We start from the raw sequence: 57001 nt of genomic DNA on the forward strand, positions 1-57001 counted from the left end.
CAAGCACTGGCTCAGAAAGGCCGCAAGTCGCACGGTCGAAACCGTCTGCCAGGCGATCGGACAGATCCTCAACGGTGTCACACCGATCGAGTGCTCAAACTACTTCGCAAACTCTGGATATGACCGGTGGTAATCCCATCCCGCTCTAGAATGACGACTGCATAGTAGCGATCCTTCACGCCCCCTTCTGTCCTGCCGGACATCTCCCCCACGAGGGAGGAGATTGGCACCGGCAGCGACCGCGCTTCCTCTCTTGAGCCGCAAACAAAAGGCCCGCGCATCGTGCGATGCGCGGGCCTTTTTCCGGGAATTGAAGCTAGGCGATCAGCTCTTCAGCTTGGCATTGCAGAGGCTGTAGAAGCCGCCGCCCTTCTGGATCCACTTCAGGCCGTTCAGCGTGTTGGCATCCTTGTTGGCATAATACTGCTCGAGGCAGGTATGCATGCGGCCCTTGGCCGGGGTCTCGGTCGCGAATTTCGGCGAGATGGCCTTCGGGAAAGTCACGCCTTTCGGAGCAACAGCGGTCGGCTTTTCCGGTTCGCTGGTGTAGGTGGCTTCGGTCGGAGCCGGCGCGGTGTCGTCATCCGAGGCGCTGGCACCGCATTGGGCCTTGCGGAAGTCGTTCCACTTCATGCCCTTCAGCGTGTTCGCCGTTTTCGCAGCCTGGTATTTGGTGCTGCATTCGGCCATGCTCAGGCCCTTGCCGCCGTCGGCAGTCGCGGTCGAGGTCTTGGTCGTCTTGGCGGGCTTGGTGTCGGTGGCGGGCGCGGTGGCGGCCGCCGCGGTTGCGCCAGGGCCGCACTCGGCCTTGCGGAAGTCGTTCCACTTCATGCCGTTCAGCGTGCCGGCGGATTTCGCAGCCTGGTACTTGGCGCTGCATTCCTTGGAACTCAGGCCCTTGGCCGCGTCGTCGGAAGCGGCGGCGGCCGCCTTCGTCTTCTTGGCGGGCTTGGTGTCGGCTGCCTTCGTATCGGTCGCGGCCTTGGCGTCAGTGGTCGCCTTGGTGTCGGTCGCGGCGGAAGCGTCGGTACCGCACTGGGCCTTGCGGAACTGGTTCCAGGTCTGGCCAGAGAGCGTTCCCGCATCCTTGGCCGCGTTATACTTGGTGCTGCACTCGGCCATGGTCAGCGCGTTGGCCGGCGCCGCCAGGAACAAGGTTGCGACGGCGATCCCCGTCAAAGCTGCAAGTCTATGAATAAGCATGGCGTTTTCTCCCTTGCTGCCGCCATTAAGTGTCCCTATGCCGAATCAATAGCTCTCAATGTCCGGCTGCGCCAGATGCTCCCGGCATTGATACCGTCACAAAGTGTGTTGATCCTGATAAGGTGATGAATTGCTTGCCGGCGTGTCGATAGCCAAGGTTAACCGGTGGATAGGGCACCGAAAAGCCTGGCTTGAGCAGGTGCAGAGCCGCCAAGTAAAAGGCGGTGGCAGGCTGTCGAATCACTTGCACAGCCCGCGACAATGATTTTCTAAGGATTGGTAATATATAATGACGAAATTTGATGATCGGATGCGGCCCAATTGTGGCAATACGGGCGGCTGAAAAACCGACAGGGACTGTAAGGCACATGGCAGGTCAGTATTTCGGCACCGACGGTATCCGCGGACGCGCCAACAAATTTCCGATGACGGCCGAGATTGCCATGCGAGTCGGCATGGCGGCCGGGCTCTCCTTCCAGCGCGGCAATCATCGTCATCGCGTCGTGCTCGGCAAGGACACGCGGCTTTCCGGCTACATGATCGAGAACGCCATGGTGGCGGGCCTTTGTGCCGCCGGCATGGACGTGTTCCTGCTCGGCCCGATACCGACGCCTGCGGTCGCCATGCTGGTGCGCTCGCTGCGCGCCGACATCGGCGTGATGATCTCGGCCTCGCACAATCCCTATTACGACAACGGCATCAAGCTCTTCGGGCCCGACGGCTACAAGCTCTCCGACGAGATCGAGGAGCGTATCGAGGGCATGCTCGACAAGGACATCGAGCTGGCGCTCGCCGATTCCGACGGGCTCGGCCGGGCCAAGCGCGTCGATGGCGTGCATGACCGCTATATCGAATTCGCCAAGCGCACGCTGCCGCGCTCGATGTCGCTTTCGGGTCTCAGGATCGTCGTCGACTGCGCCAACGGCGCCGCCTACAAGGTGGCGCCGGCCGCGCTTTGGGAGCTGGGCGCCGAGGTCATCGCAATCAATGTCGAGCCCAATGGCTTCAACATCAACAAGGAATGCGGCTCGACCCATCCGGCCGGCCTGCAGAAGAAGGTGCACGAGGTGCGCGCCGACATCGGCATCGCGCTCGACGGCGACGCCGACCGCGTCGTCATCGTCGACGAGAACGGCGCGATCGTCGACGGCGACCAGATCATGGCGCTGATCGCCGAATCCTGGCACCAGAGCGGAAGGCTGGCCGGCGGCGGCGTCGTCTCCACGGTGATGTCCAATCTCGGCCTGGAGCGCTTCCTCGGCGACATGAAGCTGCAGCTGCACCGGACCAAGGTCGGCGACCGCTACGTGGTCGAGCATATGCGCGCGCATGGCTTGAATGTCGGCGGCGAGCAGTCCGGCCATATCGTGCTTTCCGATTTCTCGACCACCGGCGACGGCCTCGTCTCGGCGCTGCAGGTGCTGGCCTGCATCAAGCGGCAGAACCGTCCGGTCAGCGAGCTGTCGAAGAAGTTCGAGCCGGTGCCGCAGCTTCTGAAGAATGTCCGCATCTCGGGCGGCAAGCCGCTGGAGGAAGCGCCGGTCAAGGCAGCGATCGAGGAAGGGCGCAACCGGCTCGGCACGTCCGGCCGCCTCGTCATCCGGCCCTCGGGCACCGAGCCGCTCATCCGCGTCATGGCCGAAGGCGACGATCCGCAACTGGTCGAAGCGGTCGTCAACGATATCGTCGGCATCCTTCAGGACACCCGCAGCGCCGCCTAGAACGCTTCATCGTTTCACGCAAACGCCGAACCGCTCTATCTCTCTGTTTTCCGCAATTGGGCGGAAAGCTACGGCGAAGTCGCCGAGCCTGACCGTTTCACGCTCAGGTCGATATGCGAGCCCGCCCTTCGGCGGGCTTTTCGCTTGCCACACGGACGGCGCGCCGCACTCGGTCTCTAGCTAGAATTGTATGGATTCGTGGTTAATCGGTACGGTTAAACGGCTTTTAACCTTTGCAATTCATTATCCAAACCCGAGGTCAATCATCTTCGGGCGGGTGTCGTCCCGAGGCTTCTTAGGGGTGACAGAATGTTCAAGACAGCAAGAATGGCATTGCTTGCCGCGCTGTTCGGGGGGATGGCCGGGCCGCTCTTCGCGGCCGATCTCCCAGCGCCGCAGGTTGAAGAAGCGCCGCCGCCGGTGGTCGAGCAGCAGCCCATCGATGTCGGCGGCTGGTACATCCGCGGCGATCTCGACTATCACAAATCGAGCCTGCGTGGCATCGACTATATTACATATGGGCCGCCACCCGGCAGCAACGATTTTGATTTCGGCCATCTGAAGGGCGGTTTCTCGCTGGGTGGTGGTGTCGGCTATAAGATCAACAGCTATCTCCGCACCGACCTGACCGCAGATTACTGGTTCAAGTCGAACTTCAACGGCCAGACCTCGGATCTGCTTACAACGTCGACCGAAGTTTCAAAGATGAGCGCCCTGCTGCTGCTCGCCAATGCCTATGTCGACATCGGCACCTGGCACGGCATCACGCCTTATATCGGCGCCGGCATCGGCGGTGCACACGTCAAATGGGACACAGTCCATGATCCGAACACCACCGAGACCAATCCTGGCTCGTCCAACTGGCGCTTCGCCTACGCGCTTATGGCCGGCGCCTCCTACTGTCTGACCGACAGGGTAATCCTCGACGCGGGTTACCGCTTCACACATATCGAGGGCGGCCGCATGTTCGAGTTTGATACGAGCAGTTCCGGACCAGGTTTCGACCACGGCATCAACACCCATGAAGTGCGCGGCGGCTTGCGCTACCAGTTCAGCGGCAACAATGGCTGCGCGGCACCGGTCGCCTATCAGCCGGAGCCAGAACCGATCTACACCAAGTAATCGCTTCCTGAATCCTGGAACTCAAAACCGCCCGGCATCAGCCGGGCGGTTTTTTGTTTTATGCAACGCCGGTAAATATCGATCGAAATCAATTCGGTAACTGGCTGTTATCCTTAACCGGCACTTAACCACTATGGTTAACAATGCTTCCTGAAACGGCAGCTCTGCTCGCGCTCGCGACTGGCGCCAACTTCAGGAGCCGGGGACCATGACATTAAAATCGCGTATCGCACTGGCGCTCGCCGCAATCGTGCTGATGCCGGCGACACAGGCGGTTTCGGCCGATTACGATCCGCCGGTCTATGCCGACCAGGCGCCGGACTATCAGCCGGTCGAGGTCGGCTCGGGCTGGTACCTGCGCGGCGACGTCGGCTACGCCTTCAGCCATCCGTTCGATGACACCAGCAACAATCCGGGCTTTTCACACAGCCAGACGCTGTTCGATGCCAGCGTCGGCATGGGCTATCATTTCAACGATTATCTTCGCGCCGACCTGAACCTGGGGATCCTGCCGTCAAACAAGTTCGGCGACAGTGTAGACACCACGTGTAGCGGATCAACAACGACGACAATCGTCGACAACACCAGCGGAACGATAACAAGCCAAAACACTGTTGCGGGCACTACACAGCCCTGCAAGGGATCCAACAGCGCGTTGAACAAGGCCTATAGCCTGATGGCCAACGGCTACGTCGATCTCGGCACCTATGTCGGTATCACACCCTATATCGGCGCCGGCGCCGGCGTTGTCTACGACAAATACGCCAGCTCAATCGGCGCGAAAAATTGCGTTCCGTCGAACAGCAGCGTCGTCGGCAATGGCACCACCACTACGACGCAATTCAACTGCGATGACCCTGCCGGCTATGCCGGGCAGGTTAGCTCGAAATCCAGATATGACTTTGCATATTCGCTAGCGGCCGGCCTCTCCTATCAGGCGACCAAAAATGTTTCGGTCGACCTAGGCTACGAATATCTCTCGATCCCGAGCGCACAGTATGTCGCCTACGACAACGGACTCTTCAACGTTCACAAGGGCGTGAACTTCCAAACTGTCAAGCTCGGCTTGCGTTACGATCTTTGGTAGCGCAGACGTCTCGCAGACGGCGGTTCTCTTCGGTGCCGCCGTCTGTTTCTTGCCGCATTGCTTTTCGTGAGGGAATATCCTGACAGCGACAAAGACTTTGCTCTTGACGCCGACAGCCTGAGCGCATATCGCCATCCGTGGGCCACCCCTCCCCAACGAGGGGCCACTATCTGGAAGGATAGACCACGATGACGACACCTACGAAGCCCGGACTCCGTCCGGCAAATCCCAACTTCTCCTCAGGTCCCTGCGCAAAACGCCCCGGCTGGTCGGTCGAGGCGCTGTCGAAGGCCGCGCTCGGGCGCTCGCATCGCGCCAAGATAGGCAAGGCGAAGCTCGAGCAGGCGATCGAGCTGACGCGTGAAATCCTCAAGGTTCCCGCGAATTACCGCATCGGCATCGTGCCGGCGTCGGACACCGGCGCGGTCGAGATGGCGCTGTGGTCGCTGCTCGGCGAGCGCGGCGTCGACATGGTCGCCTGGGAAAGCTTCGGTTCCGGCTGGGTGACGGATGTCGTCAAGCAGCTCAAGCTCGCCGATGTGCGCAAGTTCGAGGCGGGCTACGGCCAACTGCCCGACCTGGCGCAGGTCGACTTCGACCGCGACGTGGTCTTCACCTGGAACGGCACGACATCCGGCGTGCGCGTGCCGAACGGCGATTTCATTCCGGCGAACCGCAAGGGCCTGACCATTTGCGACGCCACCTCGGCGGCGTTCGCGCAAAGGCTCGATTTCGAAAAGCTCGATGTGGTCACCTTCTCCTGGCAGAAGGTGCTGGGCGGCGAGGGCGCGCACGGCATGCTGATCCTCAGCCCGCGCGCCGTCGCCCGGCTGGAGACCTACAAGCCGGCCTGGCCGCTGCCGAAGATCTTCCGCCTGACCTCGGGCGGCAAGCTGATCGAAGGCATCTTCAAGGGCGAGACCATCAACACACCGTCGATGCTGTGCGTCGAGGACTATCTCGACGCGCTCCACTGGGCGAAGTCGATCGGCGGGCTCGAGGCGCTGATTGCCCGAGCGGACGCCAATGCCGCTGTGCTCGACCGGTTCGCCGACAAGTCGGCGTGGCTCGGCCACCTTGCCGTCGATCCGGCGACGCGCTCGAACACGTCCGTGTGCCTCTCCTTCACCGATCCGGACGTGACGGCGCTCGATGCCGACGGGCAGGCGGCCTTCGCCAAGGGCATCGTGTCCGCCCTCGACAAGGAAGGCGTCGCCTACGACATCGGCTCCTATCGCGATGCGCCGCCCGGCCTGCGCATCTGGTGCGGAGCCACCGTCGAGACCGCCGATCTCGAAGCGCTGGTGCCCTGGCTCGACTGGGCCTTCGCCACGCAGAAGGCGTCGCTCAAGGCAGCGGCCTGAAATCCGTGGCGGCCTCCGGCCGCCACCTTTTCCGACACATCCAATCCCCTTCAAGGAGGCCGCCATGGCGCCCCGCGTTCTCGTTTCGGATAAACTTTCCACCACCGCCGTGCAGATCTTCAAAGACCGCGGCATCGAGGTCGACTACCTGCCCGATCTCGGCAAGGACAAGGAAAAGCTTCTCGAGGTGATCGACCAGTATGATGGCCTCGCCATCCGATCGGCGACCAAGGTCACTGAGAAGCTGATCAATGCCGCCAGCAGGCTCAAGGTCGTCGGCCGCGCCGGTATCGGCGTCGACAATGTCGATATCCCGGCCGCCAGCCGCAAGGGTATCATCGTGATGAACACGCCCTTCGGCAATTCGATCACCACGGCCGAGCATGCGGTCGCCATGATCTTCGCGTTGGCGCGGCAAATCCCGGAAGCCAACGCCTCCACCCATTCGGGCAAGTGGGAAAAGAACCGTTTCATGGGTGTCGAGATCACCAGCAAGACGCTGGGCGTGATCGGCTGCGGCAATATCGGCTCGATCGTCGCCACGCGCGGCGTCGGGCTGAAGATGCATGTGATCGCCTTCGACCCGTTCCTGTCGGACAGCCGCGCCGAGGAGCTCGGCGTCCAGAAGGTCGAGCTCGACGAGCTCTTCGCCCGCGCCGACTTCATCACCTTGCACACGCCGCTGACCGACAAGACGCGCAACATCATCAACGCGGCGGCGATCGCCAAGATGAAGGACGGCGTGCGCATCATCAACTGCGCGCGCGGCGGACTGGTCGTCGAGGCGGACCTGGTCGCGGCGCTGAAGAGCGGCAAGGTGGCGGGCGCCGGCATCGACGTGTTCGAGGTGGAGCCGGCCGAGCAGAACCCGCTGTTCGGCATGGACAATGTCGTGGCGACGCCGCATCTCGGCGCCTCGACCACCGAGGCGCAGGAGAATGTCGCGCTGCAGGTCGCGGAGCAGATGAGCGACTACCTGATCAAGGGCGCGGTCTCCAACGCCATCAACATGCCTTCGATCACCGCCGAGGAGGCGCCGCGGCTGAAGCCTTTCGTCAAGCTCGCCGAAGTGCTCGGCGCCTTTGTCGGCCAGGTCACCGAGGATCCGATCAAGGAGGTCGAGATCCTGTTCGACGGCTCGACCGCGACGATGAACACGCGCGCGCTGGTGAGTGCTGCCCTTGCCGGCCTCATCCGGCCGCAGGTCTCCGACGTCAACATGGTGTCGGCGCCGATCATGGTGAAGGAGCGCGGCATCATCGTCGCCGAGGTCAAGCGCGACAAGTCGGGCGTGTTCGACGGCTACATCAAGCTCACCGTCACGACCGAGCACAGGACGCGCTCGATCGCCGGCACCTGCTTCTCCGACGGCAAGCCGCGCTTCATCCAGATCAAGGGCATCAATCTCGACGCCGAGGTCGGCCAGCACATGCTCTACACCACCAATGCCGATGCGCCCGGCATCATCGGCCTGCTCGGCACCGTGTGCGGCGAGAACGGCGTCAACATCGCCAACTTCCAGCTCGGCCGTAACCGGCCGGGCGGCGATGCGATCGCGCTGCTTTATCTCGACGCGCCCTTCCCGGAAAAAGTACTGGAGCAGGTGCGCGCGCACAAGTCGATCGACTCGGCGAAGCGGCTGCGCTTCGACGTCGGCGGCGAGTAATCCTCGACTGACATGAAAAAACGCCCCGTCTGCATCAGCGGGCGGGGCGTCAATGGATCGAAGTTGCTGACGGCTGCTTTGCGCATGGCGCGAGATATCATCCCGACTGCAACACTGCTCGGCTGCCGCTGTATTCGGCAAGCGCAATGCCGCCGAGGACAAGTGCCAGCGCGAAAGCCTGATAGGCCTGAAACTGCTCGCCGACGATCAGCACCGAAAGCAGCGTGCCGAAGATCGGCACCAGGTTGATGAACAGGCCGGCGCGGTTGGCGCCGATCAATTCGTTGCCCTTGATGTAGAGGACCTGCGAGACGACCGAAGCGCCAAGCGCCGTATAGAGCGTGAGCGCCCATCCGCGCGCGTCCGGCACGATGACGCGGCCCGACGCGACCTCCCAGAGCAAGAAGGGCAAGGAGATCAACAGCGCGGCGATCGACAGCGCCAGCATGAAACTTTGCCAGCGGATTGCCGGCTTGAGCCGCAGCCCCACCGAATAGAGGCTGTAGCAAAGCACCGCGACAAGCATGATGGCGTCGCCGAAGTTGAGGTCGAGCTTCAGGAGCTGGCCGAGGTCGCCATGGCTGGCGGTCAGCGCGACGCCGACGATGGTGAGGATGACGCCGACGATCTGGAGGGGCTGCACGCGCAGCCTGAAGAGCACAAAATTGGCCAGGATGATGACGATCGGAATGGCTGCCTGCTCGATCGAGACGTTGATGGCGGTCGTGTAGTTGAGCGCCGTGTAGAAGATGACGTTGAAGATGGTGAAGCCGCAGGCGCCGAGGCCGGCAAGCAGCTTCCAGTGGCTGCGCACTACGGGCCAATCCTCGCGCAGCGTCCGCCAGCCGACGGGCAGCAGGATCAGCACCGCCATCACCCAGCGCAGGAACACCAGCGTCATCGGCGAGACATGGCCGACTGCAAGCTTGCCCGCCACCGAATTGCCGCCCCACAACAGCATGGTCGACAGAAGGAACAGATAGGCGGCTCGATGCATGGAGGTTCCGGCCCCGCAGGATGTTCGAGGGTTCAGGCCGGCCTAGAGTGGTGGCGGCGGCAAGTAAATGATGCGAAGGCCGGAATTTGTTGTGCCTGGATCAGGTTGACGTTTCGCCGGCGCCGTCATTTCGATCCAACTCCTGGCTGGGGCATGGTCTTTTGCGAAAGCCGGCTCCCGCTTTCGGGGGTATGCTCCAAGGATGGTTTCGGCGGCAAAGAAAGGGTCGCGCCGGCCTGCGCTTGACGCTATAGAGGCCTGTCGTTTCAGGCCGCCCGCGCGGCATTTCAAGGGAAAAGAACATGGCCAATGTGGTGGTCGTCGGCTCGCAATGGGGCGACGAAGGCAAGGGCAAGATCGTCGACTGGCTGTCGGAACGGGCCGATGTGGTCGTGCGCTTCCAGGGCGGCCACAATGCCGGCCATACGCTGGTCGTCGACGGCAAGGTCTACAAGCTGTCGCTGCTGCCCTCGGGCGTGGTGCGGGAGGGCAAGCTTTCGATCATCGGCAATGGCGTGGTGTTCGATCCGCATGCTTTCGTCGCCGAAGCCAAGAAGCTCAAGGAACAGGGTGTGGAGGTCACGCCGGAGCGCCTGAAAATAGCCGAAAACACCGCGCTTATCCTGTCGCTGCACCGGGAGCTGGACGGATTCCGCGAAGACGCCGCCTCGAATTCCGGAACCAAGATTGGCACGACCCGCCGTGGCATCGGCCCCGCCTATGAGGACAAGGTGGGCAGGCGCGCGGTGCGGGTGATGGATTTGGCGGATTTGGAAACGCTCCCGTTGAAGGTCGACAGGCTGCTGACGCACCACAACGCCCTGCGCCGCGGGCTCGGCCATGCGGAAGCGACGCATGAGGCGATCATGCAGGAGCTGACCTCGGTGGCCGCCGAGATCCTGCCCTACATGGACCGCGTCTGGAAGGTGCTCGACGACAAGCGTCGCGCCGGCGAGCGCATCCTGTTCGAGGGCGCGCAGGGCACGCTGCTCGACATCGACCACGGCACCTATCCTTTCGTCACCTCGTCCAACACGGTCGCGGGTCAAGCCGCCGCCGGCGCGGGCGTCGGCCCCGGCGTCATCGGCTACGTGCTCGGCATCACCAAGGCCTATACGACGCGCGTCGGCGAGGGACCGTTCCCGACCGAGCAGAAGAACGAGATCGGCGAGTTCCTCGGCACGCGCGGCCATGAGTTCGGCGTGGTCACCGGCCGCAAGCGCCGCTGCGGCTGGTTCGACGCCGTGCTGGTGCGCCAGGCCGTCGCCGTCAACGGCATCAAGGGCATCGCTCTGACCAAGCTCGACGTGCTCGACGGGCTGGACGAGATCAAGGTCTGCACGGGCTACAGGCTCGACGGCGAGACGATCGACTACCTGCCGGCCAGCCAGGGCGCGCAAGCGCGGGTCGAGCCCATTTACGAGACCCTCGAAGGCTGGAAGGGAACCACGGCCGGCGCCAGAAGCTGGAACGATTTGCCGGCGCAGGCCGTCAAATATGTCCGCTATATCGAGGAGCTGATCGGCGCCCCGGTGGCGCTGCTTTCCACCAGCCCCGAGCGGGACGACACAATACTTGTGACCGATCCGTTTCAAGACTAGTTTCACAGCCCTTCCCGGCGCTATGGCTGATTTGCGGCCGGGCGGGAAAAGAATGCAGGTCACCTGACGCATGGCAGATTTCGTTAGTGTTCTGAAAAAGCAGCTCGCGAAGAAGGACGAACCTTCGTTCGAGATGCGCAAGCAGATATACGACGGTGCCCGCGCGGTGCTGGCGAAGAAGCTCGCCGAGTATTCTCCGCCGCTTGCGCCCGATGTCGTCAGCAAGCAGAAGCGCTCGCTGGAAGACGCCATTTCCAGCGTCGAGCGCGACTACGTCAAACGCCCTCCGGCCGAGGATCCGCTGGCGGAGCTGGAGCATATCTTCTCCTCCATCGATCGCAACAAGAACCAGCCGAGCCACTCCCGCCAGCCGGCGGCGCCTGAGCCCGCCAAGCCGGATCCGTTCAAATCCGAGCCGTTCAAGCCGGCGCCGGCGCCCGCCAGGACGGAGCCAAGCTGGCAAAGCGCGCCGAAGGCGGAGCCGGCGCGGCAAATCCCTGCGAAGACCGAGCCGGCCTGGCAGAACACGGCAAGGACGGAACCGAACTGGCAGACCGCGCCAAAGGCGGAGCCAGCCTGGCAGAAGCCGCCGCCGCCGATGCCTTCGCCGCGTGACGACGATGTCGGCCTTGCCGGCATGGACGCCGCCGATGCCGATGACGGCGGCGACGTCTTTGCCAATGACGAGCAGCCGGCCGATACCTTCCAGCGCCTGCGGCCACAGCCGCCGCAGCGCAAGCGCAGCTATGGCGGCTTGATCGCCGCCGTCATCGCGCTCCTGGTGCTGGCCGGCGGCGGCTACGGCATATGGCTGAACAAGAATGCGTTCGGCTCGCTCTTCGGCCTTGGCGCCGGTGGCAGCAAGACGGTCTCGACCGAGCCGCTGGTCAAGCCGGCTCCGGCCAAGCCGGCGACTGAGACGGCGGCGGCGCCGGCTGCGTCCGGCACCGGCGAGACTGCCGACACGACCAAGTTCACGCAGCGCCTGACATCCGAGGGCAAGGAGACCGATCCCGGTCCGGCCGGCGGACAGGCCACGATCGGCGAAGGCGAATCCGTCGCGGCGCTCACCTCGCGGCCGCCGGCGGCGCCAGCGACGACCCCGCCTGTTGCGGCCACGCAAACGCCCGCGGCACCTGCCGCGGGAGCAACGCCGGCTGCGCCGGCGACCGACGCCGCCAATCCGACGCCGCCCGCGGCCGGAGCCCCACCACCAGCTGCTGCGGCAACGCAGCCCGCGGCCGGCACCACACCGCCGGCGGCTGGAACAACTCCGCCTGCCGCGGGCACGACGCCAGCTGCGCCCGCGCCGGCGACAGCCGAAGCGACCCTGCCGGTCGGCCAGAAGGCGATCTTCTATGAGGAGCGCACCAGCACCCAGCAGGGCACGGCCGAGCCGGGCAGCATCGTCTGGTCGCTGGTGCAGGAATCGCCCGGCGGCGATCTGCCGCCGGAGCCGGCGATCCGCGCCGAGGCGACGATCCCGGGCAAGAACCTCCAGCTGCGCATGACGATCCGGCGCAACGCCGACCAGACCTTGCCGGCCAGCCACATCATCGAAATGATTTTCCTGACGCCGAAAGACTTCGACGGCGGCGGCGTCGACGGCCTTCTGCGCATCGCCATGAAGAGCTCGGAGCAGGATGCCGGCAGCCCGCTGATAGGCCTCCCGGCCAAGATCGGCGACGGCTTCTTCCTCGTCGCGCTCAACGACACCAAGGCCGACGAGGACGCCAACCTGACGCTGCTGAGGGGGCAGGCGTGGATCGACGTGCCGGTGGTCTACAAGACCGGACGCCGCGCGCTGCTCACCATGGAAAAGGGCATCCCGGGCGAAAAAGTGTTCGACGAGGCGCTGAAGGCCTGGGCGGCGAAGACGTCGGGGTGAAGTTAAAGGCGCGCCTTAAAGCCTTGAAAGAGCATGTCGAGCGCAGCGACGATATCGTCGTGGTGGCTCGTAAGATTGGTTCGATTTTCACCCAGTTCGGTCGCCGCAACCGTGGCAATCAGGTGGGTGGCCATCACCATCTTCCGGCCGTTGATCTCGAAAACCGGATGCAGCTTGCGCATTGGCGAAGGTGCCGAGGTCAGCGGCAGAAGCGGAACGACCACGCGAGTCTTGAAGTGGTCGAGCAGGTCGGATTGAACGTCGAGCAGATAGCCGCCTTCGATGCTGCTGGCGAAGACGTCATAGCGCGCCATTAGAATTGCCGATGTTCGGCGAGCGGGATGCCGTGCTTGTCGACATAGTCGTTCCAGGCGACCATCGTCGCGCGGTTTTCAAGCTTCCATAGCCGCGTTTTCTCCGCAGCAACCGCTTCCGCTATGCCGGCCTCCGCGGCACGCGATACATTCACGTTGAGCCCCTTGGCTTCCGCCATGAGTTGAGAATCGATAGACAGGTTAGCCGGTTGGCGGACTGCGTTCGGCGCTATCTTGCGCATGATGGTGTCCTCATTATGCGCATATCTTATGCGCACGCCGCCGTTTTTGCAACGAAGACAGCGCTACCCCTCCATCTCCTCCCGCAGCATCTCCAGCTCCAGCCACTCTTCCTCGAGCGCGGCGAGCGTGGTGCGTTCCTTGTCGAGCGCGGCGATGGTCTTCTGGAACGAGGTCGGGTCGCGCTCGTAGAAGGACGGGTCGGCGATGTTGTTTTCCAGCCGCGAGATAGAGGCCGTCACCGCCTCGATCTTCTTCGGCAGCGAATCCAACGCGAATTTCTGCTTGAACGAGAGCTTTCTTGCGGGGCCCTTAGGCGATGGCTGTTCGGCTTTCGATCCAGCCTCGCCTGCCTCGGTTTTCGACCTTGCCTTGCGATCCTCCAGCCTGGAACCGCCGCGCTGCGCCAGCATGTCGGAATAGCCGCCGGCATATTCGATCCAGCGGCCGTTGCCGTCCGGCGCGATCACGCTGGTGACGGTGCGGTCGAGAAAATCGCGGTCGTGGCTGACCAGGATCACGGTGCCGGCAAAGCCCGCGACCAGTTCCTGCAGCAGTTCCAGCGTCTCCATGTCGAGATCGTTGGTCGGCTCGTCGAGCACCAGCAAGTTCGCCGGCCGTGCCAAGACCCGGGCCAGCAGCAGCCGCGCGCGCTCGCCGCCGGAAAGCTCGCGCACCGGCGTGCGCGCCTGCTCCGGTTTGAACAAGAAGTCCTTCATGTAGGAAACGACATGGCGCTGCTCGCCATTGATGACGAGGTTCTCGCCGCGCCCGTCGGTCAGGTAATGCGCCAGCGTCTCGGCCGGGTCGACGGCCTCGCGCTTCTGGTCGAGCGTCGCGATCTCGAGATTGACGCCGAGGCGCACGGTGCCGGCGTCCGGCGCCAGCTCGCCGGTCAGCATCTTCAAAAGCGTCGTCTTGCCGGCGCCGTTCGGGCCGACCAGGCCGACGCGGTCGCCACGCTGGATGCGGGTCGAGAAACCCTTGATCACGGTGAGGTCGCCAAAGCTCTTGTCGATGGCCTTGGCCTCGATCACCAGCTTGCCGGATTCGGCCGCGTCGCTCGCCACCATGGTCGCTGTCCCCTCGGCGCCGCGGTGGCTGCGGAAACGCTGGCGCATGGTCTGCAACTCGCCGAGGCGGCGCATGTTGCGCTTGCGCCTGGCGGTCACGCCGTAGCGCAGCCAGTGCTCCTCGCGCACGATCTGGCGGCCGAGCTTGTGCTGCTCGCGTTCCTCCTCTTCCAACACCTGGTCGCGCCATTCCTCGAAATGGGCGAAACCCTTGTCCAGTCGCCGCGTCTGGCCGCGGTCGAGCCAGACGGTGGCGCGCGTAACCCGCTCGAGAAAGCGGCGGTCGTGCGAGATCAGGATGACGGCCGAGGAAGTTCGGGCAAGCTCTTCTTCCAGCCATTCGATGACAGAAAGATCGAGATGGTTGGTCGGTTCGTCGAGCAGCAGGATGTCGGGTTCGGGCGCCATGACGCGGGCAAGGGCGGCGCGGCGCGCCTCGCCGCCGGAAAGGTCGTTCGGCCGCTCCTCGCCGGTCAACCCGAGATGTTCCATCAGATAGGTCGCGCGATGCGGATCGTCGGCCGGACCGAGGCCCGCCTCGACATAGGCGCGCACGTCGGCGAAGCCGTCCATGTCGGGCATTTGCGGCAGATAGCGGACCGTGGCCGAGGGCTGGCGGAACACTTCGCCGTCCTGCGGCTCGATCATTCCGGCTGCGATCTTGAGCAGGGTCGACTTGCCCGAGCCGTTGCGGCCGACCAATGCGATCTTCTCGCCGGCGGATGCGCTGAGCGCCGCGCCGTCTAGCAGCGGAGTGCCGCCGAAGGTCAGTTTAATGCCGTCGAGGTTGAGAAGTGGCGGCGCCATCTGGAAATGTCAGCTTTCAGGAAGAGGGTAGGGGTGGGCCAGAAGCAGCGCGCGGCCACGCTCCAGCGCGATGCCAAGCTGCCCTTTGACCTCGTTTGATATAGTGAGCGAGGAGCCGAACGCCACCTCGACGCGGTCGAGCGGCCATTTGGCGCCCGTGACCGTCAGGCCGGACAGATCGGAGAAGCCGAGCACCGAAAACAAGGTGCCGTCGGCATAGTCGAAACCGGCGCTGCCCGGCAGGACGGGGACGCCTTCCTGCGCCCCGCTGGTCAGCAGTATCGTCGTACCCGCTTCGGCGAGCCGAAGCCCGAGCGCCAGATGCAGGAAGGCATGGTCGGCGCGCTTGCCGCCGAAGGCTCCGGCCAGCACCAGGCTGGTGGCGCCGCGCTGGAGCGCTTCGGCTATGGCGAGCTCGCCATCGGTCATGTCCTTCTCGGCCGGGAATACCTTGCGCGGAACGGCGGCTAGGTCCTTTGGGAGGTTCGCCGGCACCGAGTCGAAATCGCCGACCCAGATCTCCGGCAGCAGTCCGAGCATGCGTGCATGGCCGATGCCGGCGTCGGCGGCGATGACGCGCGAACCCTCGATCTGGCGTTCGAGCCGGGGCGTGCGGATAAGCTCGCCGCCAAGCAGGATGGTGAATGTGCCCATGGCCGTCGCCCTTACCAGCCCTCCAAGCGAAACGGAAGCCGGATGGCCCCAGGTTCGGTTGCGAGCCTGCTGCCGGGGAACATTAGCTGCCCGGCAAACTTCCGCTTGCGCGCCGCTTCGGCCGGGCCTATCTGTCGAAACGCTCTAACGGGGTGCCGGACGTGATCCGGCTGAGAGGCGATCAAGCCAACCCGCTGAACCTGATCCGGTTTGTACCGGCGGAGGGATTAGACGTTTCGGACCATCCGACGCCTCAATTCCTTGTCACTCGAACGAAGGAGGCGCCGATGCGCTCGATACTGTCACGTCTGATACTGGCAACAGGCTTTGTTTCGCTGCTGGCGGGTGTTGCGCCCGCCGAGGCGAAGGACAAGCTCACCGTCTACACCTATGAAAGCTTCACCGCCGACTGGGGTCCCGGTCCCGCGGTGAAGAAGGAATTCGAGGCCGAATGCGGCTGCGATCTCGAATTCGTTTCGGTGGCGGATGGCGTTGCCTTGCTCAGCCGGGTCAAGCTGGAAGGCGCCGGCACCAAGGCCGATATCGTGCTTGGCCTCGACACCAACCTGACGGCGGACGCCAAGGCGAGCGGCCTGTTCGCGCCGCATGGCGAAGTCTCCGGCATCAATGTGCCCGGCGGCTGGAGCGACGACACGTTCGTGCCCTTCGACTATGGCTATTTCGCCGTCGTCTATGACACGGAGAAGCTAAAAATCCCGCCGAAGAGCCTGAAGGAGCTGGTCGAGGGTACCGGCACGGACAAGATCGTCATCCAGGATCCGCGCACCTCGACGCCCGGCCTCGGGCTGCTTCTGTGGGTGAAATCGGTCTATGGCGACAAGGCGCCGGAAGCCTGGGCCAAGCTCAAGCCGAAGGTCCTGACGGTGACGCCCGGCTGGAGCGAGGCCTACGGCCTGTTCACCAAGGGCGAGGCGCCGATGGTGCTGTCCTACACCACATCGCCGGCCTACCACATGGTGGCCGAGAACACCGAGCGCTACCAGGCAGCCTCCTTCGAGGAAGGCGAGTACCTGCAGATCGAGGTGGCCGGCATCACCACGACGGGGGCGAAGAACCCGCTGGCGCAAAAGTTCATCGCCTTCATGACCGGGCCGAAATTCCAGGACATCATCCCGGAAACCAACTGGATGTTCCCGGCGGGCAAGACCGACAAGCCGCTCAACCCGGCCTTCGACAAACTGGTCAAGCCGACCAAGACCTTGCTGTTCAGCCCGGAGGAAGTCGCCGCCAACCGCAAGGCCTGGGTGGATGAGTGGCTGGCTGTGATGAGCAAGTAGATTTTCGATGCTTGCGCCAAGGCCCCCCTCTCTGTCCTGCCGGACATCTCCCCCTCAAGGGGGGAGTTTGGCAGCTTTGGCGCCTTGCTCAATCCTGCGGCATTGGAGATTGGCGAAAGCCCGCGTGACGTCTGATCTCCCCCCTAGAGGGGGAGATGGCCGGCAGGCCAGAGAGGGGCGCGAAGGAACGCGGCGCCCGCTAGCTCGAACCCAAAGGGTGCAGCGTGCAACCCACGCCGCGCCCTGACTCCCGCATCACCGCCGGCATTGCCGCACTCGCGGCCACCGCCATCCTCATCGGCGGCGCTTTCGCCGGCCTCGCCCTCGAAGGCATGCAGGATCTCTCCGGCGCTGCCGCCGCCTTCGACGGCTATCTCCTGCGCGTCGCCCGCTTCACGCTCTGGCAAGCGGCTCTGTCGACGCTCTTATCGGTCGCGCCGGCGCTGCTGGTCGCGCGCGCCCTGTCGCGACATTCGGCCTTTCCCGGCCGTCGACTGATCCTGCAGCTGTTTACCGTGCCGCTGGCCTTGCCGGCGATCGTCGCCGCGCTCGGTATCCTGGCGCTCTATGGTCGCGCCGGGTACTTTGCCGGCGCTTTCGCCAGGCTCGGCGGCGGGGATTGGCCGGGGATCTACGGCCTCTCCGGCATCCTGGTCGCGCATGTCTTCTTCAACCTGCCGCTGGCCACGCGCCTCTTCCTCGAGGCGCTGGGCACCATTCCCGCCGACCAGTGGCGGCTGGCGAGCCAGCTCGGCATGGGCGTCCGGCCGGCCTTCCGGCTGATCGAATGGCCGGTGCTGCGCGCGGCCCTGCCGGGGATTGCCGGGCTGGTCTTCATGCTCTGCATCACCTCCTTCACCATCATATTGACGCTGGGCGGCGGTCCGGCCGCGACGACGCTGGAGGTCGCCATCTACCAGGCGCTGCGCTTCGATTTCGATCCCGCGCGCGCCGTGGTGCTGACGCTGCTGCAGATCGCACTCACCTTTGTCGTGGTCGTCGCGCTCACGCGGCTCGGCGCCAACACGGTCGGCGACGCCAACCTGCCGGTGGTATCGCGCCGCTACCTTTCGGTGGGCCGGATCGAAAGTGTGCTGAACGTCGGCCTCATCGTGCTTGCCCTGCTGTTCGTCGCCGGACCGATGCTTGCGACCGTGCTTTCAGGCTTTCAGGCCGATCTCGGCCGGCTGGCGGGTGAAGCGGCGGTGCGCCGCGCGACGCTGACCAGCGCGGGCCTCGCTTTGCTTGCGGCGCTGCTCAGCGTGACGTTGTCGCTGGCGCTGATCGCGGCGCGGCGCGCGCTGGCCCTGCGGCGCCGGGCGGGCGGCGCCATGGGCCTGCTCGAACACGCCGCCGACACCGGCGCCGGCTTCGTGCTCGTCGTGCCTCCGATCGTGCTTGGCGCAGGCTGGTTCCTGGCGCTGCGCCACGTCACCGATGTCTTTGCCGTCGCGCCAGTCATGGTCGTCGCCGTCAACGCGGTGATGGCGATGCCCTTTGCCATCCGCGCCATTCGTCCCGCCTATGACGCGGCGAGCGAGCGCCACGAGCGCCTTTGCGTGGCGCTCGGCATATCCGGCTGGACCAGGCTCAGCCTGATCGACTGGCCGTCGCTCAGACGGCCCCTGGCCACCGGCTTCGCCTTCGCCATGGCGCTGTCGCTCGGCGATCTCGGCGTGATCGCGCTGTTCGGCAGCGATTCCGTGCAGACCTTGCCCTATCTGCTTTTGGCGCGCATGGGCAGCTACCGGACAGCCGACGCCGCGGGACTTGCCTTGCTGCTCGGCCTGGTCTGCCTGATGCTGGTGTTTGCCGCGGACTGGCTGGGGCGGGAAGGAAAGTCATGACGACCATGGACGGCACCGCCACGCAAAAGGGCCTCACCGTCGCCCTGGATGGCGTCTCGTTCAGCTATGGCGAGGCCTCCTTCCGCTTCGACGCCGAATTCGAGGCCGGCAGGATCACCGCCATCATGGGGCCGAGCGGCTCCGGCAAGTCGACGCTGCTCAATCTGATAGCCGGCTTCGAAACGCCCGATGCGGGCAAGGTGCTGATCGGCGGCATCGATATCGGCGACACACCGCCTTCGGCGCGGCCGGTGTCGATGGTGTTTCAGGAAAACAACTTGTTTGCCCATCTTACCGTGGAAGCCAATGTCGGGCTCGGCCGCTCGCCGTCGCTGAAACTCGGCGACGCCGATCGCGCCGCCGTCACCAAGGCGCTGGCGCGGGTTGGCCTTGCCGGCAAGGAAAAGCGGCTGCCGCGCGAGCTATCCGGCGGGGAGCGGCAGCGCGTGGCGCTGGCGAGGGTGCTGCTGCGCGACCGGCCCGTCTTGCTGCTCGACGAACCTTTCGCATCGCTCGGCCCGGCGTTGCGCGACGACATGCTAGACCTTATGGCCGGCATCCATGCCGAGCGCGAAATGACGGTGCTGTTCGTCACCCATCAGCCGGAAGATGCGCGCCGCATCGGCCAGGACGTGGCATTTCTCGACGAAGGCACGATCGCGGCGACCGGGCCGGCGGCCGATTTCTTCGATCGGTCTGGACCGGACGCCTTCCGGCGCTATATCGGCGATCGAGGCAGCACCGTTGCCGGATCACAACACATTGCCCGGAAGCGGACATAATTTACGGCCAAACCGGCAACGGGCGATCCGGCGTTTGCTTGCCTTGTCCGGGGGAGTGTGGCTAGGTCCGGCCATGCTGGTCCGGCGGGGCCGTGATTTGCCGAAAGATTTCGAAAGGAAGCCGATCTGTCGACCGGCGCTGAGAAGGTTTGGATGAGGCCGCTGGCACGATTTTTCGCGTTGGCGGGCGTTGCCGTGGCGCTGGCCAGCTGCCAGATGTTCACGCCGCCGGACGTGCAGGAAAGCGGCTTCCAGCCTTCCGACAAGCCGATCACCGTCGACAATGTCGTCGCCAACGCCAAGCTCGCCGAAATGGCGAAAGCGCAGCATCCGCGCATTCTCGCCACCTATGGCGGCGAATATTCCGACCCCAGGCTCGAGCGCATGGTTGCCAAGGTCGTCGGCAATCTCACCGTGGTGTCGGCCAACCCGACCCAGACCTATCGCATCACCATCCTGAATTCGCCCAACGTCAACGCCTTTGCGCTGCCGGGCGGTTATCTCTATGTGACGCGCGGCCTGCTGGCGCTGGCCAACGATTCCTCCGAGCTTGCCGCCGTCATCGCGCATGAGATGGGCCACGTCACCGCGAATCATGGCTTGCAGCGGCAGCAGCTCGAGGCCGAGGAGGGCCTTGCGACCAAGGTGGTTTCCGATGTGCTCGGCGACAGCCCAACCGCCAAGGCGGCGCTCATCCGCGGCAAGCTTCGGCTCGCGCAATTCTCGCGCAACCAGGAACTGCAGGCCGACGCCATCGGCATCAAGTCGATCGGCGAGGCGGGCTACGATCCCTATGCCGCCGGCCGCTTCCTGCAGTCGATGTCGGCCTATACCGATTTCCGCTCGGTGAGCGGCGCAACCGACGCCAGCCTCGACTTCCTGGCGACGCACCCCAACACGCCGCAGCGCATCGAGCTGGCGCAGCGTCTTGCGCGCAATTTCGGCCCGCCCGGCTTCGGCACGCGCGACCGCGACGCTTTCCTCGCCGGCATAGACGGCCTGCTTTACGGCGACACGCCCGAGGAAGGCTATGTGCGCGGCCAGACCTTCATGCATCCCAATCTCGGTGTCTCCTTCACCGTGCCGGACGGTTTCGTCATCGACAATTCGGCGGCCGCCGTCACCGCGACCGGGCCGGGCGACATCGCCATCCGTTTCGACGGCGTGGCGATCGATAAGTCGGTGTCGCTCACCGACTACATCCGCAGCGGTTGGGTGGCCGGTCTCGAGGACGCCAGCGTGCGCCAGGAGACGATCAACGGCAACGATGCGGCGATGGCGCATGCCACCGCGCAAGGCTGGCAGTTCGATATCGCGGTGATCCGCGCCGGCGGACAGGTCTACAGGCTGCTGACGGCCGCGCCCTCGGCCAGCACCGCGCTGGACCCGGTCGCGCGCTCGGTCAGCGGTTCGTTCCGTGTGCTGAGTCCAGCCGAGAAGGCGGCGCTGAAGCCGCTGCATATCAGGGTCGTCACTGTTCAGGCCGGCCAGACCATGGGCTCGCTCGCAGCGCAGATGGTCGGGGTCGACCGCAAGCTCGATCTCTTCCGCGTGCTCAACGCCATGTCGCCCGGCGCGACGGTGTCGTCCGGCGACAAGGTCAAGATCGTCACCGATAGGTAGGACAGCCCGTCGGGGCGGCTTGCGGCCGCGACCTGGGTCGACGCTTCGGCCGATCCCAGGTTTTTGTCGCCGCCACCCTCACAAGTCAGCACTGCCACTGGTGCTGTCGCCGGTGTTCCTGCTGGGTTGATCGGAATGATCGCCGCCATTGCCGCGCCAGGGCGCTGGTTCGATTGGCGCCAAAGGGGCCTTTGGCGTGTTCGGCGGCGGCGGCGCAGGGGTGCGGACCACTTTTACCTTCGTCACCACTTTCGTCACCACCTTGGGCTTGCACACCGCGACCGTCGGGGTGATGCGCTTCGGCGAAAGCCCGAGAATGGCCATCGAGTATTTGTCCTGCCGCTCCATGCCGGCATTGAGGAAAGCCAAAGCGCGGGCCGGGTCGGCGGGCACGCCGTTGCGGCCTTCCTGGAAGATCAGAGCAAGCTCCTTCATGGCGTCGACATGCCCCATCGCCGCTGCCTGGAGCAGCAGGTCCAGTCCCTTGCCGGTGTCGCGCTCGACACCGAGGCCATTGAACAAGGCTCGTCCCCAGGCGGCCATGGCGTAGGGGTCTCCCTTATCGGCCGCGGTCGAATAGAGGCCGTTCGCCTTCGATGTGTCGACAGCCGTTCCGGACGAGGCGATGGAGCCGAGCGCGAACAGGGCGCGGATATGTCCCTTGTCCGCGGCCTCCTGGATCGCTTGCCTGGCTTCGTCGATCCTGCCCGACGCCAGCAGCACCCGCCCCAGCTCGTAACGGAAGCGCGCAATGTCGGGGTAGGACTTCACCGCCGCCTCGCAGGCCTCGACCGCCCCGCCGCCGATCTCGTTCGGCAACCGGCCCGAGACGACGCCCTGCAGGTCGAGCGGCTCGCCGGCAGCCTGGTCGCAAGGGTCTACGTCCGGCGACAGTTTCACCGTCGCCTGCTTGGCTGCGTTGCCCACGCGAATCTCGAAGCCGACTTCGGCGGGAGCGGCCGAACCGATCTGCGGCTCGTAGCGCAGATTGTCGATATCGGCGGCCATCAGGCTCGATTGCGGCGACAGGACGCGATCCGGCAGGGACAGCGTTCCGGTCGCCGGGTAGCTCGCAAGCTTGAGGCTGATCGAGGCATCCTTGGCTGGAAGATCGAGTTTCAGCGGAACCGGACCGACGCCGACCGGGACGCGGATGTCGCGACTTCCAATCGCTTCGGCGGCATCGGCGACCTGGATTCCGCGCTCCGTCACCTGCTGGTTCTGCTGCGCGTCGAGCGGCGGCGGCGCTGGTTGCTCCGCCCCGCGCATCAGCACGACATCGTCGATGAGCGAGGAGTTCTCCCACGGAACCTGCTTGCCGTTGGTGGCCTTGACCACGTCGCGGCGCACGGCCGCCATGACAGAGCGTATCTCCTGGTCCGGCGCCAGCGCGCGGCGCGAGAAGGATGACGAGAACGGGCTGAGGTCGCCGGACCCGTCATAGGCGACTGCACCCGGCTCGGTGGCAAAGGCAATCAGCGTGTTCTGCGACCCTGTCACCTGCGCAAGCCCGCTGCCGCCGGCGACGATCAATTGGTCGCGCAGCCAATAGTCCTTGCGCGGGAAGGGATTGTTGCGACAGGCGTCGAGGATGATCATCTGGACTTTCGATCTCGACCGCAGTTGCCGCAATATGTCGTCGACCTTGATGGCCTGGACTTCCATGTCGGCCGCATCTTTCAACGACGCATCGACCGGGATCAGGAAATTCTCGCCGCCGATCTGGAAGCCGTGGCCCGAATAGTAGACGACCGCGAGATCGGCGCCGTCTGCCGCCGCCAGATAGTTGCGGAACCGCTCTTCGAACTGAAGCCGGGTCAGGTCCTTGGCCGCGAACACCTCGAAGCCGGCCAGCCGGAATGTCTTCGATACATCCTCTGCGTCCTTGTCCGGGTTCTTGAGCGCCGGGATTTCGCGGTATTCGGAATTGCCGATCACAAGGGCGACCCTTCGATCGGCACGAGCGTCCAGCGTCGTAAAGGCCACGAGGACCAGGGCCGCAAGGAACATACAGCATCGCAGCATGGCAATCCCCCATCTGTTGGCATCTGGAGGCTTCAAAGAGGCCAATTGCGACGCAATGGTCTGTTAAAGACCTCACAATCCAGAAGTATGGATGAAGGAAAATTGCCTCGATGGCGATATTTTCTTATTTACTAAATAACTTATTGTCGAATTCGAGCGCTCATTAGCTCAGGCGGCTTCCGCCAGGAATTCCGGATTCTGTTTAACCAGCGCCAGCTTCAGCTTTTCCATGGCGCGGGCTTCGATCTGGCGGACGCGCTCCTTGGAGATGCCGAGTTGTTCGCCAAGCGCTTCCAGCGTGGCGCCGTCGTCGCTCAGCCTGCGCTCCTCGATGATGCGAAGCTCGCGGGCGTTGAGAGCGCCGAGCGCGCTCTTCAGCCAGACGGCCCGGCGCTGGATGTCGATCCGGTCGCCGACGATCTCGTCGGGGAGCGGGTCTTCGGAGACCAGGAAATCCATCCGCTCGGCGGCACCGTTCTCGTCGGCCAAAGGCGCGTTGAGCGAACTGTCGGGCGAGGACAGGCGTGAATCCATCATCGCCACGTCGGCTTCCGGAACGCCGAGCGCGGCCGAGACCTCGCGATAGAGCGTTGCATTGGAGAGCGGCTCGGCGCCGTTGGCAAGGCGGGCGCGCAAGCGCCGCAGGTTGAAGAACAGCGCCTTCTGCGCCGAACTGGTGCCGCCGCGCACGATCGACCAGTTGCGCAGGATGTAGTCCTGCATGGAGGCACGGATCCACCACGTGGCATAAGTCGAGAAACGCACTTCGCGTGCGGGCTCGAAACGGGCGGCCGCCTCGAGCAGGCCGACATGGCCCTCCTGGATAAGGTCGCCGAGCGGCAGGCCGTAATGGCGGAATTTCGAGGCCATGGAGATGACCAGGCGCATATGGGCGACGGTGATCCTGTGCAACGCGTGCTGGTCGTTCTCTTCCTTCCAGCGGAGCGCAAGCACATGCTCCTCGTCGCGCTCGAGATAGGGAGCCTTCATTGCCGCCCGGACCAGTGTCCGTCCTGCCGCGTCCTCGATCATGCCGGCTCCTTTTGGCGGTGATTGCGCTTATGGCGGTTGAAAAGACGCCGCCGCGCCCTACAACAGCCATGCAACGTGTCAGGCGCATCGATGGTTCCGCCGCCCGAGGGGGGCAAATGTTGCCAGCGGGAACATTTTGTTATCGGCTTGTTATCGGCCCGGAAGTGCCGCTGGTGGATTATTGAGCGGTTTTGAGAATCAGATTTCTGGCAGAGCCGATATTTGAAATCTGGTTCCTTATTTAGCAGCCTTCTATCTGTCAGTTTCCCGCTCTCACAATCGTGCCGGGGCACCGGTCAAAACGGGATCACATAAAAATGAAATGGCTCAAATCGCTCCTCGTCGTCGGAACGCTGCAGGTTCTGGCGATCACCGCCGGTCATGCCGGCGCCAATCTCGACCAGATCAAGCAGGCCGGCGTCATCAAGGTCGGCACCGAAGGCACCTACGCGCCCTTCACCTATCATGACGAGTCCAACGCGCTGGTCGGCTTCGACGTCGAGATCGCCAAGGCCATCGGCGACAAGCTCGGCGTCAAGGTCGAGTTCCTCGAAGGCAAGTGGGACGGGCTGATCGCCGGCCTCGACGCCAACCGCTACGACGCCGTCATCAACGAGGTCGGCATCACCGACGCGCGCAAGGCCAAGTATGATTTCTCCGATCCCTACATCGCCTCGAAAGCGGTGCTGATCGTGCGCGGCGACAACACCGACATCAAGACCTTCGCCGACCTCAAGGGCAAGAAGTCGGCGCAGTCGCTGACCTCCAACTTCGGCAAGCTCGCCGAGTCCAACGGCGCCGAGCTCGTCGGCACCGACGGCTTCGACCAGTCGATCCAGCTGCTGCTTACCGGCCGCGCCGATGCCACGATCAACGACAGCCTCTCCTTCCTCGATTTCAAGAAGCACAAGCCGGACGCCAATGTGAAGATCGCCGCGCAGGAAGAGAATGCCGATTACTCGGGCGTCATCGTGCGCAAGGGCGATCCGGAGCTGGTAGCGGCCATCAACAAGGCGCTGGCCGACATCAAGGCCGACGGCACCTACCAGAAGATCGCCGACAAATATTTCGGCCAGGACGTTTCGAAGTAAGGCAATCGTCAGTTTCTTCGGATACCGGCGGGCCGTCAAAGACGGCCCGCCATTTCTTGCATGGTATCCATGGGGGCCGTCAAAGACGGCCCGTCATTTTACACGATATTCATGCGCCGCCGTCTTTGACGGCCCGCCGGTTTTTGCATGATAGTCAGTCCATACGGGGGAACGCGCCGCCGTATCTGGAAGGGAGAAGCGCGCCGTGCCGCACTGGCTGCAATTGATGCTGGACTCTCTGCCGACGCTGTTGTGGGCGGCGCTGATCTTCACCGTGCCGCTGACGCTCCTGTCCTTCGCGCTGGGGCTCATCGCCGGACTGGCGACGGCGCTGATCCGGCTGTTCGGTCCGAAGCCGCTGGTCGCGCTGGTGCGCTTCTATGTCTGGATCTTTCGCGGCACGCCGCTGCTCGTCCAGTTGTTCCTGATCTTCTACGGCCTGCCGTCGGTCGGCATCCTGCTCGATGCCTTTCCCGCCGCGCTGATCGGCTTCACGCTCAACATCGGCGCCTATACGTCGGAGATCATCCGCGCCGTCATCGGCTCGGTGCCGAAGGGCCAGTGGGAGGCGTCCTATTCGATCGGCATGACCTGGAGCCAGGCGATGCGGCGCACGATCCTGCCGCAGGCCGGCCGCGTCGCGGTGCCGCCGCTGTCCAACACCTTCATCTCGCTGGTCAAGGATACCTCGCTCGCCGCGGCGATCACGGTGCCCGAGATGTTCCAGGCCGCGCAGCGCATCGTCGCCACCAGCTATGAACCGCTGATCCTCTATGTCGAGGCTGCGGCGCTCTATCTCGCGTTGAGCTCGGTGCTGTCGGCGCTGCAGGCGCGGCTGGAGGTGCGGCTCAACCGCTACGGCGGGTTCCTGGAGGCCAACGCATGATCGGCCTCACCAACATCGAAAAGCGCTTCGGCGACAATCTGGTGCTGAAAGGCGTAACCGTCAGCCTGGACGAGGGCAGCGTGACGGCACTGGTCGGTCCTTCCGGCGGCGGAAAAAGCACACTTTTGCGTTGCATCAACCTGTTGGAGATCCCGACCTCCGGTTCCTTGCGCATCGGCGACGAGACGATTGCGTTCCAACCGGGCGGCAAGGTGCCGGCCAAGGACATCCAGCGCATCCGCCTGCAAACCGGCATGGTGTTCCAGAATTTCCAGCTCTTCCCGCACCGCACGGCGATCGAGAATGTCATGGAGGGGCTGGTGACGGTGCTGAAGTGGCCAGAGCCAAAGGCGCGCGAGCGGGCGATGGCGCTGCTCGAAAAGGTTGGCATGGCGCACAAGGCCGACGCCTGGCCGGCGACGCTGTCGGGTGGCCAGCAGCAGCGCGTGGCGATCGCCCGGGCGCTGGCGCCGTCGCCGCGCGTGCTGCTGTGCGACGAGCCGACCTCGGCGCTCGACCCGGAACTCGCGCAGGAAGTGGTCGACGTGCTTGGGCAACTGGCCCGCGAAGGCACGACCATGGTGATGGCCACGCATGACCTGCGGCTCGCCTCCAAGATCGCGCAGGAGGTCGTCTTCCTCGATGCCGGTTCGATCGTCGAGAAAGGCCCGGCCTCGGTCGTGTTCGACAATCCGGAGCGCGAGCGGACGAAACGCTTCATCGCCTCGCTGCGGCAGGAGGAAGCGCAGAAGGAAGCTGGCGGCTGAGCTCCTACCTCCCCACCTTGTGGGAAGCCAATCGCCGTATGCGAGGGTCCCAGAAACAAAAAACCCGGCGCGAGGCCGGGTTCTTCGTGCAGAAAAGCAGAAAAGCTCAGGCAGCTTCTTCCTGTTCGGATTCCTCGTTGTCGGCCTTGGCGCCGCGCTTCGGACCCTTGTTGAGGTTGACCTCGATGAGGCGAACCGCCTCCGTCTCCGACATGCGGTTCACCGCGGCGATCTCGCGGGCCATACGGTCGAGCGCGGCTTCATACAGCTGACGCTCGGAGTAGGACTGCTCCGGCTGGTTGTCGGCGCGATAGAGGTCGCGCACCACTTCCGAGATCGAGATCAGGTCGCCGGAATTGATCTTGGCATCATATTCCTGGGCGCGGCGCGACCACATGGTGCGCTTGATGCGGGCGCGGCCCTGCACGACCTTCAGCGCGCGGTCGACATAGTCCTCTTCCGACAGCTTGCGCATGCCGATCGAGGTCGCCTTGGCGACCGGAACCTTCAGCCGCATCTTGTCCTTCTGGAAATCGATGACGAACAGTTCCAGCTTGTGACCCGCAACTTCCTGCTCGTCGATCGCCACGATCTGGCCGACGCCGTGCGCCGGATAGACGATGAACTCGCCGGTCTTGAACCCGTGGCGGGCCGCGCTGGACTTCTTCTGTGGGGTGACCGTTGCCATTACGCCCTGAACTCCTTAGTTGTGCAGCCGGCATCATGCCGGCTCGAACCGATGGGGTCGGCGATAGCCGACCATTAGCCGCGCAACAGAATGAGCCCACCGGAAAAGCAGGGACCGGCATATCGCACAAATGCGACCGCCTGCCCCAGATCGCTCTGGTCCGGATCTAAAAGCTCACCTTTCAGTGATTTGGGGCGTTAGCGCCATAAATCGACGTTGTGTCACCGGCATGTTTCGCTGATGTAACACAAAAAGTCGGAAGAATCAAGGTTTTGCTGCGTTCGCTAACGCCAAACGGGGTCGCTGCCTGTCAAGACAGCAATTGTATCGGTCTCGTTACGCCGCGTCATGCCGGCGTTGCCGGCGCCAGCATCAATCGCCTTCGCCAGGCTCCGGCGAAAAATATTTCTCGAACTTCCCGGCCTCGCCATCGAAGGTCTTGGCGTCTGCCGGCGGTTCTTTCTTGGCGGTGATGTTTGGCCATTTCTCGGCGTATTCGGAATTGACCTGCAACCATTTGTCGAGGCCGCCCTCGGTGTCAGGCTTGATCGCGTCGGCCGGGCATTCGGGCTCGCACACGCCGCAGTCGATGCACTCGTCAGGGTGAATGACGAGCATGTTCTCGCCTTCGTAGAAACAGTCGACCGGACAGACCTCGATGCAGTCCATGTATTTGCATTTGATGCAATTGTCGGTCACGACATAGGTCATTGCAGGCTCCGGAACGTCCCGATTTGCTCGGCTTTTTCAGGTTGAGGTAACGCCTTTGCCGGCTGCTTGCAAGGGCAGGGCATTTGTGTGCGGCCGGCATCGGGAAATGGAATTCCAGCGGTCTCGCCGGTTGCGGTCCGGCTGGCCCAATTCAATCATCGCCGAGCAGACGGTCAGTCTGCCGCCGCTCGCGTTTGGTCGGGCGCCCGCTGCCGGCCTCGCGCAGGGCCGGAATGGCGTCCGGAACCGCCTCGCCCTTGGGTGTCGGCGCCGGCGACATATCCTCGTAAAGCAGCCGCGCTTCGTCGGCCGGGCCGCGCCTGACGCCACAGTTCAGCACTTTCCAGACCAGGATGCGGCCCTCGAGCGTGATGGTTAGCACGTCGCCGGGCTTGACCAGATCCGAGGCCTGCGCTGCTTTGTCGCGATTGATACGGACGCGCCCGGCAACGACGACTTTCGCCGCCAGCGACCGTGATTTCACCGCGCGCGAGAAGAACAGCCATTTGTCGATACGCTGGCGGCCCTCTCCAACCATCGCGACTAGCTTTGTTGGAGCATGATCTTATCCGAAAACCGGTTCCCACTTTTCGCTGACGCGGTCCTTCGGTTCGGGATCATGCTGTCTCTTCGTTGGAGCATGATCTCGCCCGAAAACCGGTTCCCACTTTTCGGGATCATACTGTCTCTTCGTTGGAGCATGATCTTGCCCGAAAACCGGTTCCCACTTTTCGGGATCATGCTCTAGGCTATTTCTTCAGCTGGTCGCGCAAGGCGGCGAGCTTGGCGAAGGGCGAATCCGGATCGAAGCGCTGCGGACGTTCCTCGCGCGGCTTGCCCTGGAAGGCCGGCTTGCCGCCCGGGGCATTGCCCTTGCCGTCCTGCCTGTTGCCCTTCCAGTCGGGCCGGCCCTCGCGACGGCCCCCTTCGTGGCGATCCGGGCGCTCGCCTTGCGGCCTGCCTTCGCGCCGGTCGCCCGTCTCCGGTCTCGGCTTGAACTTCGAGCGGTCGAAGCGCGGCTTGCCGGCGCCGTCGCGCTGCTCGCGGCGGCCCTCATGGGCGGGCTTGTCGCCAGGCTGGCCGCTTGCGGCGCCCGCCTGTCCGTCGCGCGCGGGCTGGCCGCCGCGCGGCCGATTGTCACGGCGGTTGTCGTGGCGATGGCGCGGACGCTGATGGTCGAAACGCGCCTGACGCCACAGAAGGACAGGCTTCGGCTCTTCAGCCTCGGCCGGGGTTTCGCTGCCTTCACCCTCCCCCTCGTGGGGAGGGTCGGCGCGCAGCGCCGGGGCCGCGCCGGCGGCATCAGTGTCTGCAACGTCGGCGCCGTCACCCCCACCCGCGTCGCTTCGCGCCGCGACCTCCCCCATCGAGGGGGAGGTCGGAGCGTCGGCGCTTTCGGCTGACTCAAGCACCTCCGCGGTTTCCACCGCAGGATGAGGCTCTTCCGTGGCCTCGGCCGGAACTTCTGCCGGCTCCACCTCGGCAGGCTCCGCTGCGGCTTCCGTGATGGTTTCGGCAGGAACTTCCGCGATAGTCTCAACAGCGGCGGACGCGGACAGCTCCGAACCCTCGGCCGCTGCCTCTGCAGCCGCGTCTGTTGCCACAGCTTGTATCTCTGCCGCCTGTGCCGCGCGAGCCGCCTCTTCCGCGGCGAGCTTGGCGGCAGCCGCTTCGCGGGCGGCGTCGTCCTGCGCGTCGAGCTTCGCCTTCACCTCGGCGGCCGGCTTTGCCTCGGAGCGATAGCCGAGACCCTTGAGGATCTCTTCCATGTCGTCGGCGGTGGCGCCGAGGATCGACATCATCGGCGGCGTCACCATGAAGGCGTGGCCGTCATAGGCGCCGTCCGGACGCTGGCCGAGGCCGGGCTTCCAGTTGGTCGCCGGGCGGATGAGGTCGGCAAGCCTTTCCAGGATGTCGACGCGCACGGCGCGGCGGCCGAGGTTGCGGTAGCCGGCAAGCTTGTAGAAGGTCTTGTCGAAGGCCGGGTCGATGACCACCGAGGTGCGGCCCGAGGCCAGCGCATGCACCACGTCGCCGAAGCCCGGCTTGTCCTTGCCGTCGTTCTTCAGCGCCCAGAGCAAGGTCACCAGGCCTGCCGGCGCCGGCTTGATCAGCGCAGGCACGAAGACATGGTAGGCGCCGAAGCGCACACCGAGGCGGCGAAGCGCCGCGCGGCCTTCCTGGTCGAGCGACTTCATCTCCTCCGCGATGTCGCGGCGGTTGATCAGGCCGAAATGCTCGACCAGCTGGAAGGCGATGCCGCGCGCGATGCCGGTGAGCTGGTCGGCATTCTTCAAGTCGACCAGCGGCTTCAAGAGCGACTCGATCTGGAAATTGACGAAACGCTCGGCGCGCGCCGCCACCTTGTCGCGGGCAGGGCCGGTCAGCTGCTCGTCTGCAAGCAACACCAGGCGCGGCTTCAGCGCCTCGTCGCCGGCGACCAGCGTGCCGATCGGCGCGCCGATCCAGCGCAAGATGCCGTCCGAGCCCAAGGCCAGGTCGCCATTGGCGCAGGCGGCAAAGCGCTCGGCGCGCGCGTCGAACTCGGCCGCGAGCGCCTTCTGGGCGGCGGTGCGCACCGCCTTGGCGTCCTCGCCGCCGGCGCTCTGGTCGGCGGTGAAGCGGAACCCTTGCAACTCGCCGACATGATGGCCTTCGACGAGGACGGTTCCGGTAGGGCTGATTTCGGCTTCAGGCATGGTATTTTCTCTAAGGCGCCGCATGAGGACGGAAGTCCTGCGGTCTACGAAGCGTTTCGTCAACCGCTCATGCAGCGCATCCGACAATCTGTCTTCGATTTCGCGCGTCTTTTCCTGCCAGTGTAGCTGATCGGCCAGCCAGCCGGGGCGGTTGGAGACGAAAGTCCACGTGCGGATCTGCGCGATCCGGTGCGAGAGCGTGTCGATATCGCCTTCCGTCGTGTCGGCGCGCCGCACCTGCTCGGCCATGTAATTCTCATCGACATGGCCATGACGAGCAAGGTCCATATAGATGGAGGCGATGAGGTCGGCATGCTGCGCCGGCGCAATCTTGCGGTAGTCGGGGAGCGCGCAGGCTTCCCACAGCAGCGCCACGCGCTCCTTGCCGGTGGCCAAGGCGCGGATATCGCCGTCGCGCGACAGATGCTCCAGCGCCTGCGCGTCCACGGCCGGCAGCGCGCGGGTCAGCCCTTCGACCGGTGCATTGGTCTCGATCGAGCGTTTCAGCGCATCGAGGCTGGAAAAGTCGAAATCCGCGGTGCGCCATTGCAGCACCTTCACCGGGTCGAAGTCGTGCGCCTCGACCTTGGCGACCAGATCCTCGTCGAACGGATCGACCTGGCCGGTGACGCCGAACGTGCCGTCGCGCAGGTGCCGGCCGGCGCGGCCGGCGATCTGGCCAAGCTCGGCCGCGGTCAGGTTGCGGTATTGGTAGCCGTCGAATTTGCGGTTCTGGGCAAAGGCGACATGGTCGAGGTCGAGGTTCAGCCCCATGCCGATGGCGTCGGTGGCGATGAGATAGTCGACGTCGCCGGACTGGAAGATCTCGACCTGCGCGTTGCGGGTGCGCGGCGAAAGCGCGCCAAGCACGACGGCTGCACCCCCCTGCTGGCGGCGGATCAGTTCGGCGATGGCATAGACCTCGTCGGCCGAGAAGGCGACGATCGCCGTGCGCCGCGGCAGCCGGGTGAGCTTCTTCGAGCCGGCATAGGCAAGGTGCGACAGCCGCGGCCGCGTCACTACCGACACACCCTTCAGCAGCTTCTGCAGGATGCCGTGCATGGTGGCGGCGCCCAGAAGCAGCGTCTCCTGGCGGCCGCGCAGATGCAGGATGCGATCGGTGAAGATATGGCCGCGCTCGAGATCGCCGGCGAGCTGCACCTCGTCGATGGCGACGAAGGCGGCGTCGGTCTCGCGCGGCATCGCCTCGACGGTGCAGACGGAATATTTCGCGCCGGCGGGCACGATCTTCTCCTCGCCGGTGATCAGCGCCACCTTGTGGGCGCCGACCTTCTCGCAGACACGGGCATAGACCTCGCGAGCAAGCAGTCTCAGCGGCAGGCCGATGATGCCGGTCTCGTGCGCGACCATGCGCTCGATGGCGAGATGGGTCTTGCCGGTGTTGGTGGGCCCTAGCACGGCCGTCACGTCGCGGCCTGAAAGGATCAGCGGCTGGGAATGTTTCGGCTGGATGTTCATCGGCTCGGAAATAAGGTTTCTGCCGCTTGTAGTCTGAAGCACGGCGATGCCGCCGCGTGTGACAGGCGACACATAGGGACTTCGGGCGTGAAGCGAAAGCGGAATGTTCCTTTGGAGACAGGCGAGGCAGGCCGGGGCGTTCAAAATCGGCTGCTTGTTAACGGCTGGAACGAGTCTGGAACGAATCAGCGACGAATCGCTGACTCGTTCTGATTCAGGTTTTGTTCACGGCTATATGTGGATTTTTTGACGCTGAGTCTCACCACATGCTGAATCGGGCAATTGGCCCGATTCATGCTTGACCGCCGCTGGACCCGAGCGGTCGTTAACTTTTGCCGGCGAGCCATCGCGGTCGACTCGAGGTGCGCCCACAAGGTTATGAAATTGTTGATTTTTCTTAACGGCTTTTAACGGTTTCGGTAATGTTTCGGCGCTTCGCCATTAACTTTTCGGCCAAAGCCAGAACGAATCGGCGACGAATCAGAGATGCGGGAAGTTTCCCGGTTTGTTCACCCCTAGATATGGTGTTATCCACAGCTTGTCCACCGAGGATTCACAGCTTGTGAGAGGGGTTGCGCACAGGGCGTGGCCGGGGCCGTTAACTTTTGCGTGCCGGATTGAGGCACGGTGTCGCGCCGGGCTTGCCGGCGGGCGAAAAAGGCGGCTCCGTTGCCGGAGCCGCCTTGGCGTCGTGCGTCTCAGACGAAGTACTGGCCGCCATTGGCGGTGATGGTCGAGCCGGTGATGAAGCCGGCCTCGTCGGAAGCCAGAAAGACGACGCAGCGCGCGATCTCTTCCGGCTCGCCGAGGCGGCCGACCGGGATCTGCGGGATGATGCGCTCGTTGAGCACCTTCTCGTCGATCGCCTTGACCATCTCGGTCGCGATATAGCCGGGGCAGATGACGTTGACGGTGATGCCCGCGCGGGCGCCTTCCTGGGCAAGAGCCTTGCTGAAGCCGATGTCGCCGGCCTTGGCGGCCGAGTAGTTGGCCTGGCCGGCCTGGCCCTTCTGGCCGTTGATCGAGGAAATGGTGACGACGCGGCCGAACTTGCGGTCGCGCATGCCGCTCCACAAAGGATGCGTCATGTTGAAGACACCGGAGAGGTTGGTGTCGATGACTTCCTTCCACTGCGCGGGCGTCATCTTGTGGAACATGGCGTCGCGGGTGATGCCGGCATTGTTGACCAGCACGGAGACCGGACCGAGATCGGCCTCGACCTGCTTGATGCCGGCGGCGCAGGCCTCGTAGTCGGCGACGGACCATTTGTAGACCGGGATGCCGGTCTCGGCCTTGAATTTCTGTGCCGCCTCGTCATTGCCGGCATAGTTCGCCGCGACCGAATAGCCGGCGTTCTTCAAGGCGACCGATATCGCCGCGCCGATGCCGCGCGACCCGCCCGTGACGATTGCTACCTTGCTCATATGTGCTCCTCCCAGAGTGAATGGTGAATAGTGAATGGTGAATGGTCATCGCGAAAGCCCTGCGGCCCACCATTCACCATTTTTCCATTCACCCCATTGCTTCCACGCACATGGCGACGCCCATGCCGCCGCCGATGCAAAGCGTGGCGAGACCCTTCTTGGCGCCGCGGCGACGCATCTCGTAGACCAGCGTGTTGAAGACGCGGGCGCCAGATGCGCCGATCGGATGGCCGATGGCGATGGCGCCGCCATTGACGTTGACGATCGAGGGGTCCCAGCCCATGCCCTTGTTGACGGCGCATGCCTGCGCGGCGAAGGCTTCGTTGGCCTCGACGAGGTCGAGATCCTTGACCGACCAGCCGGCCTTTTCCAGCGCCCGCTTCGAAGCGGGAATAGGCCCCGTGCCCATGATCGCCGGATCGACGCCGGCGGTCGCCCAGGAGGCGATGCGGACCAGCGGGGTGATGCCGCGCCGGGCAGCCTCGGCCTCGGTCATCAGCAGCGCGCCGGCGGCGCCGTCATTGATGCCGGACGCGTTGGCGGCCGTGACCGTGCCATCCTTGTCGAAAGCGGGCTTCAGCTTGGTCATGGCGTCGAGCGTCGCGCCGAGACGGATATACTCGTCCTGGTCGACGATGGTGTCGCCCTTCTTGCCCTTGATGGTGAAGGCGACGATCTCGTCCTTGAACCTGCCGGCCTTCTGCGCGGCCTCGGCCTTGTTCTGCGAGGCCAGCGCGAACTCGTCCTGGGTTTCGCGGGTGATCTGGAACTGGCGGGCGACGTTCTCGGCAGTGTTGCCCATATGGTAGCCGTTGAAGGCATCCCACAGGCCGTCCTTGATCATGGTGTCGATCATCTTGTAGTCGCCCATCTTGACGCCGGCGCGCAGATGCTCGGCATGCGGCGACAGCGACATCGATTCCTGGCCGCCGGCGACGATCACCTTGGCATCGCCGGTGGCGATCTGCTGCATGCCGAGCGCGATGGCGCGCAGGCCCGAGCCGCAGACCTGGTTGAGGCCCCAGGCGGTGGTCTCCTTCGGCAGGCCGGCATTGATCGAGGCCTGGCGCGCCGGGTTCTGGCCTTGAGCAGCGGTCAGCACCTGACCGAGGATGACCTCGTCGACTTCCGCCGCCTCGACGCCGGAACGCGCGAGCAATTCCCTGATGACGACGGCGCCGAGCTCGTGCGCCGGCGTGGCGGCGAAACTGCCGTTGAAGGAGCCGACCGCAGTGCGGGCGGCGCTGGCGACGACGATTGAATTGGAAGCGGACATTTTCTTCTCCAGACTTCGAGGTGGCGTATTTTCGAGATCGCTTTAGGACTTTCTTGCCCGTTCGAAACCCTGAGTCAAACCGGAAATGGGCATGACCGCCATGCGCGGCAAGCAGAGCGCGCGCCAGTCGCGGTAACGTGAGGTCGGCAATGCGGCGGATTTTGCAATGGCTGTGCAGCATTAATTGATGCCGCAGTGCACAAACCACTTGGAATTGTGACGCTTTTGCGCGTATCCTCGATAAAGGGTGCAATCGTTACCGGCCGCTTACTCCTAGAGGTGCCGGTGTCCTGGGGAGGATACGGATGGCCGCAAAAGACGACCCGATCGTCATCAAGAAGTATGCCAATCGCCGGCTCTACAATACCGGCACAAGCACCTATGTGACGCTCGAGGACTTGGCCGAGATGGTCAAGAAGGGCGAGGAATTCACGGTCCAGGACGCAAAGACCGGCGACGACATCACGCATCCGGTGCTGACGCAGATCATCTTCGAGCTCGAGAACAAGGATGGGCAGAACATGCTGCCGATCCCGTTCCTGCGCCAGCTCATCTCCTTCTACGGCGACCAGATGCAGATGATCGTGCCGAGCTTCCTCGAACAGTCGATGATTGCCTTCTCCAAGGAGCAGGAGCGGTTCCGCGAGCAGCTGAAGGGCGCCTTCGGCAAGGCGCCGATCGACATGATGAAGACGCCGATTAAGGCGCTCGAGGAACAGACGCGCCGCAATGTCGAGATGTTCCAGAACGCCATGCGCATGTTCACGCCGTTCCCATCCGCCGGCGGCAATTCGGCAGCACCTGCCGAGCCGCCGAAGAAGGAAGAAAAGGGCGACGATCTGCAGGAGTTGAAGGCGCAGATCGCGGCGATGCAGCGCAAGCTGGACACGATGTCCTAGGTTGTGTCGATATTCAGGTGAGGCCGGCCTGCAAATAGTGGCTTTCTGCGCTTCCGGTGCTCACGTACTTTAAGTACGCTCCGCTCCGGTTCTCGAAAGCCACTATTTTCGACTCGGCCTGACCTGAATCTCAACACAACCTGGAGCGCTTCATCCTAACGGCGAGGCGCTTATTGTTGCCGTCAGTTTCCCTTCATCCAGCCGGCCCGTCATAGCGGGCGCGGGGCCTGATCAGCCTGTTGCTGGTCACCTGCTCGACGGCATGCGCGGTCCAGCCGACGCTGCGGCCGAGGGCGAACAGGCGGAACGGGGCGTCGGTGGGCAGGCGCAGGCTGCGGGTGATCGCGGCTAAAGCGAAATCGATGTTCGGATGCAGCCCGGTCGCGGCAAGAACCGCCTTGCGCAGTTGCAACAACCCGTCGTCGATCCTGAAATCGGAAAACAGGCCCTCGGCGCGCGGGTCGCCTTCCTGATAGAGCGGGTGTCCGAAGCCCGGCAGCGGTCGGTCGTGGGCCAGCCAGCGGGCGATCGCCTCGTCCGGACCCAGCCGCTCCGCATCCTCGACCAGCGCGATCGCCGCAGCACCGGCGCCGCCATGGCGCGGGCCGCTCAGCGTCGCGAGACCCGCGAGCAGGCAGGCGGCGATCGGCGCGCCGGTGGAGGCCGCGACGCGGGCGGCGAAGGTCGAGGCGTTGAGCTCGTGATCGGCCAGCAGCACCAGTGCCTTGCGGATGAGTTCTGCGCCCGCGGCGTCGACCGACCAGCCCTGCGCCAGCCTTAAATGCACGGGTTCGGAGCCCGGCGCTGCGCCGAGCGCGGTGGCCAGTGCGCTGGTCGCCGCGGCGCCGTCCTGCTGCAGCATGGCCGGCCTGCGGCCGAGCGAAGGCCAGCCTTCGGCAGCCAGCGCCGAGAGTCTGGCGAAGGCCGTCGGCGTGCCGCTTTGCCGGGCAGCCGACGGCGTCAGCGAAGCGAACGACACCGGACGGTCGGAGGCCCACAGCAGTTCGGCGGTCTGCTCGAGCGTCGCCGTCGCCGAAAGCTCCACGGCATCCCTGCCGCGATAGACGAGGCGGCCATGCAGCACCGTCGAGATGGAAGTGGCGATCGCCGGCTCGCCCCAGGCGATGGCGCTTTCGGCGATCGCCTGCGGGCTCCTGCCGCGGTCGCGGCGCGTGGCAAGGGCGGCGATGTCGTCGGCGCGGTACTGGCTGCGGCGCGGGTCGGCGTCGTCCGGCTTCATGCCAATGCGGCCACGGCTGACATAGGCATAAAGCGTCTGCGGCCGGACGCTCAGCCGCTCCAGCGCTTCATCCCGCGTCAGCCACTCCGTCATTTGCCGCCTTACATTGATTATCTTGATCAAGATTGATGCATTGATTGTGCAGCATTAATTGCAATGCACAAAAGGTCAAGGAGACGATCATGGCGAATGGGCTCGATGATGTTGTGGCGGCCGACACGGTGCTTTCCGATGTCGACGGTGTGGGCGGGCACCTCACCATTCGGGGCCATTCGCTGATGGAGCTCGCCGGCCACTGGCGCTACGCGCAGGTGGTACGGCTCCTGTTCGACGGCTTCTTCGACGACCTTCCGGGCGATGCCGAACTGGAGAAAGCGATCGGGAAGGCGCGGGTGGAAGTATTTGATCGTGTGAAACCGATGCTTGCCCAGCTGGCGCCGGTCGACGTCTACAGCGGCATGCGGGCCGGCATGGCCGTCCTGCCGGACGGCGACGGGCTTGCCGACGCGCTGCGGCTCATCGCGGCGCCGGCTGTGCTGACGCCGGCACTGCTGCGCCTTGGCCGGGGCGAGACGCCGGTCGCCCCCGACGAAAATGCCGATCATGCCGGCGATATGCTGCGGATGCTCACCGGCACTGCCTCGCCGGCGCTTGCCAAGGCGCTGGACAGCTATCTGGTGACGGTCTGCGACCACGGCCTCAACGCCTCGACCTTCGCGACCCGCGTGGTGGCCTCGACGCAGGCCGGGCTGACTTCGGCAATCCTGGCCGGGCTCGGCGCGCTGAAAGGCCCGCTGCATGGCGGCGCGCCGGGGCCGGTGATCGAGATGCTGGACGCCATCGAGGCGAGCAACGACGCCACCACATGGCTGCGTAACGAGATCGCGCACGGCCGGCGCATCATGGGTTTCGGCCATCGCATTTACCGCGTGCGCGACCCCCGCGCCGACGCGCTGAAGGCGGTCGTGCGGCAGCTCGGCTCGCGGAACGAGACCGGTAGCCGGCTGGCCTTCGCCGAGACAGTGGAAAAGGCGGCGCTCGAAGTGCTCAGGATCGCCAAGCCGCAGCGCTCGATCCAGACCAATGTCGAGTTCTACACCGCGCTTCTCCTGGAAGCGGTCGGCTTCCCGAAAGAGGCATTCTCCAACGTCTTTGCCGCCGGCCGCGTTGCCGGCTGGCTCGCCCATGCGCGCGAGCAGCAGGCGACTGGCCGATTGATCCGGCCGCAGTCGCGGTATGTCGGGCCAGTGCCCGATCTGGTGGCTTGAGAAGCAGTTCTTCGCCCCCGCAACGCGGGGGAGAGGTGGCCCGGCGAAGCCGGGACGGAGAGGGGGACGCCGGCCGTGAAGCGGCGTCCTTTGCGGGGCAAGGTGCCGGCGGATATACCTTAATAGGCACCAGCAGTTCGCAGAGGGCAAACCTCCGGTGGCCGCGCAGGCCCCTCTCCGTCCCGGCTTTGCCGGGCCACCTCTCCCCACTTTCGTGGGGCGAGGAACAGTTCCCCATGACCGAAATTTCATGTGATCACGCTTGTGTGTTCGTGTTCTTGCCTTGGTCTGCCCTTATATGCTGCACTGCAACATAAGCTGACTGCGCCGACTTCGTCCAAATGACGCCGCGGCAGGCCGGCGCATCGAGACAAGGAACGCCATGGCGAAGAACGGCAAGGCGGAGGAAAAGAAGAAGATCAACGTTGCGCTCCAGGGCGGCGGCTCACACGGCGCCTTTTCCTGGGGCGTGCTCGACCGGCTGCTGGAAGATGGGCGGCTGGAGATCGCGGCGGTGTCCGGCACCAGCGCCGGCGCCATGAACGCGGTGGCGCTGGCTGACGGGTTTGTGCGTGGCGGCGTGGAAGGCGCGCGCAAAAAGCTCGACGATTTCTGGCGGGCGGTGGCCTCGAAAGGCCGTTTCAGCCCGGTGCAGCGCATGCCCTGGGACGTGGCCTGGGGCAACTGGTCGATCGAGAACACGCCCGGCTATGTCTTCTTCGACACGATGTCGCGGGTGTTCTCGCCCTATGTCGCCAATCCGCTCGGCCTCAACCCGCTGCGCGACGTGGTGGAGAAGGAGATCGACTTTTCCAATGTGCGCGCCTGCAAGTCGATGGAGCTGTTCATCTCGGCGACCAATGTCGAGACCGGGCAATTGCGCGTCTTCTCCGACGGCGAGATCGACCTCGACACGGTGATGGCCTCGGCCTGCCTGCCGCAATTATTCCAGGCGGTCGAGATCAAGGGCGTGCCCTATTGGGATGGCGGCTATGGCGGCAATCCGGCGCTCTATCCGTTCTTCAAGACCGCGGCAACCGAGGACGTGCTTCTTGTGCAGATCAACCCGGTGGTGCGCGAAGGCACGCCGAAAAGCGCCAACGAGATCCAGAACCGCATCGACGAGATCACTTTCAACGCCGGGCTGCTGCGCGAATTCCGCTCGATCGCCTTCGTCAAGGAACTGATCGCGGCCGGACGCCTGCCGCATGGCGAATATCGCGACATCCGCATGCACCGCATCGATGCCGACGAGGCTTTCAAGGACCTCTCGGCGTCGTCCAAGGTCAATGCCGAATGGGCTTTCATCGCCTATCTGCGCGACCTCGGCCGCAGCGCCGCCAGCGACTGGCTGGAGGAGAATTACGACGCCGTCGGCGAGCGGCCGACTCTCGATCTCTCGGGCGAGCTCGACGACGGCTTCAAGCCGTTGCGCGGTCCGGCGCCGGGGCGTCGCGTCAAGGAATTCCTGGCCGCGCGCCTCAAGCCGGAATCTGCGCGGCGGCGGGCATAGAGCGCTCGATTGTCAGCATCTTCCCCAGCGGAACCGGTGAGGCGCTGGATCACGCGTTCGGTGCGATGTAGTCTTACCTGAACGTAAAGGGGAGGTTGCGATGCTGCAAACCAGACAGAACGCTCTCGGGGTCAGGTTTGAGGCGCAGTGCAGGGCCTTCGAGAAAGAGCCGTTCCCGACGCTGGACACGCGCAAGGACCGGCTGAGCCGCCTTCTCGCGCTCACCGAAAAGCATGAGGCCGAGATCTGCGCGGCGATCGACAGCGATTTCTCCGCTCGCTCGGCCGAGGAAACGCGGCTTGCCGAACTGTTCGTCGTGCGCGCCGGCATCAGGCATGCGCTGTCGCATCTCGGCGCCTGGATGCGCGAGCGCCGCGTCGCCACCAGCCTGCCGTTCCTGCCGGGTCGCAACCGCCTCTTGCCGCAGCCTCTCGGTGTCGTCGGCATCGTCTCGCCCTGGAACTATCCTTTCCAGCTCGCCATCGCGCCGGCGACCGCGGCACTGGCGGCCGGCAACCGCGTCATGATCAAGCCGTCGGAGCTGACGCCGAAGTTTTCGGACCTGCTCGCCAGCCTGGTCGAAAAGTACTTCGCCGCCGATGAGGTCTGCGTGATGGTCGGCGACGCGGAGGTCGGCAAGGCGTTCGTGTCGCTGCCGTTCGACCACCTCCTGTTCACCGGCTCGACGGCCGTCGGCCGCCAGGTGGCGCTGGCCGCCGCCGCCAATCTGACGCCGGTGACGCTCGAGCTCGGCGGCAAGTCGCCGGCGATCTTCGATCCGTCCTGCGATCTCGACGCGGCGGTCGCCAGCGTCGCCTATGGCAAGCTGCTCAATGCCGGCCAGACCTGCATCGCGCCGGACTATCTGATGGTGCCGCAAGGCCAGGGCGCGGCGATCGCGGCCAAGTTCGCCTCGGCAATCGCGAAGCTCTATCCGCGCCTCGGCGACAATCGCGACTATACGGCGATCGTCAGCGAGCGGCATCACCGGCGGCTGGTCGACATGGTGGCGGAAGCGCGCGACAGCGGCGCCGACATCACCGAGGTCAATCCCGCGAATGAGAAGCTCGGCGTCACCGACCGCAAGATGGCGCCCGTGCTGGTGCGCAATGCGGGCGAGAATCTGCGGCTGATGCGCGAGGAGATCTTCGGGCCAGTCCTGCCGATCGTCGAATATGGCACGGTGGATGAGGCCATCGAGCATGTGAACCGGGGCGAGCGTCCGCTGGCGCTCTACTGGTTCGGCAGCGACAGCGCCAATCGCCAGAGGGTCATGCGGGAAACCGTGGCCGGCGGCGTCACGGTCAACGACTGCATGCTGCATCTGGTGCAGGAACGGCAGCCCTTCGGCGGTGTCGGCGAGAGCGGCACCGGCGCCTATCACGGCGAATGGGGCTTTCGCACCTTCAGCAAGGAAAAGCCGATCTTCATCCAGTCCAAGTTCAGCGCCGGTGGCCTTCTGCGTCCGCCTTACGGCAGGACCTTCGAGCGTCTCTTCCGGTTGCTCAACCTCATTACTTGACAACTTCAGCCGGGAAATGGCGGGGCGTGACTGCTTCAAACAAGCGATTGTCGCTGCCTGCGGAAGATTTTTGCATCATACTGACGGCTGCTGCCAGTAACCTTGGGGAAACTGTCGGCGCGCCCGCAAAAGCGGCAGCCGCAGGCAGAAAAGTCGTTGTTTGTCGAGAAATCACATTCCGCGCCGCAATGCTTCCGCAACTTTTCCGGCTATATTGCGCCGCAACTTTCAGGTAGAAGCGGCGCTTCGCCGATCACGGCAAATTGAACTAGGCCCCGCGCACACCCATATCGGCCGCGCGCCCGAGTCGGAAGCGCCGACCTCGCCAGGTCCTGCAACGGAAAAATGACGATGCCGAAAATCAGGTTTCACAAGCTTGCAGCCATTGTCGTGCTCATCGGGTTCGCGGCCTGGATGGGGACCGGCGAGTTTTCGTCGGTCGGCAGTGCCGCCGACAAGTCGGTTACCACCGACAAACATCCCGCTGACGCCGGCAAGCCGGCGCAGCCGCAGGCCGCCAAGCCGGACGCGGCGCAGGCCGAGCCGAAGGCCCCATTGCGTACCGTCGCGGTGGTAACGCCGCCGCGCAAGACCTTCGCGCGGGCGATACGGATTTCGGGTCTCACGGAGGCCGACAAGCGCGCCGTGTTGGCGACGCGCGTTGCCGGCGTCATCGACAAGCTGCCGGTCAAGCAGGGCGACCACGTCAAGACCGGCGATCTCGTGCTCATGCTCGCGGCCGAGGAGAAGATCTCCAATGTCGACAACGCCAAGCAGTTGCTTGTGCAGCGCAAGGCCGAGCTCGACGCCGCCGAGCGTCTGGCCAAGACCGGCAATCTGCCGAAGCTGCAGCTAGACACGGCCCGCTCCAACCTGACGCTCGCGCAATCGCAGCTCGATACCGCGCAGGCCGAACTCGACCGCAACGAGGTCAAGGCGCCCTTCGACGGCGTCATCGACCGCGTCCCCGTCGAGCTCGGCAGCTCGGTGATGCAGGGTGGCGAGGTGGCGACGATCCTGAAGCTCGATCCGGTGATCGCGCGCGGCGAGATCAGCGAGCGCGATCTGCGCTACATCAAGATCGGCGACGAGGCCGATGTACGCCTGGTCAACGACCAGAAGGTCACCGGCACCGTGCGCTACATCAGCCGCGATGCCTCGGCGCAGACCCGCACCTTCCGCGTCGAGGTGGCGATCCCCAATGGGGACGGCTCCATCCCCGCCGGCATGACGGCCGAGATCACGCTCAGCGCCGAGCCGACCAATGCGGTCATGCTGCCGCGCTCGGTGGTGACGCTGGGCGACAAGGGCGACCTCGGCATCCGCGCCGTCGGCAAGGACGACAAGGTCGCGTTCTTCCCGATCGATCTCGTCGACGACACGCCGCACGGTCTGGTGCTGGGCGGCATTCCTGAAGGTGCGCGCATCATCGTCGCCGGTCAGGAACTGGTGAAGGAAGGCGACCTGGTGAAGCCCGTCGAGGCCGACCAGGCGACCATCAGCAAGCTGATCGGCGAAGCCGCCGCCGGCACGCAGTAAAGCACGACGCGCCGGTCGCCGAACCAATCCGGCGATGGCAGTCCGAAGCCTCCGAAGCATAACAGGCCGAAGTCATGGATATCGTCAGACTCGCCATCAACAACGCCCGCCTCACCATATCGGCGCTGATGTTCCTGCTCATCGCGGGCTGGATCGCCTATCAGTCGACGCCCAAGGAAGCGGAACCCGACGTTCCGATTCCGATGATGTATGTCAGCCTGATCTACCAGGGCATCTCGCCGGAGGATTCCGAGCGCCTGCTGCTGAGGCCGATGGAAAGCAAGCTCAAGAGCCTGAAAGGGCTCAAGGAGATGCGCTCGGCCGCCTTCCAGGGCGGCGGCTATGTGATGGTCGAGTTCCAGCCGCAGACCAATCTGGCCACCGCGCTGCAGGATACGCGCAGCAAGGTGCAGGACGCCAAGGCCGACCTGCCGCAGGCGGCCGAGGAGCCGGTCGTCACGGAGGTCAACATCTCCGAATTCCCCGTCATGGTCGTGACGCTGTCGGGCGACTTGCCGGAACGCACACTGACGGCGGCGGCGCGCGAGCTGCGCGATCGGATCGAGGAAGTGCCGGGCGTGCTCGAAGGGTCGCTGCAGGGGTCGCGCGACGACCTCGTCGAGGTCGTCATCGATCCGGTGAAGCTGTCGTCCTACGGGCTGCAGCTCGACCAGGTGATGCAAGGCGTCGGCGCTTCGAACAGCCTGGTTGCCGCCGGCAATCTCGAAGGCTCGGAGGGCAAGTACGCCGTCAAGGTGCCGTCGCTGATCGAGACGCCGGAGGACGTCGCCAACCTGCCGGTGGTCGCCACGCCCAACGCCGTGGTGCAGGCCAAGGACATCGCTACGATACGCTCGACCTTCAAGGACGCCGAGACGATCACCCGTCTCGACGGCAAGCCGGCCATCGCGATCGAGGTGAAGAAGCGCATCGGCGCCAATCTGATCGACACGCTGAACCATGTCCGGGAAGTGTCGGACAATTACGTCAAGACGATGCCCGAGGGCATGCATGTCACCTACACGCAGGACAAGTCCGTCTTCGTCAACCAGTTGCTCGGCGACCTGCAGAACCATGTGATGATCGCCGTCATCCTGGTGTTCATCGTCATCCTCTACGCGCTGTCCGGCCGCGCCTCGCTGCTGATCGGCCTTGCCATTCCATCGTCGTTCCTGATCGGCATCCTTTTGCTCGCCATGATGGGCTACACGATCAACATGATCGTGCTGTTCAGCCTCATCCTGGCGGTTGGCATGCTGGTCGACGACGCCATCATCGTCACCGAATTCGCGGAACGGCGCATGAGCGAAGGCATGCCGAAGGCCGACGCCTTCGCTTTGGCCGCAAGGCGCATGGCTGGGCCGGTGATCGCGGCGACGATGACGCGCATTGCCGCCTTCTCGCCGCTGTTGTTCTGGCCCGGCATCATCGGCGACTTCATGAAATACATGCCGATCACGCTGATCGTGACGCTGTCGGCCTCGATGCTCTATGCGCTGGTGTTCGCGCCGACCCTGGGCGCCATCTTCGCCAAGGCGCCACAGCATCACGAGGATGATCACCGCGACGGCTGGTACATGGCGATCGTCAAGCAGGCGGTGCGCTTCCCGATCACCGTCATGCTGCTCACCATCGGCCTTCTTATCGGCGTGAGCGTTGCCTATTCCAAATATGGCGCCGGCGTCGAGTTCTTCCCCAGCGTCGAGCCGGATTACGGCCTGCTCTATGTGCATGCGCGCGGCAATCTTTCGCTGGCCGAAATGGACGCCGCCACCAAGACGGCCGAAAACCGGCTGCTCGGCTGGCCGGGCGTCAAGTCGGTCTATACGCGCGTCGGCAAGTCGCAAGGCGGCGGCCAGGACGTTCCGGAAGACGTGGTCGGCAATATCCAGTACGAATTCGTCGACTGGCGCCAGCGCAAGTCCGCCAATCAGATCCTCAGCGACCTGCGCGGCGCCATGGCCGGCATTCCCGGCGTCGATGTCGAGGTGCGCGTGCCGGAAGCCGGCCCGCCGACCGGCAAGCCGATCCAGATCCGGCTGTCGGCCGTCGATCCGGCCGGCCTCGACGACAAGGCGCGGGCCGTGGCGGCACGCATCGCCAAGATTCCCAACGTCATCGACATCTCGGACGGCCTGCCGCCGCCCGGTGTCGACTGGGCGATCGAGGTCGACCGCGCCAAGGCCGCGCAATACGGCATCAGCCCGACATCAGTGGGCACGGTGGTGCAGTTGGTGACCAATGGCCTGAAGCTTTCGGAATACCGGCCCGCCGGAGCGGACAAGGCGGTCGACATAAGGCTGCGCCTGCCGGAAGACCGGCGCACCCTGTCAACACTCGACGAGCTTCGCGTGCAGACCCCGCAGGGCTCGGTGCCGATCTCGAACTTCGTCGTCCGCAAGGCAAAACCCAGCGTCGGCATCCTCAACCGCATCGACGGCGCGCGCACCGTGGTCGTGCAGGCCAATGTCAGCTCCGGCGCGCAGGTCGCCGCGGTGCAACAGGAAGTCACCAAGGCCGTCGCCGACATGGGCCTCGGCAGCGGCATCCGCTGGAAGCTGGCTGGTTCCAACGAGGACAGCGCGGAAGCGAGCGCCTTCCTCGGCAAGGCATTCGGGGCCGCCATCTTCCTGATCTTCCTGGTGCTGCTCATGCAGTTCAACAAGTTCACCAGCGTGCTGATGGTGCTGTCCTGCGTGGTCATGGCGACGATCGGCGTGTTCCTGGGCCTGCTCTTGACCGGAGAGGCGTTCGGCATCGTCATGTCGGGCATCGGCGTCATCGCGCTCGCCGGCGTGGTGGTGAACAACAACATCGTGCTGATCGACACCTATGACCGGCTGCGCGAGGAGGGCTGGGACAAGATGGACGCTGTGCTGCAAACCTGCCGCGAGCGCGCCCGGCCGGTGGTGCTGACCGCCGTCTCGGCGATCCTCGGCGTGCTGCCGATCGCCTTCGGTCTCGGTCTCGAAATCTTCCACCACGAGACGACGATCAAGGCGCCGTCGACGCAATGGTGGATTTCGCTGTCCTCGGCCATCGTCTTCGGCCTGTCCTTCGCCACCCTGCTGACGCTGGTGGTGACGCCGTCGATGCTGATGATCTTCACGCGCAGCAAGAACAGCCGGTTCTACGCCTTCTTCCGGCGCCTGTTCGGGCGCGACAAGCGCAAGGCTGCGACCGGCGAACAGGTTGCCGAGACGAGCGCCGGGCCGGTAGAGGCATTCCCGAAAGCTGCGGAATAGCGCGGTCCCACAATCCTAAGGATAAAAGCCGCTCGGGAACAACCGGGCGGCTTTTTGCATTGTCCCCTCGAAGTTCGATTGGTGCGTTTCACCGTTTCACGGAAACGGCGAACCGCCCTATCTCTTTGTTTACGCAATTCCAGACCGAAAACTGCTGACACTTTTCCTGGAATTGCTTTGGACGGCGAGGGTTTCTCATGACCATCACGACACTTCTCGTAATAATCCTGGTTCTGATCCTGATCGGCGCCGTGCCGGCCTGGCCGCATTCGCGTTCCTGGGGCTACGGGCCGTCCGGCATCGTCGGCGTCATCCTGATCGTGCTGCTGATCCTTTTGTTGTTGGGCAGGGTCTGATCAGGCGGCCCGGCGAACGGGTTCCACGGCGATACCGATATCCTGCAGCGCTTCCTTCACCGCCTGGTCGAGCGGGGTGTGCGGGATTTCGCCGATGACCTCATCGAGCCGCGTCGAGGTGAGCCGGTGCGCTTCGAAGCGCAGATAGGACATGGTGACGATCTCGCGCCACATGGCCACGAACGGGCTGCCGGCGCGCAGCACCCACCAAGGCATGAAGGAGAGCTTCAGCTTGCGGCCGAGCGCCTTCTCGGCCGCGGCCTTCATGTCGAGATCGGTGATGGCGTGGCCGGGGAAGTTGATGGCTTCGTAGAAGCCGAGCTTGTCGAGGTTCTTCGCCAGGCCGACGAAGCCGACGGCGAAGTCCGGCAGGTAGGCCCATTCATGCGTCAGGTCGGCCGGGCCAGGCGCGGTGTAGACGCCTTTGTTCATCTTTGCGGCGACGACGAGGTCGAACCAGGAGCCGCTGCCGGTGCCACCGAAGAAATCGCCTGCCCTGAGCACAATGGTGCGCACCCGGCCGGCTTCGGCCTCGCCGCGGAACAGCGCCTCCATTGCGCAGCGGATGCGGCCTTTCTCGGTGGTCGGATGGAACGGCGTCTCCTCGGTGATGACCTGCGGCATCGGCGAGCCGTAATTGTAGACGGTGCCCGGGAAGAGATGCAGCGTGTTGTTCGCCCGGCAGGCGGCCATGACGTTCTCGGCCATCGGCATGCACTTGCCCCAGTCGGTGTAGATCGGGTTCAGGCCGTTGAAGATGATGTCGACGCCTTCGGTGGCGCGGATCAGGGAGTCGCGATCGAGCGCGTCGCCGGCGACTGCCGTGGCGCCCTTGAGCTCCGCCGGCACCTTGCCGGTGCGGGTCACGGCGCGGACATCGAAGCCGGCGTCGATGAAAGCCTTGCCGACCACGCGGCCGAGCCGGCCATTGGCGCCGAGGATTGCGATCTTGGTCATTTGTTCTCTCCGTTGCTTGCGTTTGCCCGGTTAATGTGAGGCGTTCACGAGCGAATTGAAATTGACCTTCTTTGGCGTTGTGTTATTCAAAAATGAATGAAGGAATTTGACTGGAACCTGATCAAGAGTTTCGTGGCGGTCGCCGATACCGGCAGCCTTTCGGCCGCGGCGCGCAGGCTTACGGCCAGCCAGCCGACGCTCGGCCGTCACATCGCCGAGCTCGAGTTAGCCCTCGGCGTCACTCTGTTCCGGCGCGGGCGGCGTGGCTACGAGCTGACCGAGGCGGGCAGCACGCTCTACGAGCGCGGCCGAACGGTCAGCGAGCAGGCCAATGCGTTTTCGCTGCTGGCGCTGGGCTCCGTCGAGGCGATCGAGGGCACGGTGCGCATCGCTGCCTCGGAGGTGGTCGCCGCCTTTGTGTTGCCGGACATGATGGCGCGTCTCGGCGAGGAGGAACCGGGCATCGAGGTCGAGATCGTCGCCTCGAACCAGGTCGAGAACCTTTTGCGCCGCGATGCCGATATCGCCATCCGCATGGTCAGGCCGGCGCAGAACGAGCTGGTGGCGCGCAAAGTCACCGACATCCCGCTCTGCCTATGCGCGGCAAGCGCCTATCTCGACCGGCGCGGCCGCCCGGAAACTGCCGCCGACCTCGCCGAGCACGCCTTGGTCGGTTTCGACCGCAGCGACGAGATCATTCGCGGCTTCACCTCGTTCGGCATCCCGGTCGGCCGCAGCCATTTCCGTTTCCGGACCGACAACCAGATCGTGCTGTGGGAGGCGGTGCGGACCGGCAACGGCATCGGCCTCGGCCAGGAGCCGCTGGCCGACCGCGATCCGGATCTGGAGAAGCTGCTGCCCGATGTGCCGCTGCCGGTCCTGCCTGTGTGGCTCGCCATGCATCGCGACGTGCGCACCAGCATGCGCATCCGCCGTGTGGCGGATTTTCTGCATGAGGAACTGAAGCGCTACTCCGCCGGCACCGGCTAGAGCATGATGCCGAAAAGTGTGAAGCGGTTTTCGGACGGCATCATGCTCTATTTCTCTGATCCTAAAGCGCGTCGCGCTGAAACGGATTCAGGCGACACGCTTTAAGTCTTTGTTTTGATGCATGTCGTTGTCCCAGAACCGCTGCGCACTTCTGGGCGACATGCATTAGAGCCGAATGATTTCAGGTCGATCCGACCTGAAATCCATCCGGCTCGGGAGCGAATTCGGCCCGGTGAGCGAGGCCTGCCATCAAAAGCACGATGACCAGCAGCCCGGATAGCGCAACGAAGATCGGGCCGAAGCTCGAATGCTCGGCGACGAAGCCGATCGCCGACGGCGCCACCAGGATGCCGGAATAGCCCATGGTGGTGACGACGCTCATGCCGGTGCCGGACGACATGCCTTCCTGGTTGCCGCCGGCTGAAAAGAGGATCGGCACCATGTTGGCGATACCGAAGCCGCAGAAGGCGAAAGCGGCGATGGCCAAGTAAGGCGAGGGCGAGAGGCCGGCGACCAGCATGCCGGCCGCGGCGACCAGCGCTGAGCCGCGCAAGGTCGCCACCGCGCCGAAGCGGTTGCGCACGCCGTCGCCCAGGAAACGCATCAGCGCCATGACGCCGGAGAAGGCGGCATAGGCAAGTCCGGCGACCGCGAGATCGGCGCCCAACTCCTGGTGCAGGAAGAGCGCCGCCCAGTCGAGCACCGCGCCCTCCGAGATCATGGTGAGCAGCGCCATCAGCCCGACCAGATAGACTGCCGTGTGCCGCGGCAGCGTGAATTTCTGGTGCTCGACGGCCTGCGGCCGGTCCTCGGCGACAAGATAGCGAATAGCAAAGGCGATCACAGCAAAGGCGACGACCGTGACCGCGACGGCATGGGGAAGATAGCCGTAGGTCTGGATCGAATAGCCGCCGAGCGCGCCGCCGGCGAAGCCGCCAAGGCTCCAGAAGCCGTGTGAGGACGACATGATCGCTCGGGAAAGCCTTCTTTCCACCACGACGGCATTCGAGTTCATGGCGACATCCATGCCGCCGATCGAGCCGCCGAAGATGAGCATGGCAATGGCCGCCAGGGGAACGTTGGGCGCGAGCGCCACGATCAGCAGGCCGAAGCTGCCGCAGATGCCGAACCAACGCGTCACGGTGCGCGAGCCATGCCGGGAGATCAAATGGCCGCACCAGGTCATGGCAATGACGGCGCCGACGCCGAACAGCAGGATCAGCAGGCCGAGCGTGAATCTGGTGATGTCGAGCCGGGTAAGGAATACCGGGATCTGCGGCGCCCAGCTGCCGGTCAAGAAACCATTGGCCAGGAAAATACCGGCGACGGCCCATCGGCCGCGCGTCGCGGCTTGCATCGTGGTTTGCACGCTCATGGTCTGGAATCCGCCATGCAAAGGGGTTCGCGCGGCAAATTAGATCGATTCAATTTGTGGTCAAGAACCGCGTTCGGGAAGTGCTTGGACCAAGGGAGTACGTTCGTGGCAAGCTGCTGCCGTGGAGATTGGCCGAAACGCCCCTCCGATCGTCATCCACGGGCGGAGCAAGGAGCGAAGCGACGCGCGCAGACCCGAGGATCCATGCCGTGACCTGGGAGCTTCGCTACGATGCAGAACGTTCCCCGGGGTCGCGCCGTTACGATCATGTTCTGAACCGCCGTGCTCTTCGGCAGACCTCACGGAATGGATTCTAGGGTCTGCGCGTGTCGCTTCGCTCCTTGCTTCGCCTAGAATGACGAAGCCGCGAAGGCGATCGGCATCATTAATGATCCCTAGGCCGCCTCGCCTCGAACTCGGCCTTCTTGGCTTCCGACGCCTCGGTCTGGTTGAGCGCCTGCCATTCGGCATAGGGCATGCCGTAGATGATCTCACGCGACTCGTCCTTCGACAGCGCGACACCCTTGGCGTCGGCGGCTTCGCGATACCAGTTGGACAGGCAGTTGCGGCAGAAGCCGGCGAGGTTCATCAGGTCGATGTTCTGGACATCGCCGCGTTCGCGCAGATGCGCCACCAGCCGACGGAAGGCCGTCGCCTCAAAGTCGCGTTTCTGGTCGTCAGTGAGTTCGGTCATCGAGGAACTCCAGGACTGTCGGCTCGTCACACGGGTCCGGTGCGCGAGCCGAACATTTTCACCTCATGTATATCGGGACGCCGGTCGATGGCGTCAACGATCGGCGCCAGGCGATCGGCCCAGGCGAGGGCGCCGGCGCGGTCGGCGATCAGGTCCTGGCGGATCTCGATCAGCGCATGGGCGTAGCCGTTGACGATGGCGTGGCGGAACATGGTGTCGCCGCGCAAAGCGCCGTCATAGGGCTCGTTGTCGCCGACGACGAGGGACTTGTCCTCGGCGAGCGTATCGATCAGCGGTCGCGCCACGCGGTCGTCGCGGTCCCACAGCACGCCGACATGCCAGGGGCGGACAAAACCCTGCATCACCGGCGTGAAGGAATGCACCGAGAAGATGAACGGCGCCTTGCCCGAGGCGTGCGCCACGGAGGCGATCATCGCGCCGACGGCGTCGTGATAGGGCCGGTAGAAACGGTCGAGCCGCCGCTCGCGCTCTTCCGGGGCAATAGGATAGTTTCCCGGCACCACGGTGCCGTCATAGAGCTGACGGATCATGGTGGGGTCGTCCTCGCCCCGGTTGGGGTCGATCAGCAGCCGCGAGAAACCGGCTAGCACCGCCGGCACGTCTAGCAGGGCGGCGAGCTCACGCGTCACCGTCTCGACGCCGATGTCATAGGCGATGTGACGCTCGAATTCGGCCGCCGGCAAACCGAGACTGCCATACTCTTCGGGCAGGTCGCGGCGGGCGTGATCGGCCAGAAGCACGACGCCTTTCTTGCGGTCACCCTCGACAATGTCGAACGGCGTGAAAACTGTGGATCGGGTCATCGGCTGAAAAGGGGATGGCGGCTGCGATGTGGTATCGTCATTCCACGAAGAGGACGCCGGCGCAATGCCGTTGTTTGGCCAAGGTTTCTGCAAAAAATCCCCGACGCGGGGAGAATTTGTGCGACGGGCCCTTCTAAATCGATTGGAATTGAACAAAACGGCGCGTTGACATGCGACCGGAGTTTGCTGAAAAGGGGCTTCGAGAGATGCAAATGTGGTTCGCAAGGGGATCTGCGATGGGTTTTGCCGGTCGGTTGCGCAAGCGCCTGGCCGTGCCGTTGCTGATCGTCGGCGCGGGATTTTTCGCGATAGCCGCGACCTCGCCGGCCCGGGCCGATTTCCGCGTCTGCAACGCAACGCAAAATCTGGTGGGCGTCGGCATCGGCTATCGCGCCAAGGCCGGCTGGATCACCGAGGGCTGGTGGCACATCGAAGGATCGACCTGCAAGACGCTGATCGAGGGTCCGCTGTCATCAAGATTTTATTATCTTTATGCAGAAGACGCCGAACGCGGCGGGCGCTGGGACGGCCCGATCAACATGTGCGTCGCCGAAAAAGAGTTCAAGATCGCCGGCGTGAATGATTGCGTCGCCCGGGGCTTTCAGCGCGCCGGATTTCAGGAATATGACACGGGCGAGCAGGCCAGCTGGATGGTCCAGCTGACCGACGAGCCCGCAACGGGAGGCGCACCAATCGCCCCCGCTCCGGGAACAAACAGTCAATGAGACGTAACCGCAAGGTCAAGATCCTCGCCACCATCGGTCCGGCTTCCTCCTCCGAGGAAATGCTGAGAAAGCTTTTCGAAGCGGGCGCCGATGTCTTCCGCATCAATATGAGCCATACCGACCACGAGCTGATGCGCACGCTGGTCGGCCGCATCCGTGCGGTCGAGGAAGCCGTCGGCCGTCCCATCGGCATCCTCGCCGACCTGCAGGGTCCGAAGCTCAGGGTCGGCAAGTTCGCCAACGTCAAGGAAGCGCTGACTCCGGGGCAGACGTTCACTCTCGACAACAATCCGGAGCCCGGCAATTCCAGCCGTGTCTTCCTGCCGCATCCGGAAATCCTGAGCTCGGTCGAGGCCGGTCACAGACTTTTGATCGACGATGGCAAGCTGGAATTGAAGGCGGTGAAGGCCGACGGCAAGTCGATCACCTGCACCGTCGTCGCCGGCTCGATCATCTCCGACAAGAAGGGCGTCAGCCTGCCCGACACCGACCTGCCGGTCGGCGCACTGACCGAGAAGGACCGCGCCGATCTCGACGCGGTGCTTGCCACAGGCGTCGACTGGGTGGCGCTGTCCTTCGTGCAGCGGCCGGAGGACCTGGCGGAGGCCCGCAAGATCGCGCGCGGCCGCGCGCTGATCATGGCCAAGATCGAGAAGCCGCAGGCGGTCGCCCGGCTCCCCGAAATCATCGAGCTCTCCGACGCGCTGATGGTTGCCCGCGGCGATCTCGGCGTCGAGATGCCGATCGAAGCCGTGCCCGGCATCCAGAAGCAGATCACGCGCGCGGCGCGGCGCGCCGGCAAGCCGGTGGTGATCGCGACGCAGATGCTGGAATCGATGATCACCGCGCCCGTGCCGACCCGCGCCGAGGTCTCCGACGTGTCGATCGCCGTCTTCGAAGGCGCCGATGCGATCATGCTTTCGGCCGAATCCGCGGCCGGCGCCTATCCGGTCGAGGCGGTCGCCATGATGAACCGCATCGCCACCAAGGTCGAAACCGACCCGACCTATGCCGGCATCATCAACGCGCAGCGTTCCGAACCCGAGGCCACCGGAGCCGACGCCATTTCTCTGGCCGCGCGCGAGATCGCCGAGACGCTGAAACTAGCGGCAATCATCTCCTACACCGCGTCCGGCACCACCGGGCTCCGCGCCGCGCGCGAGCGCCCGCAGGTGCCGATCGTGGCGCTGTCGCCGATCCTCAACACCGCGCGCCGGCTGTCGCTGCTATGGGGCACGCATTGCGTCGTCTCGCCGGATGCGACCGACCTCGACGACATGGTCGACCGGGCCTGCCGGATTGCGCTGGAAGAAGGTTTTGGCAAGCCGGGGGACCGGGTGATCATCACCGCCGGCGTGCCGCTCAGGACGCCGGGCTCGACCAATATGCTGCGCATCGCCTATGTGGGGTCGGACACGCATTAGGTATGCCGATATTCAGGTGAGGCCGGCCTGCAAGTAGCGGCGTCCTGCGCTTCCGGTGCTCACGTACTTAGAGTACGCTCCGCTCCGGTTCTCGGAAGCCACTACTTTCGACTCGGCCTGACCTGAATCTCGACATACCTAACCGTCTTCGCCGTGGCATTCGGGAAGCAATTCCCGAAATTTCAGCCCGGCGCCAATTCAGCGTCGGGCACTTTGATGTCCGGGCATTTGCCGTCGTTATAGGCATCGCTGGCGGTCCGGCCTTCTACGGTCTTGGCCATCGCTTGCAGATCGACATCCTTGCCCGCGACCTTCCCGATCGCACCGACCACGAGGTCGGGTGCGATCCAGTCCGGTTTGTGGCCGAGATTGTGGACCCAGACCAGTTCGGCGCCGGGAATGTCGCGCTCCAGGCCGATGGAATGGATCGTCGCATAAACCACCTTGTCGCGATCGCCCGAGATGACGACGGTCGGCGCCTTGATCTCGCGATAAGCAGGCGCGGCGGCGCGGACGTAGTCGTAGAGCTGGGCGACATCGCGGGCGTTGGCGCGGAAGGCGGACGGCCGCAGCACCAGCGGGATCGAGGCCTTGTCGACATAGCGATCGGGCACGTCGTTCGGCGAAAAGACGCAAGACGTCGCGCCGCCGATCTGCGCCAACCCGGCCGGATAGGCGAGCGTTTCGGAAAACAGCCAGCCGACCACGGTAACGGCCGTCAGCTTGTAATACCAGGCGGTCGCGCCGCCCGGCCATGGATGCGTGGCGGGCGAGAGAAAGACCAGTCCCAGCGTCTTGTCAGGATGCTGGCGGGCGAAGGCCGTGGTGATCGCGCCGCCGAAGGAATGGGCGACGATGACTGCATTCTCGATTCCCAGCCGGTCCATCAGCGCGGCAATGGTGTCGGCCTGCGTTGCAAGCGTTTCATTGTCGCCGCGCTCCGACCAGCCAAAGCCCGGACGATCGAGGAACAGCATTTCGGCGCGGCCCTCGAGCAGCGGCTCCAGCGGCAGCATCTGGTCCTTGAGATTGGCGCTGGCGCCATGGATGAAGACGACCGGCGGCAGGTCGGCGCCGGCCGGCGCCGGGATATGGACGTAGTGGATACGCGCGCCATCGATCTCGGCGAACGCGCCGGCAGGCGGGTTGCGGCGTTCGATCGACCAGATGCCGGCGCGGGTGACACCGGCCAGGGCAAAGACGAGCGCGACGAGGAAGAGGAAGGCGGCGCAGACTAGGTTCATGCGGGGAGATACGGGCGTGAAGGGAGTTTGGTTTTGGGCAGTAGGCAGTAGGCAGTAGTGGGCGTTCAGAGCCCTATTGCCTATTGCCTAATTCCTACTGCCTAAATTCCCTCGCCGGCCAGCTCCTCCGAAAGCGTCGAAACCTGGTCCTGGGCGCTGCGCATCATGGGATAGATCGTCAGCACCTTTTGCCAGGCTTCCAGCGCCGACTGCTTGTGGCCGGTCTCGGCCATGATCTGGGCGAGGCCCGAAAGCGCGCCGAAATGGCGCGGCTCGAGCTGCAGGGTGCGGTCGATGTCGGCCATCGACTTCCCGTAATTCTTCATCATGAAATGGACGGTGGCGCGCCGGTTCCAGCCTTCGGCATAATCGGGCTGCAAGGTCACGACTTGGTCGAGGAAGTCGAGCGCGACGTCGAACTTCTGGTCTTGCGTCGCCTTTTGCGCCCACTGCATCATCAGGTCGACCGAGGCGCTGCCGGACTGGTTCCACTCGTTCCAGATGCGGCCGGCGATGCGCTCGGCGGCCTTTTCGTTGCGCTCGCGCTTCAACTCGGCGAAGAGCTGGTCGAGGCGGCCCTGTTTGGTCGGAGCGACCGGCGGCGGTGTCGCGGTGGGCGGCGCGGCATCTGGAGGCAGCGCGCCTTGCACTTCTTCTGCTCCCGCAGGCAAAGCTGCGCCGGACAGCAAAAGGGCGGTGAGAAATGCAAAACGAATCCGCATCGCCGGAATCTAATCCCGGGCGGCGGATCGTCCAAATGATTTTAGCGTGAGAGGGCCGGCGAACCGGCACTCGACATCAGCGCGGCATCGTCTTCGCATGTCGCTCCCTTTCGGGCGACGTGCATCAAGCCGCGCGCAAAGCTCAGCCCTGGCGCGCCTTGTAGCGCGGAGCGGTCTTGTTGATGATGTAGATGCGTCCCTTGCGGCGAACCAGCTGGTTGTCGCGGTGACGCGCCTTGAGCGCCTTGAGCGAATTCTTGATCTTCATGGTCTTGCCTGTTCGGTCAGGGCCCGTCCCGGGCCGAATTTTAAAGGCGCGCCCGAAAAAAGCGCGCCTTTGAACTTGCGGTGGCTCATAAACGAGGAGTGTTGTCCGTGTCAACCACGTGACGATGTCCGAATGCCACAAGTGGGCCGGCATATCAAATATTCGCCATCGCGGCGGCGCGGCATTGCGCGACTCAGAGCCGGCTGGAATGGTGCAATCTCGGCGAAACGACCGGAGATACCACATGCGCCGCCTGCTTCTGCCTGTCTGTCTGGTCTTGCTTGCGACCGCCCCGGCCGCCTTTGCCGAGGATTGCGACCGCAATGACGACAGCCAGTCGATGCTGAACATCTGCGCCGACGCCGACTATCAGGCCGCCGATGCCAAGCTCAATGCTGCGTACAAGAACATCGTCGGCAGCAACGATCAGGCCTCGAACAAGCTCTTGCAGACGGCGCAGCGTGCCTGGATCGCTTTCCGCGACGCCGAATGCGCCTATACGACCGCGGACAGCGAGGGCGGCTCCATCCATCCGATGGAGGTTTCGGAGTGCCTGACGACGCTCACCAACGATCGCATAAAACAGCTCACCTCCGGCGCCAACTGCAAGCTGAGCGATCCAGGCTGCGCGGGCTCGGACGCGGGCGGCGACGACCAGGATATGCAATAGGGCGTTTCTCCGTTTCACGGAAACGGCGAGACGCCCTATCTCTTTGTTTTCATGCAATTCCGGACGGAAGGCTACGGCGAAGGCGCCGAGCCCAGCCGCTTACACTTTTCGTGGAATTGCTCCAGGGCGTTATTTCGGCCTGATGAGGCGCGTGAAATGGC

At 64.4% G+C, this 57001-nt stretch carries 48 protein-coding genes and 1 riboswitch (1 of these 49 cut by a window edge); of the genes, 25 read left to right on the forward strand and 23 right to left on the reverse strand.

Features of this window, described 5'->3' with window-relative positions:
* Positions 1-324 precede the first annotated feature (324 nt).
* Positions 325-1203, reverse strand: coding sequence for a hypothetical protein (locus tag AC0YKC_RS08450; RefSeq protein ID WP_488510781.1), 879 nt, complete (start codon positions 1201-1203; stop codon positions 325-327).
* Between the two features lie 368 nt (positions 1204-1571).
* Between AC0YKC_RS08450 and glmM the strand changes: the two genes are divergently transcribed.
* The 5 genes from glmM to serA all read left to right on the forward strand — a co-directional run bounded on the left by glmM (position 1572) and on the right by serA (position 8163).
* A complete protein-coding gene (glmM, locus tag AC0YKC_RS08455) occupies positions 1572-2924 on the forward strand; it encodes a phosphoglucosamine mutase (protein ID WP_320296454.1) in 1353 nt (450 codons plus the stop codon).
* Positions 2925-3233: 309 nt separating this feature from the next.
* On the forward strand, positions 3234-4046 hold the full coding sequence (locus AC0YKC_RS08460; RefSeq protein ID WP_434724341.1) for an outer membrane protein: 813 nt from the start codon (positions 3234-3236) through the stop codon (positions 4044-4046).
* A 208-nt stretch (positions 4047-4254) separates the two neighbouring features.
* Entirely contained in the window at positions 4255-5133 is an 879-nt protein-coding gene (locus tag AC0YKC_RS08465) for an outer membrane protein (protein ID WP_488510782.1), read from the forward strand.
* Between the two features lie 188 nt (positions 5134-5321).
* Positions 5322-6497 (forward strand): phosphoserine transaminase, encoded by a 1176-nt coding sequence (locus tag AC0YKC_RS08470; protein WP_488510783.1) that lies wholly within the window; start codon positions 5322-5324, stop codon positions 6495-6497.
* A 64-nt stretch (positions 6498-6561) separates the two neighbouring features.
* The gene (serA, locus tag AC0YKC_RS08475; protein ID WP_320296458.1) at positions 6562-8163 is read left to right on the forward strand and encodes a phosphoglycerate dehydrogenase; all 1602 of its coding nucleotides are present in this window, start codon (positions 6562-6564) and stop codon (positions 8161-8163) included.
* Positions 8164-8260: 97 nt separating this feature from the next.
* Here the strand turns inward: serA and AC0YKC_RS08480 are convergent, their stop codons facing one another.
* Positions 8261-9160 (reverse strand): DMT family transporter, encoded by a 900-nt coding sequence (locus AC0YKC_RS08480; RefSeq protein WP_320296459.1) that lies wholly within the window; start codon positions 9158-9160, stop codon positions 8261-8263.
* A 302-nt stretch (positions 9161-9462) separates the two neighbouring features.
* Between AC0YKC_RS08480 and AC0YKC_RS08485 the strand changes: the two genes are divergently transcribed.
* Entirely contained in the window at positions 9463-10761 is a 1299-nt protein-coding gene (locus AC0YKC_RS08485) for an adenylosuccinate synthase (RefSeq protein WP_320296460.1), read from the forward strand.
* Positions 10762-10831: 70 nt separating this feature from the next.
* Positions 10832-12649 (forward strand): hypothetical protein, encoded by a 1818-nt coding sequence (locus AC0YKC_RS08490; protein WP_488510784.1) that lies wholly within the window; start codon positions 10832-10834, stop codon positions 12647-12649.
* Positions 12650-12651: 2 nt separating this feature from the next.
* Here AC0YKC_RS08490 and AC0YKC_RS08495 read toward each other — a convergent pair whose 3' ends face one another.
* From AC0YKC_RS08495 to AC0YKC_RS08510, 4 genes are all read right to left on the reverse strand, one after another.
* On the reverse strand, positions 12652-12963 hold the full coding sequence (locus tag AC0YKC_RS08495) for a CcdB family protein (RefSeq protein ID WP_320296462.1): 312 nt from the start codon (positions 12961-12963) through the stop codon (positions 12652-12654).
* Positions 12963-13205 (reverse strand): type II toxin-antitoxin system CcdA family antitoxin, encoded by a 243-nt coding sequence (locus tag AC0YKC_RS08500; RefSeq protein WP_320296463.1) that lies wholly within the window; start codon positions 13203-13205, stop codon positions 12963-12965. Before AC0YKC_RS08500 ends, AC0YKC_RS08495 begins: the two co-directional genes overlap by 1 nt.
* A gap of 63 nt (positions 13206-13268) precedes the next feature.
* Positions 13269-15083 (reverse strand): ABC-F family ATP-binding cassette domain-containing protein, encoded by a 1815-nt coding sequence (locus AC0YKC_RS08505; protein WP_488510785.1) that lies wholly within the window; start codon positions 15081-15083, stop codon positions 13269-13271.
* Positions 15084-15092: 9 nt separating this feature from the next.
* Positions 15093-15737 carry a thiamine diphosphokinase gene (locus tag AC0YKC_RS08510; RefSeq protein WP_320296465.1) on the reverse strand — a complete coding sequence of 215 codons (645 nt, stop codon included), beginning with the start codon at positions 15735-15737 and terminating at the stop codon, positions 15093-15095.
* Between the two features lie 138 nt (positions 15738-15875).
* Positions 15876-15981: riboswitch (TPP riboswitch) on the forward strand.
* Between the two features lie 43 nt (positions 15982-16024).
* Here AC0YKC_RS08510 and thiB point away from each other — a divergent pair.
* From thiB to AC0YKC_RS08530, 4 genes are all read left to right on the forward strand, one after another.
* On the forward strand, positions 16025-17035 hold the full coding sequence (gene thiB, locus AC0YKC_RS08515) for a thiamine ABC transporter substrate binding subunit (RefSeq protein ID WP_488510786.1): 1011 nt from the start codon (positions 16025-16027) through the stop codon (positions 17033-17035).
* A 224-nt stretch (positions 17036-17259) separates the two neighbouring features.
* Positions 17260-18882, forward strand: coding sequence for a thiamine/thiamine pyrophosphate ABC transporter permease (thiP, locus tag AC0YKC_RS08520; RefSeq protein WP_488510787.1), 1623 nt, complete (start codon positions 17260-17262; stop codon positions 18880-18882).
* Positions 18879-19664, forward strand: a complete 786-nt coding sequence (gene thiQ, locus AC0YKC_RS08525) for a thiamine ABC transporter ATP-binding protein (RefSeq protein ID WP_488510788.1) — start codon at positions 18879-18881, stop codon at positions 19662-19664. The genes thiP and thiQ overlap by 4 nt, the downstream gene beginning before the upstream one ends.
* Positions 19665-19817: 153 nt before the next feature.
* Positions 19818-21287 carry a M48 family metalloprotease gene (locus AC0YKC_RS08530; protein ID WP_320296469.1) on the forward strand — a complete coding sequence of 490 codons (1470 nt, stop codon included), beginning with the start codon at positions 19818-19820 and terminating at the stop codon, positions 21285-21287.
* Positions 21288-21365: 78 nt separating this feature from the next.
* Here the strand turns inward: AC0YKC_RS08530 and AC0YKC_RS08535 are convergent, their stop codons facing one another.
* Positions 21366-23312, reverse strand: coding sequence for a caspase family protein (locus AC0YKC_RS08535; protein WP_488510789.1), 1947 nt, complete (start codon positions 23310-23312; stop codon positions 21366-21368).
* Between the two features lie 168 nt (positions 23313-23480).
* The gene (locus tag AC0YKC_RS08540; RefSeq protein WP_140645832.1) at positions 23481-24344 is read right to left on the reverse strand and encodes an RNA polymerase factor sigma-32; all 864 of its coding nucleotides are present in this window, start codon (positions 24342-24344) and stop codon (positions 23481-23483) included.
* 317 nt (positions 24345-24661) lie between these two features.
* Between AC0YKC_RS08540 and AC0YKC_RS08545 the strand changes: the two genes are divergently transcribed.
* The 3 genes from AC0YKC_RS08545 (at position 24662) to AC0YKC_RS08555 (ending at position 27088) form a co-directional block, all read left to right on the forward strand.
* Positions 24662-25435, forward strand: a complete 774-nt coding sequence (locus AC0YKC_RS08545; protein ID WP_320296471.1) for an amino acid ABC transporter substrate-binding protein — start codon at positions 24662-24664, stop codon at positions 25433-25435.
* 205 nt (positions 25436-25640) lie between these two features.
* Complete coding sequence (locus AC0YKC_RS08550; RefSeq protein ID WP_320296472.1) at positions 25641-26321, forward strand: ABC transporter permease subunit; 681 nt, start codon at positions 25641-25643, stop codon at positions 26319-26321.
* The gene (locus AC0YKC_RS08555) at positions 26318-27088 is read left to right on the forward strand and encodes an amino acid ABC transporter ATP-binding protein (protein WP_434724327.1); all 771 of its coding nucleotides are present in this window, start codon (positions 26318-26320) and stop codon (positions 27086-27088) included. Before AC0YKC_RS08550 ends, AC0YKC_RS08555 begins: the two co-directional genes overlap by 4 nt.
* Positions 27089-27194: 106 nt before the next feature.
* Here AC0YKC_RS08555 and AC0YKC_RS08560 read toward each other — a convergent pair whose 3' ends face one another.
* The 6 genes from AC0YKC_RS08560 to AC0YKC_RS08585 all read right to left on the reverse strand — a co-directional run bounded on the left by AC0YKC_RS08560 (position 27195) and on the right by AC0YKC_RS08585 (position 35365).
* Positions 27195-27776, reverse strand: coding sequence for a CarD family transcriptional regulator (locus AC0YKC_RS08560; RefSeq protein WP_320296474.1), 582 nt, complete (start codon positions 27774-27776; stop codon positions 27195-27197).
* Positions 27777-28148: 372 nt separating this feature from the next.
* Positions 28149-28487: a ferredoxin FdxA gene (fdxA, locus tag AC0YKC_RS08565; RefSeq protein WP_140645827.1), complete on the reverse strand. Its 339-nt coding sequence runs from the start codon at positions 28485-28487 to the stop codon at positions 28149-28151.
* 151 nt (positions 28488-28638) lie between these two features.
* Complete coding sequence (locus AC0YKC_RS08570) at positions 28639-29025, reverse strand: RNA-binding S4 domain-containing protein (protein WP_434724326.1); 387 nt, start codon at positions 29023-29025, stop codon at positions 28639-28641.
* A gap of 211 nt (positions 29026-29236) precedes the next feature.
* On the reverse strand, positions 29237-32665 hold the full coding sequence (locus tag AC0YKC_RS08575; protein ID WP_488510964.1) for a helicase-related protein: 3429 nt from the start codon (positions 32663-32665) through the stop codon (positions 29237-29239).
* Positions 32666-33363: 698 nt separating this feature from the next.
* The gene (phbB, locus tag AC0YKC_RS08580) at positions 33364-34089 is read right to left on the reverse strand and encodes an acetoacetyl-CoA reductase (protein ID WP_488510790.1); all 726 of its coding nucleotides are present in this window, start codon (positions 34087-34089) and stop codon (positions 33364-33366) included.
* An 88-nt stretch (positions 34090-34177) separates the two neighbouring features.
* A complete protein-coding gene (locus AC0YKC_RS08585; RefSeq protein ID WP_488510791.1) occupies positions 34178-35365 on the reverse strand; it encodes an acetyl-CoA C-acetyltransferase in 1188 nt (395 codons plus the stop codon).
* A 305-nt stretch (positions 35366-35670) separates the two neighbouring features.
* Between AC0YKC_RS08585 and phaR the strand changes: the two genes are divergently transcribed.
* Positions 35671-36264, forward strand: coding sequence for a polyhydroxyalkanoate synthesis repressor PhaR (gene phaR / locus AC0YKC_RS08590; RefSeq protein ID WP_320296478.1), 594 nt, complete (start codon positions 35671-35673; stop codon positions 36262-36264).
* A gap of 193 nt (positions 36265-36457) precedes the next feature.
* Here the strand turns inward: phaR and AC0YKC_RS08595 are convergent, their stop codons facing one another.
* Positions 36458-37597, reverse strand: coding sequence for a citrate synthase (locus tag AC0YKC_RS08595; RefSeq protein ID WP_488510793.1), 1140 nt, complete (start codon positions 37595-37597; stop codon positions 36458-36460).
* 89 nt (positions 37598-37686) lie between these two features.
* Between AC0YKC_RS08595 and AC0YKC_RS08600 the strand changes: the two genes are divergently transcribed.
* From AC0YKC_RS08600 to AC0YKC_RS08625, 6 genes are all read left to right on the forward strand, one after another.
* Positions 37687-38772: a citrate synthase/methylcitrate synthase gene (locus tag AC0YKC_RS08600; RefSeq protein ID WP_488510794.1), complete on the forward strand. Its 1086-nt coding sequence runs from the start codon at positions 37687-37689 to the stop codon at positions 38770-38772.
* Between the two features lie 382 nt (positions 38773-39154).
* Positions 39155-40285 (forward strand): patatin-like phospholipase family protein, encoded by a 1131-nt coding sequence (locus tag AC0YKC_RS08605; RefSeq protein WP_488510795.1) that lies wholly within the window; start codon positions 39155-39157, stop codon positions 40283-40285.
* Between the two features lie 100 nt (positions 40286-40385).
* On the forward strand, positions 40386-41807 hold the full coding sequence (locus AC0YKC_RS08610; protein ID WP_488510796.1) for a coniferyl aldehyde dehydrogenase: 1422 nt from the start codon (positions 40386-40388) through the stop codon (positions 41805-41807).
* Between the two features lie 351 nt (positions 41808-42158).
* Positions 42159-43346 carry an efflux RND transporter periplasmic adaptor subunit gene (locus AC0YKC_RS08615; RefSeq protein WP_320296482.1) on the forward strand — a complete coding sequence of 396 codons (1188 nt, stop codon included), beginning with the start codon at positions 42159-42161 and terminating at the stop codon, positions 43344-43346.
* A 74-nt stretch (positions 43347-43420) separates the two neighbouring features.
* Positions 43421-46591 carry an efflux RND transporter permease subunit gene (locus AC0YKC_RS08620; protein WP_488510797.1) on the forward strand — a complete coding sequence of 1057 codons (3171 nt, stop codon included), beginning with the start codon at positions 43421-43423 and terminating at the stop codon, positions 46589-46591.
* Positions 46592-46788: 197 nt separating this feature from the next.
* A complete protein-coding gene (locus AC0YKC_RS08625; RefSeq protein WP_488510798.1) occupies positions 46789-46947 on the forward strand; it encodes a DUF3309 family protein in 159 nt (52 codons plus the stop codon).
* On the opposite strand, the gene AC0YKC_RS08630 is transcribed toward AC0YKC_RS08625, so the two are convergent.
* The gene (locus tag AC0YKC_RS08630; RefSeq protein ID WP_488510799.1) at positions 46948-47904 is read right to left on the reverse strand and encodes an SDR family oxidoreductase; all 957 of its coding nucleotides are present in this window, start codon (positions 47902-47904) and stop codon (positions 46948-46950) included.
* Between the two features lie 96 nt (positions 47905-48000).
* On the opposite strand from AC0YKC_RS08630, the gene AC0YKC_RS08635 reads away from it, so the two are divergent.
* Positions 48001-48894: a LysR family transcriptional regulator gene (locus AC0YKC_RS08635; RefSeq protein WP_488510800.1), complete on the forward strand. Its 894-nt coding sequence runs from the start codon at positions 48001-48003 to the stop codon at positions 48892-48894.
* A 181-nt stretch (positions 48895-49075) separates the two neighbouring features.
* Here AC0YKC_RS08635 and AC0YKC_RS08640 read toward each other — a convergent pair whose 3' ends face one another.
* The 3 genes from AC0YKC_RS08640 to AC0YKC_RS08650 all read right to left on the reverse strand — a co-directional run bounded on the left by AC0YKC_RS08640 (position 49076) and on the right by AC0YKC_RS08650 (position 51787).
* Positions 49076-50269 (reverse strand): MFS transporter, encoded by a 1194-nt coding sequence (locus tag AC0YKC_RS08640; RefSeq protein ID WP_488510801.1) that lies wholly within the window; start codon positions 50267-50269, stop codon positions 49076-49078.
* Positions 50270-50654: 385 nt separating this feature from the next.
* Positions 50655-50963 (reverse strand): DUF1244 domain-containing protein, encoded by a 309-nt coding sequence (locus AC0YKC_RS08645; protein WP_488510802.1) that lies wholly within the window; start codon positions 50961-50963, stop codon positions 50655-50657.
* Between the two features lie 26 nt (positions 50964-50989).
* Positions 50990-51787, reverse strand: a complete 798-nt coding sequence (locus AC0YKC_RS08650) for an N-formylglutamate amidohydrolase (protein WP_488510803.1) — start codon at positions 51785-51787, stop codon at positions 50990-50992.
* A gap of 236 nt (positions 51788-52023) precedes the next feature.
* On the opposite strand from AC0YKC_RS08650, the gene AC0YKC_RS08655 reads away from it, so the two are divergent.
* Both AC0YKC_RS08655 and pyk read left to right on the forward strand, forming a co-directional pair.
* The gene (locus AC0YKC_RS08655) at positions 52024-52512 is read left to right on the forward strand and encodes a DUF1036 domain-containing protein (RefSeq protein WP_488510805.1); all 489 of its coding nucleotides are present in this window, start codon (positions 52024-52026) and stop codon (positions 52510-52512) included.
* Positions 52509-53936, forward strand: coding sequence for a pyruvate kinase (gene pyk, locus AC0YKC_RS08660; protein WP_320296491.1), 1428 nt, complete (start codon positions 52509-52511; stop codon positions 53934-53936). Before AC0YKC_RS08655 ends, pyk begins: the two co-directional genes overlap by 4 nt.
* Before the next feature lie 182 nt (positions 53937-54118).
* On the opposite strand, the gene AC0YKC_RS08665 is transcribed toward pyk, so the two are convergent.
* The 3 genes from AC0YKC_RS08665 to ykgO all read right to left on the reverse strand — a co-directional run bounded on the left by AC0YKC_RS08665 (position 54119) and on the right by ykgO (position 56170).
* Positions 54119-55180 (reverse strand): alpha/beta fold hydrolase, encoded by a 1062-nt coding sequence (locus AC0YKC_RS08665; RefSeq protein WP_488510806.1) that lies wholly within the window; start codon positions 55178-55180, stop codon positions 54119-54121.
* Between the two features lie 101 nt (positions 55181-55281).
* Entirely contained in the window at positions 55282-55902 is a 621-nt protein-coding gene (locus AC0YKC_RS08670) for a tetratricopeptide repeat protein (protein ID WP_488510807.1), read from the reverse strand.
* 142 nt (positions 55903-56044) lie between these two features.
* Positions 56045-56170, reverse strand: a complete 126-nt coding sequence (gene ykgO, locus AC0YKC_RS08675) for a type B 50S ribosomal protein L36 (RefSeq protein ID WP_006203764.1) — start codon at positions 56168-56170, stop codon at positions 56045-56047.
* A 244-nt stretch (positions 56171-56414) separates the two neighbouring features.
* On the opposite strand from ykgO, the gene AC0YKC_RS08680 reads away from it, so the two are divergent.
* The gene (locus AC0YKC_RS08680; protein ID WP_320296494.1) at positions 56415-56840 is read left to right on the forward strand and encodes a lysozyme inhibitor LprI family protein; all 426 of its coding nucleotides are present in this window, start codon (positions 56415-56417) and stop codon (positions 56838-56840) included.
* 129 nt (positions 56841-56969) lie between these two features.
* On the opposite strand, the gene AC0YKC_RS08685 is transcribed toward AC0YKC_RS08680, so the two are convergent.
* Positions 56970-57001, reverse strand: the 3' portion of a protein-coding gene (locus tag AC0YKC_RS08685) for a 5-(carboxyamino)imidazole ribonucleotide synthase (protein ID WP_488510808.1). 1045 nt of this gene lie beyond the right edge of the window; 32 of the gene's 1077 nt are visible here — the last part of the coding sequence; the start codon falls outside the window, past its right edge; its stop codon occupies positions 56970-56972.

It is taken from the genome of Mesorhizobium sp. CNPSo 4661 (genome assembly GCF_057784215.1).

Coding starts and splice junctions, on each gene's coding strand:
- AC0YKC_RS08450 (WP_488510781.1), bottom strand. CDS start 1,203: ATGCTTATTCATAGACTTGCAGCTTTGACGGGGATCGCCGTCGCAACC.
- glmM (WP_320296454.1), top strand. CDS start 1,572: ATGGCAGGTCAGTATTTCGGCACCGACGGTATCCGCGGACGCGCCAAC.
- AC0YKC_RS08460 (WP_434724341.1), top strand. CDS start 3,234: ATGTTCAAGACAGCAAGAATGGCATTGCTTGCCGCGCTGTTCGGGGGG.
- AC0YKC_RS08465 (WP_488510782.1), top strand. CDS start 4,255: ATGACATTAAAATCGCGTATCGCACTGGCGCTCGCCGCAATCGTGCTG.
- AC0YKC_RS08470 (WP_488510783.1), top strand. CDS start 5,322: ATGACGACACCTACGAAGCCCGGACTCCGTCCGGCAAATCCCAACTTC.
- serA (WP_320296458.1), top strand. CDS start 6,562: ATGGCGCCCCGCGTTCTCGTTTCGGATAAACTTTCCACCACCGCCGTG.
- AC0YKC_RS08480 (WP_320296459.1), bottom strand. CDS start 9,160: ATGCATCGAGCCGCCTATCTGTTCCTTCTGTCGACCATGCTGTTGTGG.
- AC0YKC_RS08485 (WP_320296460.1), top strand. CDS start 9,463: ATGGCCAATGTGGTGGTCGTCGGCTCGCAATGGGGCGACGAAGGCAAG.
- AC0YKC_RS08490 (WP_488510784.1), top strand. CDS start 10,832: ATGGCAGATTTCGTTAGTGTTCTGAAAAAGCAGCTCGCGAAGAAGGAC.
- AC0YKC_RS08495 (WP_320296462.1), bottom strand. CDS start 12,963: ATGGCGCGCTATGACGTCTTCGCCAGCAGCATCGAAGGCGGCTATCTG.
- AC0YKC_RS08500 (WP_320296463.1), bottom strand. CDS start 13,205: ATGCGCAAGATAGCGCCGAACGCAGTCCGCCAACCGGCTAACCTGTCT.
- AC0YKC_RS08505 (WP_488510785.1), bottom strand. CDS start 15,083: ATGGCGCCGCCACTTCTCAACCTCGACGGCATTAAACTGACCTTCGGC.
- AC0YKC_RS08510 (WP_320296465.1), bottom strand. CDS start 15,737: ATGGGCACATTCACCATCCTGCTTGGCGGCGAGCTTATCCGCACGCCC.
- thiB (WP_488510786.1), top strand. CDS start 16,025: ATGCGCTCGATACTGTCACGTCTGATACTGGCAACAGGCTTTGTTTCG.
- thiQ (WP_488510788.1), top strand. CDS start 18,879: ATGACGACCATGGACGGCACCGCCACGCAAAAGGGCCTCACCGTCGCC.
- AC0YKC_RS08530 (WP_320296469.1), top strand. CDS start 19,818: ATGAGGCCGCTGGCACGATTTTTCGCGTTGGCGGGCGTTGCCGTGGCG.
- AC0YKC_RS08535 (WP_488510789.1), bottom strand. CDS start 23,312: ATGCTGCGATGCTGTATGTTCCTTGCGGCCCTGGTCCTCGTGGCCTTT.
- AC0YKC_RS08540 (WP_140645832.1), bottom strand. CDS start 24,344: ATGATCGAGGACGCGGCAGGACGGACACTGGTCCGGGCGGCAATGAAG.
- AC0YKC_RS08545 (WP_320296471.1), top strand. CDS start 24,662: ATGAAATGGCTCAAATCGCTCCTCGTCGTCGGAACGCTGCAGGTTCTG.
- AC0YKC_RS08555 (WP_434724327.1), top strand. CDS start 26,318: ATGATCGGCCTCACCAACATCGAAAAGCGCTTCGGCGACAATCTGGTG.
- AC0YKC_RS08560 (WP_320296474.1), bottom strand. CDS start 27,776: ATGGCAACGGTCACCCCACAGAAGAAGTCCAGCGCGGCCCGCCACGGG.
- fdxA (WP_140645827.1), bottom strand. CDS start 28,487: ATGACCTATGTCGTGACCGACAATTGCATCAAATGCAAATACATGGAC.
- AC0YKC_RS08570 (WP_434724326.1), bottom strand. CDS start 29,025: ATGGTTGGAGAGGGCCGCCAGCGTATCGACAAATGGCTGTTCTTCTCG.
- AC0YKC_RS08575 (WP_488510964.1), bottom strand. CDS start 32,665: ATGAACATCCAGCCGAAACATTCCCAGCCGCTGATCCTTTCAGGCCGC.
- phbB (WP_488510790.1), bottom strand. CDS start 34,089: ATGAGCAAGGTAGCAATCGTCACGGGCGGGTCGCGCGGCATCGGCGCG.
- AC0YKC_RS08585 (WP_488510791.1), bottom strand. CDS start 35,365: ATGTCCGCTTCCAATTCAATCGTCGTCGCCAGCGCCGCCCGCACTGCG.
- phaR (WP_320296478.1), top strand. CDS start 35,671: ATGGCCGCAAAAGACGACCCGATCGTCATCAAGAAGTATGCCAATCGC.
- AC0YKC_RS08595 (WP_488510793.1), bottom strand. CDS start 37,597: ATGACGGAGTGGCTGACGCGGGATGAAGCGCTGGAGCGGCTGAGCGTC.
- AC0YKC_RS08600 (WP_488510794.1), top strand. CDS start 37,687: ATGGCGAATGGGCTCGATGATGTTGTGGCGGCCGACACGGTGCTTTCC.
- AC0YKC_RS08605 (WP_488510795.1), top strand. CDS start 39,155: ATGGCGAAGAACGGCAAGGCGGAGGAAAAGAAGAAGATCAACGTTGCG.
- AC0YKC_RS08610 (WP_488510796.1), top strand. CDS start 40,386: ATGCTGCAAACCAGACAGAACGCTCTCGGGGTCAGGTTTGAGGCGCAG.
- AC0YKC_RS08615 (WP_320296482.1), top strand. CDS start 42,159: ATGCCGAAAATCAGGTTTCACAAGCTTGCAGCCATTGTCGTGCTCATC.
- AC0YKC_RS08620 (WP_488510797.1), top strand. CDS start 43,421: ATGGATATCGTCAGACTCGCCATCAACAACGCCCGCCTCACCATATCG.
- AC0YKC_RS08625 (WP_488510798.1), top strand. CDS start 46,789: ATGACCATCACGACACTTCTCGTAATAATCCTGGTTCTGATCCTGATC.
- AC0YKC_RS08630 (WP_488510799.1), bottom strand. CDS start 47,904: ATGACCAAGATCGCAATCCTCGGCGCCAATGGCCGGCTCGGCCGCGTG.
- AC0YKC_RS08635 (WP_488510800.1), top strand. CDS start 48,001: ATGAAGGAATTTGACTGGAACCTGATCAAGAGTTTCGTGGCGGTCGCC.
- AC0YKC_RS08640 (WP_488510801.1), bottom strand. CDS start 50,269: ATGAGCGTGCAAACCACGATGCAAGCCGCGACGCGCGGCCGATGGGCC.
- AC0YKC_RS08645 (WP_488510802.1), bottom strand. CDS start 50,963: ATGACCGAACTCACTGACGACCAGAAACGCGACTTTGAGGCGACGGCC.
- AC0YKC_RS08650 (WP_488510803.1), bottom strand. CDS start 51,787: ATGACCCGATCCACAGTTTTCACGCCGTTCGACATTGTCGAGGGTGAC.
- AC0YKC_RS08655 (WP_488510805.1), top strand. CDS start 52,024: ATGGGTTTTGCCGGTCGGTTGCGCAAGCGCCTGGCCGTGCCGTTGCTG.
- pyk (WP_320296491.1), top strand. CDS start 52,509: ATGAGACGTAACCGCAAGGTCAAGATCCTCGCCACCATCGGTCCGGCT.
- AC0YKC_RS08665 (WP_488510806.1), bottom strand. CDS start 55,180: ATGAACCTAGTCTGCGCCGCCTTCCTCTTCCTCGTCGCGCTCGTCTTT.
- AC0YKC_RS08670 (WP_488510807.1), bottom strand. CDS start 55,902: ATGCGGATTCGTTTTGCATTTCTCACCGCCCTTTTGCTGTCCGGCGCA.
- ykgO (WP_006203764.1), bottom strand. CDS start 56,170: ATGAAGATCAAGAATTCGCTCAAGGCGCTCAAGGCGCGTCACCGCGAC.
- AC0YKC_RS08680 (WP_320296494.1), top strand. CDS start 56,415: ATGCGCCGCCTGCTTCTGCCTGTCTGTCTGGTCTTGCTTGCGACCGCC.